This window comes from Gluconacetobacter sacchari (genome assembly GCF_014174255.1).
GTDB lineage: Bacteria > Pseudomonadota > Alphaproteobacteria > Acetobacterales > Acetobacteraceae > Gluconacetobacter > Gluconacetobacter sacchari.
This window is the reverse complement of the sequence record NZ_JABEQJ010000024.1, coordinates 1-57,671: the sequence shown is the minus strand read 5'-3', so window position 1 is coordinate 57,671 and position 57,671 is coordinate 1. Positions and strand designations below refer to the sequence as shown.

At 63.7% G+C, this 57,671-nt stretch carries 51 protein-coding genes (1 of these 51 running past the window's edge); 33 read left to right on the top strand and 18 right to left on the bottom strand.

Annotated features, from left to right (window positions below):
* The 8 genes from miaB to HLH48_RS16415 all read left to right on the top strand — a co-directional run.
* Positions 1–350, top strand: the end of a protein-coding gene (gene miaB / locus HLH48_RS16450) for a tRNA (N6-isopentenyl adenosine(37)-C2)-methylthiotransferase MiaB (protein WP_246387419.1). It extends 1,024 nt beyond the left edge of the window; the window shows 350 of its 1,374 coding nt (coding positions 1,025–1,374); its start codon lies off the left edge, out of view; its stop codon occupies positions 348–350.
* 83 nt (positions 351–433) lie between these two features.
* The gene (locus HLH48_RS16445) at positions 434–1,504 is read left to right on the top strand and encodes a PhoH family protein (protein WP_182998589.1); all 1,071 of its coding nucleotides are present in this window, start codon (positions 434–436) and stop codon (positions 1,502–1,504) included.
* Between the two features lie 76 nt (positions 1,505–1,580).
* The gene (gene ybeY, locus HLH48_RS16440; protein WP_246387415.1) at positions 1,581–2,072 is read left to right on the top strand and encodes an rRNA maturation RNase YbeY; all 492 of its coding nucleotides are present in this window, start codon (positions 1,581–1,583) and stop codon (positions 2,070–2,072) included.
* The gene (locus HLH48_RS16435) at positions 2,069–3,007 is read left to right on the top strand and encodes a hemolysin family protein (protein WP_373320281.1); all 939 of its coding nucleotides are present in this window, start codon (positions 2,069–2,071) and stop codon (positions 3,005–3,007) included. The genes ybeY and HLH48_RS16435 overlap by 4 nt, the downstream gene beginning before the upstream one ends.
* Positions 3,008–3,012: 5 nt before the next feature.
* Positions 3,013–3,951, top strand: a complete 939-nt coding sequence (gene panS / locus HLH48_RS16430) for a ketopantoate/pantoate/pantothenate transporter PanS (protein ID WP_182998559.1) — start codon at positions 3,013–3,015, stop codon at positions 3,949–3,951.
* Between the two features lie 72 nt (positions 3,952–4,023).
* Positions 4,024–4,644, top strand: a complete 621-nt coding sequence (locus tag HLH48_RS16425; RefSeq protein WP_182998558.1) for a thioredoxin domain-containing protein — start codon at positions 4,024–4,026, stop codon at positions 4,642–4,644.
* A 13-nt stretch (positions 4,645–4,657) separates the two neighbouring features.
* Positions 4,658–9,187: an AAA family ATPase gene (locus HLH48_RS16420; RefSeq protein ID WP_182998557.1), complete on the top strand. Its 4,530-nt coding sequence runs from the start codon at positions 4,658–4,660 to the stop codon at positions 9,185–9,187.
* Positions 9,188–9,405: 218 nt separating this feature from the next.
* Positions 9,406–11,814: a TonB-dependent receptor gene (locus HLH48_RS16415; protein WP_182998556.1), complete on the top strand. Its 2,409-nt coding sequence runs from the start codon at positions 9,406–9,408 to the stop codon at positions 11,812–11,814.
* Positions 11,815–11,937: 123 nt separating this feature from the next.
* Here HLH48_RS16415 and HLH48_RS16410 read toward each other — a convergent pair whose 3' ends face one another.
* Positions 11,938–13,458: an acetyl-CoA hydrolase/transferase family protein gene (locus HLH48_RS16410; RefSeq protein ID WP_182998555.1), complete on the bottom strand. Its 1,521-nt coding sequence runs from the start codon at positions 13,456–13,458 to the stop codon at positions 11,938–11,940.
* Between the two features lie 198 nt (positions 13,459–13,656).
* Here HLH48_RS16410 and HLH48_RS16405 point away from each other — a divergent pair, with 198 nt between their 5' ends.
* The 5 genes from HLH48_RS16405 to gltA all read left to right on the top strand — a co-directional run bounded on the left by HLH48_RS16405 (position 13,657) and on the right by gltA (position 17,324).
* Positions 13,657–13,968 carry a hypothetical protein gene (locus HLH48_RS16405; RefSeq protein WP_246387414.1) on the top strand — a complete coding sequence of 104 codons (312 nt, stop codon included), beginning with the start codon at positions 13,657–13,659 and terminating at the stop codon, positions 13,966–13,968.
* 222 nt (positions 13,969–14,190) lie between these two features.
* The gene (locus HLH48_RS16400) at positions 14,191–14,904 is read left to right on the top strand and encodes a metallophosphoesterase (RefSeq protein ID WP_246387418.1); all 714 of its coding nucleotides are present in this window, start codon (positions 14,191–14,193) and stop codon (positions 14,902–14,904) included.
* A gap of 52 nt (positions 14,905–14,956) precedes the next feature.
* Positions 14,957–15,292 (top strand): chorismate mutase, encoded by a 336-nt coding sequence (locus HLH48_RS16395; protein ID WP_264813124.1) that lies wholly within the window; start codon positions 14,957–14,959, stop codon positions 15,290–15,292.
* On the top strand, positions 15,292–15,837 hold the full coding sequence (locus HLH48_RS16390) for a SixA phosphatase family protein (RefSeq protein WP_182998553.1): 546 nt from the start codon (positions 15,292–15,294) through the stop codon (positions 15,835–15,837). The genes HLH48_RS16395 and HLH48_RS16390 overlap by 1 nt, the downstream gene beginning before the upstream one ends.
* Positions 15,838–16,025: 188 nt before the next feature.
* Positions 16,026–17,324: a citrate synthase gene (gene gltA / locus HLH48_RS16385; RefSeq protein WP_182998552.1), complete on the top strand. Its 1,299-nt coding sequence runs from the start codon at positions 16,026–16,028 to the stop codon at positions 17,322–17,324.
* Positions 17,325–17,455: 131 nt separating this feature from the next.
* On the opposite strand, the gene HLH48_RS16380 is transcribed toward gltA, so the two are convergent.
* The gene (locus HLH48_RS16380; protein WP_182998551.1) at positions 17,456–17,695 is read right to left on the bottom strand and encodes a hypothetical protein; all 240 of its coding nucleotides are present in this window, start codon (positions 17,693–17,695) and stop codon (positions 17,456–17,458) included.
* A gap of 230 nt (positions 17,696–17,925) precedes the next feature.
* On the opposite strand from HLH48_RS16380, the gene HLH48_RS16375 reads away from it, so the two are divergent.
* Both HLH48_RS16375 and HLH48_RS16370 read left to right on the top strand, forming a co-directional pair.
* A complete protein-coding gene (locus HLH48_RS16375; RefSeq protein ID WP_182998550.1) occupies positions 17,926–18,684 on the top strand; it encodes an orotate phosphoribosyltransferase in 759 nt (252 codons plus the stop codon).
* A gap of 10 nt (positions 18,685–18,694) precedes the next feature.
* The gene (locus HLH48_RS16370) at positions 18,695–19,492 is read left to right on the top strand and encodes a glutamate racemase (RefSeq protein WP_182998549.1); all 798 of its coding nucleotides are present in this window, start codon (positions 18,695–18,697) and stop codon (positions 19,490–19,492) included.
* 68 nt (positions 19,493–19,560) lie between these two features.
* On the opposite strand, the gene HLH48_RS16365 is transcribed toward HLH48_RS16370, so the two are convergent.
* The gene (locus HLH48_RS16365; protein WP_246387413.1) at positions 19,561–20,637 is read right to left on the bottom strand and encodes a polyprenyl synthetase family protein; all 1,077 of its coding nucleotides are present in this window, start codon (positions 20,635–20,637) and stop codon (positions 19,561–19,563) included.
* 57 nt (positions 20,638–20,694) lie between these two features.
* On the opposite strand from HLH48_RS16365, the gene HLH48_RS16360 reads away from it, so the two are divergent.
* Entirely contained in the window at positions 20,695–21,519 is an 825-nt protein-coding gene (locus HLH48_RS16360; protein WP_246387412.1) for a tRNA1(Val) (adenine(37)-N6)-methyltransferase, read from the top strand.
* A gap of 35 nt (positions 21,520–21,554) precedes the next feature.
* Here HLH48_RS16360 and HLH48_RS16355 read toward each other — a convergent pair whose 3' ends face one another.
* The 7 genes from HLH48_RS16355 to uvrC all read right to left on the bottom strand — a co-directional run bounded on the left by HLH48_RS16355 (position 21,555) and on the right by uvrC (position 28,816).
* Positions 21,555–22,583, bottom strand: a complete 1,029-nt coding sequence (locus HLH48_RS16355; protein WP_182998547.1) for a ribonucleotide-diphosphate reductase subunit beta — start codon at positions 22,581–22,583, stop codon at positions 21,555–21,557.
* Positions 22,584–22,655: 72 nt separating this feature from the next.
* Entirely contained in the window at positions 22,656–24,596 is a 1,941-nt protein-coding gene (locus tag HLH48_RS16350) for a ribonucleoside-diphosphate reductase subunit alpha (RefSeq protein ID WP_182998546.1), read from the bottom strand.
* Between the two features lie 207 nt (positions 24,597–24,803).
* Positions 24,804–25,274 carry a molybdenum cofactor biosynthesis protein MoaE gene (locus HLH48_RS16345; protein WP_182998545.1) on the bottom strand — a complete coding sequence of 157 codons (471 nt, stop codon included), beginning with the start codon at positions 25,272–25,274 and terminating at the stop codon, positions 24,804–24,806.
* Between the two features lie 4 nt (positions 25,275–25,278).
* Positions 25,279–25,542 carry a MoaD/ThiS family protein gene (locus tag HLH48_RS16340; protein ID WP_182998544.1) on the bottom strand — a complete coding sequence of 88 codons (264 nt, stop codon included), beginning with the start codon at positions 25,540–25,542 and terminating at the stop codon, positions 25,279–25,281.
* Positions 25,543–25,595: 53 nt separating this feature from the next.
* On the bottom strand, positions 25,596–26,144 hold the full coding sequence (locus HLH48_RS16335; protein WP_246387411.1) for a hypothetical protein: 549 nt from the start codon (positions 26,142–26,144) through the stop codon (positions 25,596–25,598).
* An 89-nt stretch (positions 26,145–26,233) separates the two neighbouring features.
* A complete protein-coding gene (gene pgsA, locus HLH48_RS16330) occupies positions 26,234–26,830 on the bottom strand; it encodes a CDP-diacylglycerol--glycerol-3-phosphate 3-phosphatidyltransferase (protein WP_182998543.1) in 597 nt (198 codons plus the stop codon).
* Positions 26,831–26,929: 99 nt separating this feature from the next.
* Positions 26,930–28,816, bottom strand: coding sequence for an excinuclease ABC subunit UvrC (gene uvrC, locus HLH48_RS16325; protein WP_182998542.1), 1,887 nt, complete (start codon positions 28,814–28,816; stop codon positions 26,930–26,932).
* A 332-nt stretch (positions 28,817–29,148) separates the two neighbouring features.
* Here uvrC and HLH48_RS16320 point away from each other — a divergent pair, with 332 nt between their 5' ends.
* The 5 genes from HLH48_RS16320 to HLH48_RS16300 all read left to right on the top strand — a co-directional run bounded on the left by HLH48_RS16320 (position 29,149) and on the right by HLH48_RS16300 (position 34,114).
* Complete coding sequence (locus tag HLH48_RS16320; RefSeq protein ID WP_182998541.1) at positions 29,149–29,943, top strand: exodeoxyribonuclease III; 795 nt, start codon at positions 29,149–29,151, stop codon at positions 29,941–29,943.
* 232 nt (positions 29,944–30,175) lie between these two features.
* Positions 30,176–31,399: a polysaccharide biosynthesis/export family protein gene (locus HLH48_RS16315; RefSeq protein WP_343065434.1), complete on the top strand. Its 1,224-nt coding sequence runs from the start codon at positions 30,176–30,178 to the stop codon at positions 31,397–31,399.
* A gap of 77 nt (positions 31,400–31,476) precedes the next feature.
* Positions 31,477–32,667 (top strand): capsule biosynthesis protein, encoded by a 1,191-nt coding sequence (locus HLH48_RS16310; protein ID WP_246387409.1) that lies wholly within the window; start codon positions 31,477–31,479, stop codon positions 32,665–32,667.
* Positions 32,664–33,470 carry an ABC transporter permease gene (locus HLH48_RS16305; protein WP_246387408.1) on the top strand — a complete coding sequence of 269 codons (807 nt, stop codon included), beginning with the start codon at positions 32,664–32,666 and terminating at the stop codon, positions 33,468–33,470. The genes HLH48_RS16310 and HLH48_RS16305 overlap by 4 nt, the downstream gene beginning before the upstream one ends.
* Positions 33,467–34,114, top strand: a complete 648-nt coding sequence (locus HLH48_RS16300) for an ABC transporter ATP-binding protein (RefSeq protein ID WP_182998540.1) — start codon at positions 33,467–33,469, stop codon at positions 34,112–34,114. Before HLH48_RS16305 ends, HLH48_RS16300 begins: the two co-directional genes overlap by 4 nt.
* A 166-nt stretch (positions 34,115–34,280) precedes the next feature.
* On the opposite strand, the gene HLH48_RS16295 is transcribed toward HLH48_RS16300, so the two are convergent.
* Positions 34,281–35,213, bottom strand: a complete 933-nt coding sequence (locus HLH48_RS16295) for a putative nucleotide-diphospho-sugar transferase (RefSeq protein ID WP_182998539.1) — start codon at positions 35,211–35,213, stop codon at positions 34,281–34,283.
* 37 nt (positions 35,214–35,250) lie between these two features.
* On the opposite strand from HLH48_RS16295, the gene HLH48_RS16290 reads away from it, so the two are divergent.
* The 5 genes from HLH48_RS16290 to glf all read left to right on the top strand — a co-directional run bounded on the left by HLH48_RS16290 (position 35,251) and on the right by glf (position 43,334).
* Complete coding sequence (locus tag HLH48_RS16290) at positions 35,251–36,792, top strand: hypothetical protein (protein WP_182998538.1); 1,542 nt, start codon at positions 35,251–35,253, stop codon at positions 36,790–36,792.
* A 14-nt stretch (positions 36,793–36,806) separates the two neighbouring features.
* Complete coding sequence (locus HLH48_RS16285) at positions 36,807–39,083, top strand: glycosyltransferase family 2 protein (RefSeq protein ID WP_182998537.1); 2,277 nt, start codon at positions 36,807–36,809, stop codon at positions 39,081–39,083.
* Between the two features lie 403 nt (positions 39,084–39,486).
* On the top strand, positions 39,487–41,031 hold the full coding sequence (locus HLH48_RS16280) for a glycosyltransferase family 2 protein (RefSeq protein ID WP_182998536.1): 1,545 nt from the start codon (positions 39,487–39,489) through the stop codon (positions 41,029–41,031).
* Positions 41,028–41,951, top strand: a complete 924-nt coding sequence (locus HLH48_RS16275; RefSeq protein ID WP_182998535.1) for a DUF4422 domain-containing protein — start codon at positions 41,028–41,030, stop codon at positions 41,949–41,951. Before HLH48_RS16280 ends, HLH48_RS16275 begins: the two co-directional genes overlap by 4 nt.
* 231 nt (positions 41,952–42,182) lie before the next feature.
* Positions 42,183–43,334 (top strand): UDP-galactopyranose mutase, encoded by a 1,152-nt coding sequence (gene glf, locus HLH48_RS16270; RefSeq protein ID WP_182998534.1) that lies wholly within the window; start codon positions 42,183–42,185, stop codon positions 43,332–43,334.
* A 101-nt stretch (positions 43,335–43,435) separates the two neighbouring features.
* On the opposite strand, the gene HLH48_RS16265 is transcribed toward glf, so the two are convergent.
* Together HLH48_RS16265 and HLH48_RS16260 are read right to left on the bottom strand one after the other, a co-directional pair.
* Positions 43,436–43,627, bottom strand: a complete 192-nt coding sequence (locus tag HLH48_RS16265; RefSeq protein ID WP_182998533.1) for a transposase — start codon at positions 43,625–43,627, stop codon at positions 43,436–43,438.
* 27 nt (positions 43,628–43,654) lie between these two features.
* Positions 43,655–44,284, bottom strand: a complete 630-nt coding sequence (locus tag HLH48_RS16260; protein WP_264813103.1) for a JAB domain-containing protein — start codon at positions 44,282–44,284, stop codon at positions 43,655–43,657.
* Between the two features lie 104 nt (positions 44,285–44,388).
* Here HLH48_RS16260 and HLH48_RS16255 point away from each other — a divergent pair, with 104 nt between their 5' ends.
* Complete coding sequence (locus HLH48_RS16255; protein ID WP_182998532.1) at positions 44,389–45,096, top strand: HAD hydrolase-like protein; 708 nt, start codon at positions 44,389–44,391, stop codon at positions 45,094–45,096.
* 10 nt (positions 45,097–45,106) lie between these two features.
* Here HLH48_RS16255 and HLH48_RS16250 read toward each other — a convergent pair whose 3' ends face one another.
* On the bottom strand, positions 45,107–45,841 hold the full coding sequence (locus HLH48_RS16250) for a JAB domain-containing protein (RefSeq protein ID WP_182998531.1): 735 nt from the start codon (positions 45,839–45,841) through the stop codon (positions 45,107–45,109).
* Between the two features lie 59 nt (positions 45,842–45,900).
* Here HLH48_RS16250 and HLH48_RS16245 point away from each other — a divergent pair, with 59 nt between their 5' ends.
* Positions 45,901–48,165, top strand: coding sequence for an ATP-dependent helicase (locus HLH48_RS16245; RefSeq protein WP_182998530.1), 2,265 nt, complete (start codon positions 45,901–45,903; stop codon positions 48,163–48,165).
* The gene (locus HLH48_RS16240) at positions 48,162–49,085 is read left to right on the top strand and encodes a 50S ribosomal protein L11 methyltransferase (protein ID WP_182998529.1); all 924 of its coding nucleotides are present in this window, start codon (positions 48,162–48,164) and stop codon (positions 49,083–49,085) included. Before HLH48_RS16245 ends, HLH48_RS16240 begins: the two co-directional genes overlap by 4 nt.
* Here the strand turns inward: HLH48_RS16240 and HLH48_RS16235 are convergent.
* A complete protein-coding gene (locus HLH48_RS16235) occupies positions 49,076–50,242 on the bottom strand; it encodes an L-dopachrome tautomerase-related protein (protein WP_182998528.1) in 1,167 nt (388 codons plus the stop codon). The genes HLH48_RS16240 and HLH48_RS16235 overlap by 10 nt on opposite strands.
* Positions 50,243–50,362: 120 nt before the next feature.
* Between HLH48_RS16235 and HLH48_RS16230 the strand changes: the two genes are divergently transcribed.
* The 4 genes from HLH48_RS16230 to HLH48_RS16215 all read left to right on the top strand — a co-directional run bounded on the left by HLH48_RS16230 (position 50,363) and on the right by HLH48_RS16215 (position 55,725).
* Positions 50,363–51,292 carry a LysR family transcriptional regulator gene (locus HLH48_RS16230; RefSeq protein WP_246387407.1) on the top strand — a complete coding sequence of 310 codons (930 nt, stop codon included), beginning with the start codon at positions 50,363–50,365 and terminating at the stop codon, positions 51,290–51,292.
* Positions 51,293–51,375: 83 nt separating this feature from the next.
* The gene (locus HLH48_RS16225) at positions 51,376–52,587 is read left to right on the top strand and encodes an MFS transporter (RefSeq protein WP_264813101.1); all 1,212 of its coding nucleotides are present in this window, start codon (positions 51,376–51,378) and stop codon (positions 52,585–52,587) included.
* A gap of 149 nt (positions 52,588–52,736) precedes the next feature.
* Entirely contained in the window at positions 52,737–54,512 is a 1,776-nt protein-coding gene (locus HLH48_RS16220; RefSeq protein ID WP_182998527.1) for an aminopeptidase P family protein, read from the top strand.
* 184 nt (positions 54,513–54,696) lie between these two features.
* On the top strand, positions 54,697–55,725 hold the full coding sequence (locus tag HLH48_RS16215) for an isocitrate/isopropylmalate dehydrogenase family protein (protein ID WP_182998526.1): 1,029 nt from the start codon (positions 54,697–54,699) through the stop codon (positions 55,723–55,725).
* A 62-nt stretch (positions 55,726–55,787) separates the two neighbouring features.
* Here the strand turns inward: HLH48_RS16215 and uraH are convergent, their stop codons facing one another.
* Genes uraH through puuE form a run of 3 tightly spaced genes read right to left on the bottom strand, consistent with a single transcriptional unit; the run spans position 55,788 to position 57,567 of the window.
* Positions 55,788–56,141 (bottom strand): hydroxyisourate hydrolase, encoded by a 354-nt coding sequence (uraH, locus tag HLH48_RS16210; RefSeq protein WP_182998525.1) that lies wholly within the window; start codon positions 56,139–56,141, stop codon positions 55,788–55,790.
* Positions 56,138–56,665: a 2-oxo-4-hydroxy-4-carboxy-5-ureidoimidazoline decarboxylase gene (uraD, locus tag HLH48_RS16205; protein WP_246387406.1), complete on the bottom strand. Its 528-nt coding sequence runs from the start codon at positions 56,663–56,665 to the stop codon at positions 56,138–56,140. Before uraD ends, uraH begins: the two co-directional genes overlap by 4 nt.
* Complete coding sequence (gene puuE / locus HLH48_RS16200) at positions 56,662–57,567, bottom strand: allantoinase PuuE (protein ID WP_182998524.1); 906 nt, start codon at positions 57,565–57,567, stop codon at positions 56,662–56,664. Before puuE ends, uraD begins: the two co-directional genes overlap by 4 nt.
* Between the last annotated feature and the right edge of the window lie 104 nt (positions 57,568–57,671).

The window sequence follows — 57,671 nt, the reverse complement described above, 5'->3', positions numbered from 1 at the left end:
TCGCGCAGGCGTTCTCGTTCAAATATTCCCCCCGTCCGGGCACCCCGGCCGCCGGTGCGCCGGCGCAGGTCCCGGAGGACGTGAAGGACGCACGCCTGCAAGCCTTGCAGGCCCTGCTGCGCACGCAGCAGGACGCGTTCAACGACCAGACGGTGGGGCGCGTGGTTCCCGTGCTGTTGACCGGCCACGGGCGCAAGCCGGGACAATTGTCCGGCCGATCACCTTATCTGCAACCCGTGCATGTCGAAGGGCCCGACATCCTGATCGGGCAGGTCGCACAGGTGAAGATCCGGGAGCGATACACCAACTCACTGAGTGGAACCCTCATACAGGAGAGAGCCTTCGCTTGAGAGAACAGACGGTATCCGCGATTCTGCCCGGCCGGCGCCCCGCCCGGACGCGCGATCATCAAGCTCCGTCCGACATCGCCGCGATGCGGACGGTCACGCTGCAATTCGACGACAATGCCCTGCTGGCACAGCTCGTCGGCGATCATGACCGTCACCTGCTTCATCTCGAACGTGGATTCGGCATCCGCCTGTCCTGCCGCGGCAACCGCGTCGCCCTCAATGGCAGCCCGGACCGGGTGGAAATCGCCCAGGCGGCGCTGGCCAGCCTCTATCAGCGCCTGCAGGGCGGCGGCGGCGAACTGGACAGCGCCGATCTCGACGCGGCGATCCGCATGGCCGCCGCCCACCACACCATGCCACGCCCGGCAGCCGAAGGACGGCCCAGGATGATCCACGCCCCCGCGCCGATCCCCGATACCCCGCGCGTGCCGCTGGCGGAACTGCCCGCCATCCGCACCAAGCGCGGCGCCATCGCCCCCCGCTCGGCCGGCCAGGCCGCCTATATGGAAATGCTGGCGCAGACCGAAATGGTCTTCGGCATCGGGCCGGCCGGCACGGGCAAGACCTATCTGGCCGTCGCCCAGGCCGTGGCGATGCTCCAGGCCGGCCAGGTGGATCGGATCGTCCTGTCGCGCCCGGCCGTCGAAGCGGGCGAGCGGCTGGGCTTCCTGCCCGGCGACCTGAAGGAGAAGATCGACCCCTATCTGCGCCCGCTCTACGACGCGCTGCACGACATGATGCCCGGCGACCAGGTGGTACGGCGCATGGGCACGGGCGAGATCGAGGTGGCGCCGCTGGCCTTCATGCGCGGCCGTACGCTGGCCCACAGCTTCGTCATCCTCGACGAGGCGCAGAACACGACGGCGGCGCAGATGAAGATGTTCCTGACCCGCATGGGCAGCGGCACCCGCATGGTGGTGACGGGCGACCTGAGCCAGGTCGACCTGCCCTCCGGCGTCACGTCAGGGCTGCGCGACGCGGTCGACACGCTGGAAGGATTGCCGGGAATCGGTATCATGCGCTTCGAGTCTCACGACGTGGTGCGGCACCCGCTGGTCGCGCGCATCGTGGACGCCTATGATCAGCGAGCGGCGGCCGAACGGGACATGTCCCGCAGCAGGGCGCGCCGGGAGAACAATGGAACCGCGAAGTAGCAAACGCCCCGCCGAAACGGACGGGGACGTTATAAGACCGCCGGCGGCCGGATTGGCCGCCGGCCCTCACTCCACCATGACGCAGGACGACCCGGAATGCGACGTGATCGTCGCCGACGCGCGCTGGCATGGCGCGATTCCGGGACTGGCCGCCCTGGTGCGGCGCACCGCGCGCGCCGCCTGGGCCGGCGGCGAGCCGGCACCGGTCACGATCGCGCTGGACAATGACCGCGCGATCCGCCGGCTGAACGCGCGCCATCGCGACCGCAACAAGCCGACGAACGTCCTGACCTTCGATTATCCCGACGGCGTGCCCGGCGGCGATATCATGATCGCGCTGGAAACCGTGCGGCGCGAAGCCCAGGCGGCGGGGCGGCCGATCCGGCATCACCTGATGCACCTGATCGTCCATGGCATCCTGCACCTGCGCGGCCACGACCATCACCAGGCCGGCGAGGCACGGCGGATGGAAATGGAGGAGGCCCGCATCCTGGGCCGCCTGTCCGTTCCCAATCCATGGAAATTCCGCCCCGGCTCGCCTTCGGGCCGCATGGAGGACGCGCAGTGAACCGCCCATTGCCCGACTCCGCGCCGCCCGAGGGCGCGTCGGGTCGGGCCGACGATGCCCATGCGCCGCGCCCGCGTGGCCGGGGCCTGCTGTCCCTGTTCGGCCGAAGGCGCGGCGAACAGGGGCTGCGCCATTCCATCGCCGCCCTGGTGCAGGAGGCGAACGAGGCCGAAGGCGACGGGACCGACGCCAATTCGGAATTGGACCGTCAGGAACGCGCGCTGATCGCGAACGTGCTGCGGCTGCGCGGCATCACCGCCGACGACGTGATGATCCCGCGCGCCGATATCGTCGCCATGTCGGTGTCGGTCAGCCAGGACGAGGCCCTGGCCCTGATGCGGCGCGAGAACCATTCGCGCATGCCGGTCTATCGCGACCAGCTCGACGACATCGTGGGCATGATCCACGTGAAGGACCTGATCGCCTATGCCGGCACCAGCGAGGCCTTCAATGTCGAAACGCTGCTGCGCCAGCCTCTGATGGTCGCGCCGCAGATGCCGGTGCTGGATCTGCTGTTGCAGATGCGCCAGCGGCATCTTCATCTGGCGCTGGTCATCGATGAATATGGCGGCGTCGACGGGCTGGTGACGATCGAGGATCTGGTGGAGACCATCGTCGGCGACATTTCCGACGAGCATGACGAACCGACGGCGGTCCTGATCCAGGACCGGCCGGACGGCACGTTCGACGTCGATGCCCGCCTGCCGGTCGAGGAGTTCGAAAACCGGCTGGGCGCGCTGCTGACCGAGGCCGAGCGTGAGGCCGAGATCGAGACGGTCGGCGGCCTGGTCTTCCGTCTGGCGGGTCATGTGCCGGCGCGGGGCGAGGTCCTGACCCACGAAAGCGGCCTGGTCTTCCGCGTGCTGGATGCCGATGCCCTGCATATCCGCAAGGTGCGCGTGCGTCCGCCACCGCCGGTCCCCTCGCCCGCCTGACCGGATTGTCCATCCTGACCCGCCTTTTCCCGCTATGGGCCATCCTGGTCTCGGCCGCCGCCATCGGCCGGCCGGATGCCTTCATGGTGCTGACGCCGGCGATCACGCCGCTGCTCGCCCTGGTGATGTTCACCATGGGCGTGACGCTGACGGTGGGCGATTTCCGCCGCATCGCCCGCCGGCCGGCGCCGGTCGTGGCGGGCATCGTGCTGCATTACGCGATCATGCCGCTGGCGGCGTGGCTGATCGGGCGGCTGCTGGGCATGCCGCCGGCGCTGCGGGTCGGCATGATCCTGGTCGGCAGCGTGTCCAGCGGCACGGCGTCGAATGTCATGATCTATCTGGCACGGGGCGACGTGGCGCTGTCGGTCAGCATCAGCACGCTTTCCACCCTGGTGGGCATCGTCGCCACGCCGCTGCTGACCCGGCTGTATGTGGCGGCCGACGTGCAGGTCGACGTGCTGGCCCTGCTGCGCAGCATCGTCACGCTCGTCGCCCTGCCGGTTGCGGCCGGGCTGGCCGTCAACATGCTCACCCCGCGTCTGGTGCGCCGGGTGGAGCCGCTGCTGCCCCTGGTGGCCATGATCGCCATCATGACGATCATCGGCGCCATCGTGGCCTCGGCCCGCCCCTCGCTGGCGGCGGCGGGGCCGCTGGTCCTGCTGGGCGTCGTGCTGCATAACGGGGTCGGCCTGCTGGGCGGCTATTGGGGCGGCAGGCTGCTGGGCCTGGAAGAAAGCGCCTGCCGCACCCTGGCGATCGAGGTCGGCATGCAGAATTCCGGGCTGGCCGCGACGCTGGGCCGGCTCTATTTCGGTCCGCTGGCGGCCCTGCCGGGGGCGCTGTTCTCCATCTGGCACAATATCTCGGGCTCCGCGCTGTCGGCCTGGTGGGCGACACGTCCGGCGCCCGCGCCGGCATCCGACCCCTCGCAGGCATCTTGACGCCTGTCCGCTTTGCGGGCTCTTTCCCCTTTTACCGCCCGCCCGTTCCAGCCTGTCGGAGACCGTTCAGTCATGCCCGTTACCCGCCGCACCCTGATCGCGACCGCGACTCCCGCCCTCCTGTTCGGGCAGGCGGTGTCCATCCGCGCGGCCCGCGCCGCCGCCGACCCGCGCATGGCCGTGCGCGCGGCCGGCAACCCGGCCGCCAAGGTGCATGTCGAGGAATGGTTCTCGCTGACCTGCACCCATTGCGCCCGCTTCGCGGCCGAGGTCTTTCCCGAGATCCGCGGCAAGCTGATCGACACCGGCAAGGTCTATTACATCTTCCGCGATTTTCCGCTGGACCAGATCGCCCTGGCGGCGGCGATGATCGCCCGCACCCTGCCGCCGGAACGCTACGAGCCCTTCGTGTTGTCGCTGCTGGCCAGCCAGGATCGCTGGGCCTTCAACCGCGCGGTCAACCCGCAGGACGAATTGCAGAAGATGGCGGCGCTGGCCGGCATGCCGGCCGACCTGTTCCAGAAGACGCTGGCCGACGACACCCTGCGCCAGGCCATCATGGACGAGGAAAACCGCGCCCAGGCCGAATACAAGATCGAGGGCACCCCGACCTTTCGCTTCAATGACAAGGAGCAGGTGGGCCAGGAGATGACGTACGACGATTTCGCGAAAAAGGTCGCCTCGCTGAGCTGATCCGGTCCCTCCCATGACTGCCCGTTTCGTCCGCCTGCGCATCGGCGGATTCAAGAGCTTCGCCGACCCGGTCTCGGTCGAGATCCTGCCGGGCCTGACCGGGATCGTCGGGCCGAACGGGTGCGGCAAGTCGAATGTGGTCGAAGCGCTGCGCTGGGCGATGGGCGAAAGTTCCGCCCGCTCCCTGCGCGGCGGCGAGATGGACGACCTGATCTTCGCCGGCACCGCCGCCCGCCCCGCCCGCAACCTGGCCGAGGTGACGCTGACCCTGGAAGGCACCGAGGGCATCGCGGCGCCGCCGCTGCACGACCAGGAGGAATTGCAGATCACACGGCGCGCGGAACGCGGCGCCGGCAGTGATTATCGCGTCAACAGCAGGCAGATCCGTGCCCGCGACGTGCAGACCCTGTTCGCCGACCTGGCCTCGGGCGCGCGATCGTCGGCCATGGTCAGCCAGGGGCGCGTCTCGGCGCTGGTCAATGCCCGGCCCGAGGAACGGCGCAGCATCCTGGAGGAAGCCGCCGGCATCACCGGCCTGCATGCCAGGCGCCACGAGGCCGAGTTGAAGCTGCGCGCCACCGAGGCCAACCTGGCGCGCGCCGACGATCTGCGCATCCAGTTGGAAGGCCATCTGGGCAGCCTGCGCGACCAGTCGCAGCAGGCGAAGCGCTATCGCGAGATATCCACCGCCCTGCGCGAGTCCGAGACCAGCCTGCTGGCCCTGCTCCATGCCAGGGCACGGCTGGCGGTGGAGCGGGCCGGCCAGATGGCGCGCCAGGCTCGCCAGGCCCTGACCCAGGCCGAAGAAGCCGCTGAAACAAGCGTGGTCGCGGAATTCGAAGCCACGCGCGACCTGCCCGCGTTGCGCGCGCGGGCGGACGAAAGCCGCACCGTGCTGGAACGCCAGAAAATCCTGGCGGAAGGCATGGCGCGCGAGGAACAGCGCGCGGCCGAGGCCGTGCGGGCGGCCACCGAACGGCTGCAACAGGCCGAAGGCGACCATCAGGCCGCGCTGGCGCGCGAGACCGATGCCGGCGAGACGGTCGCCCGGCTCCAGGCCGAGCAGGCCAGCCTGTCCACCCGCCTGTCCGCCCTGCCCGACGACGTGGCGCAGGCCGCCCAAGCCCTGGCCGACGCCGCCGGCAGGGTGCGAGAGAGCGAGCAGATGCTCGAACAGGCCAGCGCCGAGGCCAATGCCGCACAGCTCAACGCAAGCCAGGTCGCCGCATCGCTCCAGGACGCGCAGGCCCGTCACGCCCGCCTGGACGCCCAGCATGCCGTGCTGGTCGCCGAACTGGATGGCCTGCGGGCCGCCCTGCCCGACCCATCGGCGCTGGAAGCCAGGGCCACCGACCTTGCGGCCGCGACCACCCGGCTGGCGGAAGCCCGTGCCGCGCTGGACCAGGCGACGCAGGAACAATCGGACGCGACCCTGGCGGCCAGCCTGGCGCGCGGCCAGGCGGAGGAGGCCCGGCGACGTCATGACGCGGCCTGCCGCGCCCTGGCACACGCCACCGAGCGCGCCCAGGCATTGCACGCCGAACAGCAAACCCTCCAACGCCGGCATGACGAGGCACAGGCCCAGCGCGTCGCCGCCGATCACCGCGACTCGCTGCGCGCCGGCCTGACCCAGGCGCAATCCGCCCTCGATGCGGCCCGCGCCGCGTTGGAACAGGCGGAACTGGACCGTCAGGCCGCCTCCGCCGCCCGCCTCGACGCCTATGCCCGGCTTCAGGAGGGCACCAACCGCCGCACCACGACCCATGCCGCCCTGCAATCGGCGGACACGGCCCATCAGCGCGCCGTCGCGCGGTTGCGCGCGCTGGCCGAGGATCTGGCGAGCGCCCAGGCCGCCGCCATCGCGCCGGACCGTCTGGCCGCCGCCCGGACGGCGCGCGAGGAGGCCGAACGCGGGCTTGCCGACGCCAGCCAGGCCCTGGAGCACGCCGAAGCCGCCCTGGCAGCCGCCGCCGGCGACCGCGACGCCGCCGCCCAGCATCTCAGCACGCTCAAGGCCGACCTCTCCCGCCTGTCGGCGCAGGCCGAAGGCCTGGCCCAGGCCCTGAAGACCGGACAGGACGAGACGGATTTCCGCCCGGTCGTCGAGGACATCACGGTGCCTGACGGGCTGGAAACCGCGCTGGCCGCCGCCCTGACCGACGGGCTGGAGGCATCGGTCGAGCCGGACGCGCCACGCCGATGGCATGCGCTCTCCCCCCTGCCGTCCACGCCGCTGCCCGGCCCCGATACCGTGCCCCTCGCGGCATTGGTCAGCGCTCCGCCCGCCCTCGCCCGGGCCCTGACGGCGATCGGCCTGGTGGATGACGGCACATCCATGCAGGCTCAGCTTCTGCCCGGCCAGAGCCTGGTGGCAAGAGACGGCGCCCTGTGGCGCTGGGATGGATACCGCGTCGCGGCCGGCCAGCCCAGCCGGGCGGCCCTGCTCCTGCGGCAACGCAACCACCTGCGCGAGACCGAGGCGGCGCGTCAGACACGCCTGACCGACCTGCCGATCGCCGAAGCCGCCCTGGCCTCGGCCGAACAGGCCCGGTCGGTGGCGGCGGAGTCCGTCGTCACCGCCCGCGCCGCGCGCGGGGCCATCGAGGCCACGCTGCGTCAGGCCCGCACCGATGAGGCCGAAATCAGCCGGCTGGATGCCACGGCCCGCGCGCGGCTGGAGACCCTGCAACCCCAGCATGACCAGGCGGCGCTGGCGCTGGCGGAAGCCGAAACCGCGCTGGGCGCGGCAAGGCAGGCGGCGTCGGACCTGCCGGACGCCGCCCAACTGGCCCAGCGGCACGAGGCGGCCCGCCAGCAGGAACAGGCGGCGCAGACCACCGAGACCGCCGCGCGCGACGCCCGCAAACGCGCCGAAACCGCCCTGGAGGCGGCAAAACGCGCGGACGACACCACCGCCGCCCGCCATAACGAGGCCGAGGCCCGCCTGGCGACCATCGTCCCCGAACTGCACCGCATCGGCCGCGAGGCCGAACAGGCCGAAGCGGCCCGGCAGGAGGCCGAATCCACCCTCGCCGCCCTGCCCCCCGGCGCCGACACCGAGTCGGCCCTGGCCGCCGCCGAAACCCGCGCCCGGAACGCGGCATCCACCCACGAGGCGGCGCGGCACCATGTGCAGGATGCGGAACGGGCGCTGGAACAGGCCCAGACCGCCCACGCGGCCCAGCAGACCACATTGATCGAAATCCGCAGCGTGCTGGATGCCCAGGCGCCGCGCCTGGAGGCCCTGCGGCAGGAACGCGACGACGCGGCCGACCTTCTGGCCCGCATCACGGCGCAACAGCAGGCCCTGCCGGATCAGGACGCGATCGCACACCGCGTCGGCGCGGCGCGCGCAGCCGTGGCGGCGGCCCGCCAGACCGAGGACGAGGCCCGGCAACGCCGCGCGACCCTCGCGGGCGAAGAGCAGACCATCCAGGCCCGCCTGGCCGGAATCGTGGCCACCCTGGCCGACTGGACCGCCCGCCAGGCGGCCGCGACCGTCGAATTGCAGGGCGCCTCGACCCGTCTGGACACCGCGAAGACGGAGCATGCGCGTCTCGCCGCCATGCCCGACGAGATGATCCTTACCCGGCAGAACGCCCGGGCGGCGACAGACGAGGCCGAATCCAGCCATGCCGAGGCCGCCCGCAAGCTGGCCGAGGCCGAAGAGGCGCTGGCACGGTGCCAGACCGCGCGCCGCGACGCCGAGGCCGCCCTCGCGGCCGGGCGCGAGGCCGTGTTGCGCGCCGAAGGCCGGCACGAGCAGGCCGAAGCCATCCTGGCGCAGTTGCTGGCCGAAACGCCCGAACCGCCGGGCATCGTCCCGCCCGACCTGACGGAGGCGGCCGAGACCGGCCTGCGCCGCAAGATCGCCCGCCTGACCCGTGAGCGCGAGGAGATGGGACCGGTCAATCTGCGCGCCGAACTGGAAGCCGACGAGGCCGAGACGCGAATCACCACCATCCAGCGTGAGAAGGACGAACTGGACACGGCCATCGCCCGGCTCCGTGGCTCGATCGGGGCGCTGAACCGCGAAGGGCGCGAGCGTCTGCTGGCGGTATTCACCGAGGTCGACCGGCATTTCCAGTCGCTGTTTGCCCGCATGTTCAATGGCGGCCGGGCGCATCTGGGCATGGTGGGCAATGACGATCCGTTGCAGGCGGGGCTGGAGATCTATGCCCAGCCGCCGGGCAAGAAGCTGGCCACGCTATCGCTGCTGTCGGGCGGCGAGCAGGCGCTGACGGCGCTGTCGCTGATCTTCGCGGTGTTCCGTTGCAACCCGGCACCGATCTGCGTGCTGGACGAGGTCGACGCGCCGCTGGACGACGCCAATGTCGGGCGCTTCTGCGCCCTGCTGGCCGACATGGTGGCGGAAGCCGGCACGCGCTTCCTGGTCGTGACCCATCATCAACTGACGATGGCGCACATGGACCGGCTCTATGGCGTGACGATGCAGGAACGCGGGGTCAGCCGAGTACTGTCGGTCGATCTCGACCACGCGGCGACCATGGCCGGCCATGCGCGAAATAACGAGGCGTCCTGACGCTCGTCAACCGGACACCCGCCAGCAGGAGGCCGAATCGGCAGAAAATGATCCTTTTCATATCGTCGGGACATCCGCAACTTTTTAACTAGAGAATTCAATCAAATTTTCGCGTGATGTGATATTCCCGCATCGTCTTCAAACCTTCACGGGCAATCCAGGAACTCTCTCCGGTATGAGCGCGGCGTCACTTCGCCCCCCTCATTGGAAAGATTTCGATGCCGCCGTCGTTCTTCCGGAACTCCGTTACCCGCCCCGCCAACCGAGTGGCGACGCGCCGCGGCGCCCTGCTGACGTCCACGTTGCTGGCACTGGGCGTCGCATCCGCTCATGCCGCCGATCTGCCGCCGGCTGCGTCGGCGCCCAAGACGGGCGCATCGAAAGCCGCGATGCCGTCGGCCGCGGCCGTTCCGGCAACCGAGCAGATCATCTCGACCGCGCATCGCACCCGCTCCGAGCAGAGCGTCAGCCATGTGGAAATGCAGCGCATCCTCCCGGGCATCAACCCGGTCAAGGCATTGGAAATCCTGCCCGGCGTGGTATTCGAAAACGCGGACCCATGGGGCAATAACGAACAGAATTCCTCCTTGTTCATCCATGGGTTCAACCAGAATCAGTTGGGTTTCACGCTCGACGGCGTGCCGCTGGGGGACCAGGCCTACGGCAATTACAACGGCCTTACGCCACAGCGCGCGGCCATCAGCGAAATCATGGGCGGCGCTTCGGTTTCGACAGGCGCCGGCGCGCTGGGAACGGCCTCGACCAGCAACCTCGGCGGCACGCTGGAATTCCTGACGCAGGACCCGCTGCATCGTGCCGGCGGCCAGTTGAGCCAGACGTTCGGAAGCTGGTCGACATTCCGCACCTTTGCCCGCATCGACACCGGCACGTTCGGCAACGGCAATTCAGCCTATGTCGCCTGGGCCCGCCAGGATGCCCGCGCGTGGGATTTCGCCGGCCATCAGGGCGGCAATCAGGTCAATGCCAAGTTCGTCCACGAGGATGACAATAACAGGATCACCAGTTTCTTCGACTGGTCGGACAAGGTCGAGCCGAACGAAGACAGCATCTACGATCCCCAGTATACGACGCTTTACAAAAAGCCGTTCATCTATCCGAACCTCGGTGAGGCGCTGAAATATTACAATTCGACCGAATATAAAGATGCCGGATTGAATTACAGAAACTATTATTCAGCCGCCCAGCGCGAAGATTTCCTGGCATACACCAAGTGGACGCATGATTTTTCTCGAAATCTCCACTGGGACAACCAGATTTATTATCATCATGACGGCGGAGAGGGCGTAGTGGCAGGGCCGATTTCGGCCGCCGGCCTCCCCGTGCTGTTCAGCGCCTATTATCCCAGCTACTCGCCCTCGCAGTTATCCCAGGTTTTCGGCGGCAGCGGCATGGCCACGCGCACGACGGAATATTGGGACAATCGCGGCGGCCTCATCTCGACCCTGCGCTACCATCTGGGCAACCACCATATCGAATTGGGCGGCTGGTACGAGCGCAACAACAACACGCAGGCCCGGCGCTGGTATCCGTTCTCGGCATCCGACCCGACCACGCCGTACCAGCGGCAGCAGAACCCGCTGATCCACCAGTATACCAATTACTTCTATACCAATACCTGGACGACCCACCTCCAGGATACGTGGCAGGTTTCCCGGACCTTCTCCCTGAATGCCGGCTTCAAGTCGGAACTGGTCTATACGAACGGCACCCTGCCCGTCGCCAGCAAGTCGGGCTCGACGGTTCCCGGCGGCACGATCGCGGCGGTCCGCCCCTTCCTGCCGGCGTTCGGTGCGCTGTGGAACATCACGCCGCATGAGCAGTGGTTCGCCAACATCCAGGAAAACATGCGTTCCTTCCAGGCCGAAGGGACCGGAAACGCCACGCCCTGGGGCGTCACCACCCAGCAGGCGTTCGACCATTTCCGCGATCATGGCCATCCGGAAACCTCATGGACCTACGAAACCGGCTTCCGTACCAACCGTGACATCTCCTTTGGCCCGCTGACGCATCTCAGCGGCCAGTTGGAATATTATCACGTGCATTTCTCGAACCGGCTTCTGTCCGTCGCGTCCGCGCCCAACCTGTCCTGGATTGTCGGCAGCGCCAATATCCTGACCAATGTCGGGTCGGTATCGACCGACGGCATGGATTTCTCCTTCACCTCGCAGTTCGGCCGTCATTTCTCGTTCTACAACGCGCTGTCCTACAACAAATCGGTCTATAACGACAATTACTCGGCCGGAACGACAATCGTTCAGACCGCGGGCAAGAACGTAGCGGGCGTTCCGAACTGGACCGAGAAATTCGTCGCTTCCACCAACTGGGGCGACTTCAACGCCCAGTTCATCGGCGATGTCATCGGCAAGCGATACACGACCTACACCAACGACCAGCATGTCAGCAGCTACGCCTTGTTCAGCCTGAACGCGGGCTACACCATTCGCGGCATTCCGCATGTGCGCGGGTTGAAGGTCCAGGGCAACATCACCAATCTGACGAATACCAAAGGCTGGTCGACCCTCAGCATCGGCAACGCGTCGACCACCTACTCCGCCTATCCGATCGCGCCGCGCATGTATTTCCTGACACTGAGCGCCGAGTTCTGATCACCGCCGCTCAAGGCCGCGCCGACACGTCTTCCGGTCGGAGCGGCCTTTACTTTTGCGCCTGATGTAACAGGCGCGGCAACGTTTGTGCCGCGCCTGTCGTGTCACCGGGATAGGCCGCCGTCAGCCCGGCAGCATCGTGCCAGTCTCGATGAAGCGCTGATGCCAGGACAGTGATTCCGTGAGCAGATGCGGGAATTGCTGACCAAAGGAGCCTTCCCGGGCACGCTTGTAGTAATCCAGCAGCAGCGGGCGATAGTCCGGATGCGCGCAATTGCGGATGATGGTTTCGGCCCTCTGCCTGGGCGACAGGCCGCGCAGGTCGGCCAGGCCCTGCTCGGTCACCAGCACCTGCGAATCCTGGGTGATGTGGTCGACATGCGCCGCCATCGGCACGATGGCCGAAATCTTGCCGCCCTTGGCCGTCGAAGGCGTCATGAAGACCGAGATATAGGCATTGCGCGCGAAGTCGCCCGAACCGCCGATGCCGTTCTGCACGCGCGACCCCATGACCTGGGTCGAGTTGACGTTGCCATAGATGTCGGATTCGATCAGCCCGTTCATCGCGATGCAGCCAAGCCGGCGGATCAGTTCGGGATGGTTGCTGATATCCTGCGGACGCAGGATGATCTTGGAGCGGAACTCGGCCATGCGGTTGTTCAGCGATTCCGCGGCTTCGGGGCTCAGCGAGAAGGCGGTGGCCGAGGCGACGCGCATCTTGCCGGATTCCAGCATGCCCAGCATGCCGTCCTGGATCACTTCGGTGAAGGCCGTCAGGTCCTCGAACGGCCCTTCTTCCAGCCCGCTCATCACCGCGTTGGCGACGTTGCCGACGCCCGACTGTAGCGGCAGCAGCGACGGCGGCAGGCGGCCCTTCGCCACTTCATGGCGGAAGAATTCCATCAGATGGCCGGCAATGGCCTTGGCCGATGCGTCGGGCGGCGAGAAGGGCGCGTTGCGGTCCGGTGCATTGGTCTCGACCACCGCGATGACCTTCGACGGGTCGATCTTCAGCGTAGCCTGGCCGATCCGGTCATCGGGGCGGAGCAGCGGGATGGCCACGCGATGCGGCGGCAGGGCGGTGCCGTACCAGATGTCGTGCATGCCCTCCAGCGCCGCATGCTGCCAGCTATTGACCTCGATGATCACCTGACGGGCGGATTCGACCCAGGCCTTGTTGTTGCCCAGCGACGATGACGGGACGATGCTGCCGTCCTCGCGGATCGCGACGGCCTCGATGACGGCCGTGTCCATCTCGCCGAAGAAGCCCTGCAATGTCATCGGAGCCACATGGCTCAGATGCATGTCGAGATAGTCCGTCTCGCCGCTATTGATGCGGCCGCGCAGGATCGGGTCGGAGTTATAGGGCATCCGGAACGAGATGCCGTTCACCTTGGCCAGTGCGCCGTCCAGTTCCGGTCCGGTGGACGCGCCGGTGAACAGCCGGATGCGGAAGTCGTTCCCCAGCCCCTTTTCCTTCTCGATAATCGCGGCAAGGGCCTGCGGAACGGCCTTCGGATAGCCCGAGCCGGTAAAGCCGCTCATCCCGACCATGCTGCCCGGGCGGATATGTGTGGCGGCCTCCTCGGCGGTGGTCACTTTTGCCCGGAAGGCGGCGTTCCGGATACGGCTATGATCGATCATGGAACCTTTCCTCGTGTCTTCTCGTTATCTTGTTCTTGTACTGCATCTTGTACTGCATCTTGGTCTTACTGCGCGGGTCAGGCCGCCCTGATCCTGCCGCGGGGACAGAATACCGTATCGGACGCCAGGCCGGCCCGACAGGCCATCTGTTCTCTTTCCTGGCAGACGCGTCACAACAAAAGAGTGTTATCCGCAGCCATGTCCGACCCGAGCGATCCGAAAGGCGAGCATGAGCGCCTGATGAACATGGCGCTGGGGCGCGTGCCGCAGCGTCTGCGCGGGGCGATCGACTGGCTGCGCGTCCCGTCCCGCCGTCCGGCCCGCATCCTGGCGGGATTCCTGCTGATCGTGGGAGGATTGCTGTCTTTTCTGCCGATCCTGGGCCTGTGGATGCTGCCGCTGGGGCTGATCCTGCTGGCCGAAGACGTGGCACCGATACGCCGCGTCCTGGACCGCGTCATCATCCACATCTCCCGCCGACACCCCGAATGGCTGGCGCCGCCCAGATAAAAACGACTGGCAGCCATGCGCTGGCCATGCATTCAGGGGGCGCCGATGGCGGAGATATGGCGAAATCGGCTCCCCCGCCCCATATCCGACGAAAGGCCCGCCGCACCCTCCACCGTGACCGAAGCCACCATGACGCTGAATCACACCCAGTCCGCCGACGACACAGTCTGGAAAGCGCCTCACCTGCCCGCGCCGGCCGCCATGCCGGCCGACGGCACGGAGATGTGGCGCGACCTGGCCGCGCTGGAAGCCCTGATCGCCGGGCGCCCGATTCGGGTGGTCGGCGACGTGCATGGCGATCTGCGGGCCTTCGAACACGCGGTGGCGACGGAGCGATTCGTCATCCAGCTTGGCGATCTGGTCGATCATGGACCCGACAGCGTCGGCACTTTCCGGCTGATGCAGCGCCTGCTGGACGACGGGCGCGGGCTGTTCATTCTGGGTAATCACGACCGCAAACTGGCGCGCGCGCTGGCGGGCCACAAATTACGTTTCGATGCCGCGCTGAACGAGACGATCCGCCAGTTCCGGGCGCCGGAGAATGACGACGTCCATCACCGGGCGGTGCAGGACATCGCCGGCGCTCCGCCCTGGATCGTGCTGGGACGACGGATCTTCGTGCATGGCGGCTTCCATTCGCGCATGCTCGACGAGCCCCCGCCCCCGGGCCTGGGGGTCGTCACCCCCCTGCTGTCGCGTGCGCTGTTCGGCGAGACCACGGGCCGCACGCGCAAGGATGGCTATCCGGAACGGCGACTGAACTGGGTCGACCACGTTCCGCCCGGCTATACCGTCTATTGCGGGCATGACCGCCGATCGACCGACGGCCGCCCGTGGGTCCGCGCCGGCCGCGCCGGCGGCCGATCGGTCTTTACCGACACCGGCGCCGGAAAAGGCGGCCATCTTGCATGGATCGATCTGCCCGCCGAGGACTGAAACACGGTATAACGTCGCGATCGACAGACAGGAGCATGTTGACGTGAGGGATATCGTGGCCATCGACCAGACGATTCAGGCGCAGGACGCCCAGGAGACGCTTCTCGGGCTCCGCCGGAGCATCGACAATATCGATGCCGCGCTGATCTACATGCTGGCCGAGCGTTTTCGCCACACCCAGGCGGTGGGTGAGTTGAAGGCGCGCCACGACATGCCACCCGCCGACCCGGCCCGCGAGGCGCAGCAGGTCGCGCGGCTGCGCGAACTGGCGGTGACGGCGCGGCTGGACCCCGACTTCGCCGAGAAGTTCCTGGCTTTCATCATCAAGGAGGTCATCCGCCATCACGAGGCCATCGCGCGCAAATCCGGCGCCTCCGGACCCGTCTGATGGCCGCCGCGCCGGATGCCGCCGCCACGCGGACACTGGTGCTGATGCGCCACGCCGAGGCCTTTCCCGGCCCCTATGGCGACCCCAGCCCGCACAGCGACCTCGGACGCCCCCTGACCCCCGGCGGACGCCGTCAGGCCCATGAGCGTGGAACACAACTGCGCGAGATCGGCTTCGTTCCGGAGCTGGTCCTGATCAGTCCGGCCATGCGTTCGGGCGAGACCTATGCCGCGTTCGGGCCGTTTTCCACCACCGCCGCGCCGCAGGTGCGCCAGGACGGGCGACTGTATGAATGCGGCAGCGCGAGCATACTCGACGTTCTGCGCGAGGTACCGGAAAAAATAAACAATATCATTGTCATAGGACACAATCCCGACCTGTATCATCTGGTCATGGACCTGGCGGGACATGCCATCGACGACCCGGACAAGATCATCCTGATCCGGGGCTTTCCGGTCGCCTCGCTGGCCTGCTTCACGGTGCATGGACCCTGGCACGCACTGGCCCGCAAACAGGTCTCCCTGACCCGTGCGCTATGCAATTGAAGCGGTAAGCGCCCCCCGGCACGCAGAGTTGCCACCGTAGCCGTTTCGTCCTTATCTCGGCGCATGCCTGCATCGGGACACGGCGCCGGACCACTCCATCGCAAACTGTCACGCAGAGGACAGGTGTCCGCAGGTTGGGGATGAGAATGGCCGCTCGCACGGCGGCGAACGACCAAGAGGAGAGTTTGATGACCGAGTCAGGAAAAGTGGCCACCGTCTCGCTGGATGGCAAAACAGCCAGTCTGCCGGTCCATTCCGGAACGCTGGGCCCCGATGTACTGGACATCCGCAAGATCACCGCCGACATGGGTGTCTTCACCTTCGACCCAGGCTATGGCGAAACGGCGTCTTGCACCAGCAAGATCACCTTCATCGATGGCGACAAGGGCATCCTGCTGCATCGCGGCTATCCGATCGCACAACTGGCCGAGCAGGCCACGTTCACCGAGGTCGCGTATCTGCTGCTGAATGGCGAGCTGCCGAACAGCACCGAGCATGAATCTTTCGTCGGGACCTTGAAGTCGCACACGCTGCTGCACGAGCAGATCCGTAATTTCTTCAACGGCTTCCGTCGCAACGCGCATCCGATGGCGATTCTGTGCGGCACGGTCGGCGCGCTGTCGGCCTTCTATGACGACGCCACCGACATTTCGAACGCGGCCAGCCGCCACCTGTCGGCTGTGCGCCTGATCGCCAAGCTGCCGACGATCGCCGCGTGGGCATATAAATACACCCAGGGCGAGGCCTTCATTTATCCGCGCAACGAGCTGACCTACGCGGAAAACTTCCTGTCGATGATGTTCGCGCGCCCCTCGGAGCCGTACAAGATCAACCCGATCCTCGCGCGGGCGATGGATCGCATCCTGATCCTGCACGCGGACCACGAGCAGAATGCCTCGACCTCGACGGTCCGCATGGCGGGCTCGACGGGCGCCAATCCGTTCGCCTGCGTTGCCGCCGGGATCGCCGCGCTGTGGGGGCCCGCCCATGGCGGCGCGAACGAAGCCGTCCTGAAGATGCTGGCCAAGATCGGCAACAAGGACAACATCCCCGACTTCATCGCCAAGGTGAAAGACAAGAACAGCGGCGTGCGGCTGATGGGCTTCGGCCATCGCGTCTACAAGAATTTCGACCCGCGGGCGAAGATCATGCAGGCAACCTGCCACGAGGTTCTGAGCGAACTGGGGATCAAGGACGATCCGCTGCTGGACCTGGCGGTGGAGCTGGAAAAGATCGCGATCAACGACGAATATTTCGTCAAGCGCAGCCTCTACCCGAACGTCGATTTCTATTCTGGCATCATCCTCAAGGCGATGGGCATCCCCACCAGCATGTTCACCGTGCTGTTCGCCCTCGCCCGCACCACCGGCTGGATCAGCCAGTGGAAGGAAATGATCGAGGAACCCGGCCAGCGCATCAGCCGGCCGCGCCAGCTCTATACCGGCGCGCCGCAGCGCGACTTCGTGCCGCTGTCCCAACGCGGCTGACATACGCCGGGCGGTCCGTTCAGGTCATTCAACCGAACGGACTGAACGATCCGCGTCCGAGGCCATGAAAAAGCCCGGCGGCCAATCGGCCGCCGGGCTTTTTCGCGCGCCATATGTCGGCGCCACGCCTGTCAGGTACAGTCGCAGCCCGGCGTCGGCCCCTTGTCCTCGCGCACCACATGATGGTCGATCCATTCGGAAACCAGACGCCGGGCCTCGTTCAGCGACGCCTCGGGATGGTGGATTCGATACAGGGTGGTGCAGGCATGAAACGCCGAAATATCGCCCGTCCCGATCTCCCGCAATTCACGGTAGGCGGTAACCACCGCCCGCTCGCAGTTTCGTGTGATCCGGCCGTTTTCTGGCGCCACAGTTTTCTATCCTTATTGCGAACGATTTGCAATTACAATTATTTTAGCGAGTATAGTCCCCTCCGGCAAGAGAAACCCGCCCCCGTCGAGCGCGATGCAGCCCCTCGCAGACCACGGCGCAAGCGGGACCGGGGCGGAATGACGCCTCCCGCACGATGGATTTTCCCGGTCGATCCCGCTAAGGCTCTTTCACCTCGTTTCCACGATACCGGACCGGAAAGACACGACAGATGAACGATACGACTGGGTACGGCACGGGCGCTTCGGCGGGCTCCTCCGCCTGGGACCGTGACGCCGCGCTGACCACCGCCAAGCTGCTGCTGGAAATCAAGGCGGTCAATTTCCGTCCCGAGGAACCCTATACGCTGACATCGGGCTGGAAGTCGCCGGTCTATATCGACTGCCGGCGCATCATCTTCTTCCCGCGCGCCCGGGCCAAGATCGTCGAACTGGGTGTCGAGAAGATCGGCCGGCATATCGGCTATGAAAGCATCGACGCCGTGGTGGGCGGCGAGACCGCGGGCATTCCCTTCGCCGCCTGGATCGCCGACCGGCTGATGGCCCCGATGGCCTATGTCCGCAAGAAGCCCAAGGGCTTCGGCCGCAACGCGCAGATCGAAGGCGACGTCCCCGAGCATATGCGGACCCTGCTGGTCGAGGACCTGACGACCGACGGCTCGTCCAAGATCCGTTTCGCCCGCGCCCTGCGCGACGCCGGGGCGATCGTCGACCATACCTTCGTCGTTTTCTTCTACGGCGTCTTCCCCGGATCGCTGCGGACGCTGGCGGATATGAACATCTCGCTGCATGCGCTGTGTACCTGGTGGGATGTGCTGGAAGCCTGCGCCGGAAAGCCCTATTTCTCGGAAAAGGACGCCTCCGAGGTCCGGCGCTTCCTCGAAGACCCGTGCGGCTGGTCGGGCCGGCATGGCGGCGTCTCCAACCTGGAGGAAGCCTTGGCATTCAAGGGCACGCAGGCCGAGGGCTGACCCCGCCGCCATGACACGGCGGATTCTCGCCTTCGATTCCGGAATCGGCGGCTTCGGCGTGGTCCGGGCGCTTCGCGCTCGCCTCCCCGCGCTTTCCGTCGATTATCTGGCCGATACGGCAATCTACCCCTATGGCGAGCAGGCCGATGCGGCGCTGGTCGATCGCGTGGTCTCGCTGCTGGGCGCGGCCATCGCCAGGCTCGCCCCCGACCTGGTCGTCATCGCTTGCAATACCGCCAGCACGCTGGCGCTGCACGCGTTGCGGGAATGCTATGCCACGCCCTTCGTCGGCTGCGTCCCGCCGATCAAATGGGCGGCGGATCTCAGCCGGAGCCGTACCATCGGGCTGCTCGCGACACGCGCAACCGTCAGGCGCCCCTATCTGCGCGATCTGCAACAGCGCTACGCCCCCGATTGCACCCTGCTGGCGCACGGCGCGCGGGGACTTGCCGACCTGGCCGAACACGCCTTTCGCGGCCACGCGGTCTCGACCGACCTCGTCAGGCAGGAACTGGCGACCCTGTTCGACCAGCCCGGTGGCGAGCGGATCGACGTGGTCGGCATCGGTTGCACCCATTACACGTTCCTGATGGATGCATTTCGCGCGGCCTCGCCACCGGGAATGATCTGGCTGGACCCGGCCGACGCCGTCGCCCGTCAGGCCGCGGCGGTGCTGGCGGCGCTCCCGCCTGGGACCGAAACCGCCTCTCGTCCCGACCGGGCACTTTTCACCGCCATGCCGACGGAACCCGCGCGCATGGCAACCGCCATGTCGCCACTGGGCTACGGTCCGCCGATACTGTTCTGACCGGACGTAGAGCACTTGCGAAACCGCGCAAGCATTCTGCCATAAAATACTATTTTTAAACGATTCTTCTAACGAGCGCGGCTGACCGTATAGGATGCCGTATCCTGCAACAGGCGCCGCAGCCGCGTGTCGGGGAAAATATCCAGCGCCTCGCATGCCGCGCGGGCATAGATCGCGGCACGGTCCAGGGTCGCACCGATGGCGTCGGTCCGGGCGATCAGAACCAGTGCGTGGTCGAGATCCTCGGGCTGCTGCTCGCTATCCTCGATGACCCGCCGCCAGAACCGGCGGTCCTCCTCGCTCCCGGCGGCATAGGCCGCCAGGACCGGAAGCGTGATCTTCCCTTCTCGGAAATCGTCGCCCACGGTCTTGCCCAGCACGGCCTGGTCGGCGGCATAATCCAGTGCGTCGTCGACCAGTTGAAACGCCATGCCCAGATTGGTGCCGAAGGCCTCCAGCGCCACTTCCTCGACTTCCGGCCGTTTCGCGACCACCGCCCCCACGCGACAGGCCGCGGCGAACAGCGCGGCCGTCTTGCCGTGAATGACCGTCAGATACTGGTCGACCGACGTCGACAGGTCGTTCTGCGTCGACATCTGCAAGACCTCGCCCTCGGCGATCGTGGCCGAGGCCGAGGACAGGATCGCCATCACCTTCAGCGAACCGTCATCCGTCATCAACTGGAACGACCGGGCGAACAGGAAATCACCCACCAGCACCGACGCCTTGTTGCCGAACACGGCATTGGCGCTGGCCAGCCCGCGCCGCAACTGGCTCTCGTCCACCACGTCGTCATGCAGCAGCGTCGCGGTGTGGATGAATTCGACACACGCGGCCAGCGCGACATGGCGCTGATGGTCGGGGCCGGCCGGGTAGCCGCACAGCCGCGCCGATGCGAGCGTCAGCAAGGGCCGCAGCCGCTTGCCGCCGGCCGCCACCAGATGCGCCGCCAGTTGGGGAATCAGGGCGACCGGGCTGTCCATCCGCGCGACGATGGCGCGGTTGCACGCGGCCATGTCCTCGGCCAGGTAGGTCGACAACTCATGCAGAGCGGCCTCCGCCCCCTCCTGCGCCGAGGCGCCGGAGGCGGAATGCTTCGCGTTTGCCGTTTGCTCGGATTCCGGCAGAGTGACTGCAACACCCAAAAGGTTAAACTCCCGGCTCCGTTGGATTGGTCTGTAGAACATATGAGCGGCGTGCGAATGACGGTCAAGCCGAAGGAGACGATACATGAGCCGACGCGGGATCCGGCATGTCCTGCCGGCGACTCATCCATCGACCCGCTGAGCCAAGGCACGCTGCTGGGCGGCCGCGTCCGCTACCGGCAGTTTCGCCACGGCTACCGCACCGGCCTTGAACCCGTCCTGATGGCGGCCGCCATCCCGGCCCGTCCCGGCCAGCGCATCCTGGAGGGCGGATGCGGCGCGGGCGCGGGGCTGATGTGCCTGTCCTGGCGCGTCGCCGGCATCGCCGGCGTGGGCGTGGAGCGCGATGCCCGCACCGCCGCGCTGGCCCAGGCCAATTTCGACGAAAACAGCTTCGGCCGGCTGCGCGCCCTGTGCGCGGCCCTGCCCGACCTGCCCGCCATACCCGACTATCCGGCGCAGGGCGGCGGCTTCGACCATGCCTTCGCCAACCCCCCCTGGCATCGCGCCGATGCCAGCGCATCGCCCGACGCGCGCCGCGACCTCGCGCGGCGCGCCGGGGCAAACGACATGCTGTCTGTCTGGGTCCGCGGCCTGGGGCGTCAGGTGCGTCATCACGGTACCCTGACCCTCGCCCTGCCCGCCGCGTCCATCGACGCGGCGATCGCGGCGATGCGCGCGCACGGCATCGGGTCGATCCGGCTGATTCCGTTCTGGCCCAAGGCCGGACGACCCGCCAGAATCGTGCTGGTCCAGGGCCGCGTCGGCGGCCGGGGCGACGCGGCCCTGCTGCCCGGCATGACGCTGCACCGGGCAGACGGACATTTCACGCCGGAAGCGGATGCCGTCCTGCGCGAGGGAGCGCCGTTGGAGGGGCTGTAGCGCTCCTTTTTCTGAAGAAAAAAGAAGCGCCCTGATTAGCCGTCGGATTGGAAGATACTCTCCTCGAATGCCTCTTCCCAGGTACCGGAGGTCGAGGCCCGACTATATTCCGTCGCGCGATTTTCGAAGAAATTTGTATGCTCGACGGCATTCAGCATGTCGTCCAGCCACGGCAGCGGGTTCGCCGGGACATGGTACATCCCGTCCAGCCCCAGCAGGCTCAGCCGGCGATCGGCAACGAAGCGGATATAGGTCTTGACCAGATCGGCATCCAACCCCTCGACCGGCCCCATCTCGAAGCACAGATCGATGAACGCATCCTCATGCTCGACGATGTCGCGGCAGACCTGGCGGATGTCCTCGCGCAGCTTCTCGGTCCAGATTTCCGGATTTTCATGAATGAAGGTGCGGAACAGCCGGGCCATGGACAGACAATGCAGCGTCTCGTCCCGCACCGACCAGGACACGATCTGCCCCATGCCCTTCAGCTTGTTGAAACGCGGGAAATTCAACAGGATGGCAAAAGACGCGAAAAGCTGGAGCCCTTCGGTAAAGGCGCCGAAGGCTGCGAGCGTACGGGCGATGTCGTATTTGCTGTCGACCGAAAAGCCCTGCATATAGTCGTATTTATCCTTCATTTCCTTATACTTAAGGAAAGCGGAATACTCCGACTCGGGCATGCCGATCGTATCGAGCAGATGACTGTACGCAGCGATATGAATCGTCTCGATATTCGAGAAGGCCGACAGCATCATCAGCACTTCAGTCGGTTTGAACACCCGGCTGTAATGCTTCATGTAGCAATTGTTCACCTCCACGTCCGACTGCGTGAAGAAGCGGAAGATCTGGGTGACCAGATGCCGCTCGCTCTCGGTCAGGGTGCGGTGCCAGTCCTTCACGTCATCGGCCAGCGGCACTTCTTCCGGCAGCCAATGCACGCGCTGCTGGGTCAGCCACGCATCATACGCCCACGGGTAGCGGAACGGCTTGTAGACCGGATTCGCCGTCAGCAGGTCGAAATGGGTTTCGCCCTCGGGCTGGGGCACATTGAGAGGGTCGGTCATGTCGTCTTCTCCGCGACGGCAATGCTGTGGCAAACAGCCGTGGGGACAGGGCGGCAGGGCCGCCTTGCCGCGTTACTGGCAGGCCAGGCACTCGTCGTAATTGGTGGATGACGTGGGCGGGGCCGCCGGTGCGGCCGCCGTCGGCTCGGGCGCCAGAACGTCACTCTTGTCCAGGATGTTGCTGACCGTGTCCGCCCGCTGGATCGACAGCGAACGGCAATAGTACAGCGATTTCACGCCCCGCTTCCACGCCAGGTAATGGATCTGGTGCAGGTCGCGCTTATGCACGTTGGCCGGCAGGAACAGATTGATGGATTGCGCCTGGCAGATATAGCCCGCGCGATCGGCGGCATGCTCGACCACCCAGCGCTGATCCAGTTCGAAAGCGGTCTTGAAGACGTCCTTTTCCTGCTGGGTCAGGAAATCCAGATGCTGGACGCTGCCCTGGGTCAGCGTGATCGACGACCAGACCTCGTCATTGTTCTGCCCCTTGTCGATCAGCAACTTGGTCAGGTGCCGGTTGCGCACGGTAAACGAGCCGGACAGCGTCTTCTGGAGAAAGACATTGGCCGCGATCGGCTCGATCCCGGGGCTGGAATTGCCGGCGATGATGGAAATCGACGCCGTCGGCGCGATCGCCAGCTTGTTCGAAAAGCGCTCCATCACGCCATATTCAGCCGCGTCCGGGCACGCGCCGCGCAGTTCCGCCAGCTTGCGCGACGCCTCGTCCGCCTTCTCGCGAATATGCTTGAAAATCCGCTTGTTCCAGACCTTCGCGATCACGCTTTCGAACGGCACGTTGTTCGCTTGCAGGAAGGAATGGAAGCCCATCACCCCCAACCCGACCGACCGCTCGCGCGAGGCCGCGTATTTCGCCCGCGCCATGTCGTCGGGCGCCCGGTCGATGAAATCCTGCAACACATTGTCGAGGAACAGCATCACGTCCTCGATGAATTGCGGATTGTCCTTCCACTCTTCCCAGGTTTCCAGGTTCAGGGACGACAGGCAGCAGACGGCCGTCCGTTCCTGGCCGTGATGGTCGATGCCGGTCGGCAGGGTGATCTCGGCGCACAGGTTCGAGGTCTTGACCTCCAGCCCCGCCAGCTTGTGATGCTCCGGCCGCGCATTGTTCACGTGGTCGGAATAGATGATGTAGGGCTCGCCCTGTTCCATCCGCGCCGTCAGGATCCGAATCCACAGCGACCGCGCGGAGACATGGCGAATATGCGCGCCATCCTTGGGCGACAGCAGCGCCCATTCGGCATCGTCCGCCACGGCGCGCATGAAGGCGTCCGAAACCAGCACGCCGTGATGCAGGTTCAGCGCCTTGCGGTTCGGGTCGCCGCCGGTCGGCCGGCGGATCTCGATGAATTCCTCGATCTCGGGATGCCAGACCGGCAGATAGACGGCGGCCGAGCCGCGGCGCAGCGACCCCTGGCTGATCGCCAGCGTCAGGCTGTCCATCACGCGAATGAAGGGGATCACCCCCGACGTCTTGCCGTTGCGGCCGACATTCTCGCCGATCGACCGCAGGTTGCCCCAGTAGGACCCGATTCCGCCGCCCTTGCTGGCCAGCCAGACATTCTCGTTCCACAGATCGACGATGCCGCGCAGGCTGTCGTTCGCCTCGTTCAGGAAGCAGGAAATCGGCAGGCCGCGCGTCGTGCCGCCATTGGACAGCACGGGCGTCGCCGGCATGAACCAGTGGCGCGAGATATAGTCGTACAGCCGCTGCGCATGTCCCGGATCGGCGCCATAATAGGATGCCACGCGCGCGAACAGGTCCTGATAGCTCTCGCCGTCCAGCAGATAGCGGTTATCCAGCGTCGCCTTGCCGAACGGCGTCAGCAACGCATCGCGCGAGCGGTTGACGCGTACCGGATGATGGCCGGGCAATTGGACGACATCATCGAACATGTCGGGGGTCGTCTGTCCGGACTCATGGTCCTGGAACAGGCCATGCTCCTCGGCCGGACGATCAGACACGGTTCCGGATATGTCGTCCAGGCTCATCCATTATCTCCGTGAAAATCGCCGGGACACGGTTTCTACGCCTTGTGTCCGAGGCAGCATTATGACGCTACATATCGCGTCAGGGCAACCAATAACGCACTAGATATATGAAGATGCCGCGACGGCAAGGGCACGATTTTCCGCAAGGCAGGACTTTCCGCGTCAAGCGAAAAGTTTTTTTTCTTTACGCCCAGCCAGCCGCGACCGTCACGATTCTGCGGGGCCGGCGGTCCCCCATCGCGCGGCCGCCTCCTCGTCGCTGGGTCGCGCCGCGACCCACCTCGCCTGGCCGTCGGGGTATTCCTCGCGTTTCCAGAATGGTGCCTGCGTTTTCAGCCAGTCGATCACGAATCCGGTCGCATCCAGCGCGGCGCCACGATGCGCCGCGGCACACAGCACCAGCACGATCGGCGCCCCGACCGGCAGTCGCCCCACGCGGTGGACGACGGTGCAGGCCAGCAGGCCGAATCGGCTACCGGCCTGGTCGACGATTCGCGCGATCATGGATTCGGTCATACCGGGATAATGTTCCAGGACCAGCGCCGCCAGCCCCGCGTCGCCCCGCACCACGCCGACGAAGGCGCCGATTCCCCCCATTTCGAGTCCCGCGTCGGCCAGGCGCGCGAGTTCGGCGTCCAGCGAGAACGTCTCCTCCTGCACCCGGATATCGACCCGCACGGTCCTAGCCCCCCGTCACCGGCGGGAAGAAGGCCAGTTCGTCCCCCGCGCGCACCGGGGAATCGAGGGCGGCGAATTCCTGGTTCACGGCGCACCGGATCGGACCGGCTTCCTCGCCGAACACCGCCTCATAGGCCGCGCCGCGCCGACGCAGGCCGTCCATGATCGCACGGACCGAGGACGATCCGCCGTCACCAGGCAGCGCGACCGTCTCCCGCGACCGGCCGAGCCGATCCCGAAGCCAGGCGAAATACAGGATTTCCACCATCCGCGCCGTCCCTTCCGTCCTCGCCGGCCCAGCCCCGGCCCCTGCGCGTGTTCCTATCTGGAAACGCCCGGCGTGTCCCGCACCGTCTTCACGGCCCCGTCCGGCGTGATGACGGTGTTGGTACCATCGCCATTCGGAATCACGATGGTCGAGGCCGTCTGCCCGGACCGGGCGACCGGGCTCGCCCCCTGCCCGCCCGATGAAGCCGGCCCCTGGAGATTCTGACCCTGGCCCGCGAAATCCTGCACGCCGCCACGGATCTCGGCCTGCTCGCCCGCGCTCAAGCTCCCGCCTTCGGGCAGTTCGGGGCCCGAGGCGGCGTCGCCGGGCAACCCGTCATTGGTCCCATGGCGCTCCCGCGCCGCATCGCCCAGGGTCGGCAGCGGCGCGGGCGGCCCGGGCCACATATCGCCGCCCTGCGGCAGAATCGGCCGTTCGGACACCCGCTCCCCCCGCGCGCGGCGCAGATTTTCCGCATCCCCCGCCGGCAGGTTCGGATTGGCCCCAGGAAACGTCGCGTCATCGGCCATCAGCTTGCCGAAACCGGCACAGCCCGCCTGCAATAACAGGAGTGAAAGCACCGCCGCCCTGCGCATCATCATCCTCTCCGCCCACGCGCCAGTGCGCCGACGGCTTTCAGTCTGCCCATTCGCCATTACAACCACAAGTGGCACAAGGCACCACGATACAATCAAGGGGCGATTTTTGAGGCACCATCATGGCGGCCGATATGCCGCAGGGCGGTCAGCAGGTAATCCCAGCCCGTCACGACCGTCAGCACCGCTGCGATCCACAGCAGGATGGAGCCGATCAGGCCGACCGGCAGCCAGGCCATGTGCAGCAGCCGTCCCGTCCCGTCCCCGGCCAGCAGGAAGCCGATCGCCGTCATCTGGATCCCGGTCTTCCATTTCGCCAGCCGCGTCACCGGCAGGCTGATGCGGGTCGTGGCCAGGAATTCGCGCATACCGCTGATCAGGATTTCCCGCGCCAGGATGATGATGGCGGGATACAGCGCGCCGAACGGCAGGTGGCCGGTGCCGGCCAGCATCATCAGCGACGCGCCGACCAGCAGCTTGTCGGCGATCGGGTCGAGCATCCGCCCGAGTTCCGAATATTGATGCCGGGCGCGCGCCAGCCGCCCGTCCAGATAGTCGGTGATCGCGGCCGCGATGAACAGCAGGCAGGCCAGGCAATCCGTCATGGCGGTGCCCATCGCCACAAGGGCGACCAGGACGGGAATCGCCCCAATCCGCGACAGGGTCAGGACATTGGGCAGGTCGGTCAGCATCGGGACATACCGTACAGCAAGACAGAACGAACAGGAACGGTACTTCACGCCGGTCTGACGAAGAAATCGCTCACATCTGCCGCCCGTTCATTCCCGCTTCTATCCCCCGCTCCAGCCCGGATGAAAGTGGCCGTAGACCACGCGCGCGGTCTCCCGGTTGATCCCCGGCGTCGCCTCCAGTTCGGCCAGGCCCGCCTGCCGCACCCCCCGGGCCGAGCCGAACTGGTTGAGCAGCGCGCGCTTGCGCGCCGCCCCGACACCGGGGATCTCGTCCAGCTCCGATTTCACCAGCGTCTTGGACCGTCCGGCACGATGGGTGGAAATGGCGAAGCGATGGGATTCGTCGCGCAGCCGTTGCAGATAGTACAGCACCGGATCGCGCGGCGGCAGTTGGAAGGCCGGCCGGTCGGCCACATGGAACCACTCCCGCCCGGCATCGCGATCCGGCCCCTTGGCGATCGCCACCAGCGTCACGTCCGACACGCCCAGTTCGTCCAGGATCGCCCGTACCGCCGAATACTGGCCCGCCCCGCCGTCGATCAGGACGATATCCGGCCAGTCGGCCCCGTTCTCGTCCGCCTCGCGCTCGCGCAGGGCACGGCTGAAGCGCCGCTCCAGGACCTCGCGCATCATCGCGAAATCGTCACCGGGCGTTATCGGCCCGCGAATCCCGAATTTGCGATAGCTGCGCCGCTCGAACCCCTCCGGCCCCGCCACCACCATCACGCCATAGGCGTTGGCGCCCATGATATGGCTGTTGTCGTAGATCTCGATCCGCCGTGGCGCGGCGTCCAGCCCGAACAAGGCGGCCACCCCGTCCAGCAGCTTCGCCTGGGCCGTGCTTTCGGCCATCTTGCGTTCCATCGCCTCGCGGGCGTTCGTCTCGGCATGCTCGACGACCGCGCGCTTCTCCCCCCGCTGCGGCACCAGGATCTCCACCTTCCGCCCGCGCTTGATGCCCAGCGCGTCGGCCATCAGCTCATGTTCCGCGATCGCGCAGTTCAGCAGGATCTGCGCCGGCGGCGGCTTGTCGTCATAGAATTGCGCCAGGAACGCCTCCAGCACCTCGCCCGGTGCCTCGTCGCGCGCATGGACGGGGAAGAAGGCACGATTGCCGTTATTGCGGCCACCACGGATGAAGAAGACCTGGATGCAGGACTGCCCCGCCACCTGGGCGATCGCCACGATATCGGCATCCTCCAGCGACGCGGGATTGATCACCGACGAATCCTGCATCGCCGCGAAACCCCGGATACGATCGCGGATGGTCGCCGCGCGCTCGAACGCCAGGCTGGCCGCCGCCGCCTCCATCTCCCGCACCAGCTCGTCGCGCAGGCCATTGCGCTGGCCGGACAGGAACGCCCGCGCCTGTTCGACCAGATGGGCATACTCCGCCGGCGCGATGCGCCCGACGCAGGGCGCCGAGCAGCGCTTGATCTGAAACAGCAGGCACGGCCGCGTGCGCGCATTGAACACCGCGTCCGAACAGGACCGCAGCAGGAACACCCGCTGAAGCAGGTTCAGCGTCTGGTTGACCGCCCAGGCCGAGGCGAATGGCCCCCAGTAGGACGCCCCCTTGACCAGCTTGCCCCGATGTTTCGCAATCTGCGGAAACGCATCGCCATCGCTCATCACGATCCACGGATAGCTCTTGTCGTCGCGCAGCAGGATATTGAAGCGCGGCTTCATCCGCTTGATGTAGTTGGCTTCCAGCAGCAACGCCTCGGCCTCGGTATGGGTGGTGACGATCTCCATCGTCACCGTCTCCGACACCATCCGCCGCAGCCGTTCGGGCAGCTTGCCCAGTTGGGTATAGGACGTCACCCGCCGCTTCAGCAGCCGCGCCTTGCCGACGTACAGCACCTCCCCCTTCTCGCCGATCATGCGATAGACGCCGGGCGAAAGCGGCATGGTCTGCAAGGCATGCAGGATTGCCTCGACCCCACGAACGCCCGGGGCCGAGGCTGCGGCCACATCACCGTCCATCAGGCCGCCCCGCGTTCATCCACCGATCATGTGGATAAGTCTGTGGAGCAGGCACGGGCAGAATCGTGAGGCGGGCGGTTTTCCTGCCCCCGACTTGGATTGCATAAAAAAGCAGCACAGAAAAATAACCCACTGATTATTATAAATTTATTCCAACGCAACCTTAATGCTCGATGAACGCCGCGTAATCCGCCAAAAAAGCGAGGACGGATCGCTTTTCACCGGCCCAGACGCTCCCGCCTTTGCTCGCCCAGCCACCATTCGATCCCGTTTTGTTCATCGTGCAGGGAATCGCTCTTGCCAGTCCCTGCACGATGGGCGATGTCAACGATATGCGCATCGTCACTTGGAATATCAATTCGCTTCGCCTTCGGCTTCCCCTGCTCGCCCGCCTGGGCCGCGACCTCGGCCCGGACATCATCTGCCTACAGGAAACCAAGGTCCCGGATGCGTTGTTTCCCACCGAGGCGATCCGCGATCTCGGATACATCCATACGCTCTATCGTGGCATGAAAGCCTATAACGGCGTCGCGATCCTGTCGCGTGTGCCGTTGACACCTATGGACGATACACCCGACTGGTGCATGCGCGGTGACTGCCGTCACATCGCGGCGTCGTTCTCACTCGGCGGCGAGACGGTCGATCTGCATAATTTCTACATCCCTGCCGGCGGCGACATTCCCGACCCCGAGGCCAACCCCAAATTCGCGCACAAGCTGGCCTTCGTGGACGAAGCCGCCGCCTGGTTCGCCGGCCGCACCAACCGCCGGACCATCCTGGTCGGCGACCTGAACATCGCGCCGCTGGAACAGGATGTCTGGAGCCACAAGCAACTGCTGACCGTCGTCAGCCACACGCCCCCCGAGACCACGCGGCTGCTGGCCTGGCAGGAGAACGGCTTCGTCGACGCCATGCGGCATTTCGTACCGGCCGACGAAAAGCTGTACACATGGTGGTCCTACCGCAACCGCGATTGGAAAGCCTCCAACCGTGGCCGCCGCCTGGACCATATCTGGATCACGCCAGACCTGACGGAACAGTTGGCGGGCATGACGGTGCTACAGGATGCACGCGACTGGCCCACGACGTCGGACCACGTTCCGGTCGCGGTGGATTTCCAGGATTGAGGCCGGGGCCCGACGAGGCGACCTGTTCTTTCCCGATCGGTCATTGGCAGCCTCGGCGATGATTGCCGGGCCGTTTTCTTGTCAATCTGTCCAACCTTTGACATAGAGCTTTGGCAGTCTGACCAGAGACGAATTTTTCTTGGTGGTATGTCGCGTGGCTCATATGATTCCTCAACACTCTCGCTTATGCACCACCACATGTCGTATGGCGGCGCGGGCGTGCGGCGTATTGGTGAGCGGCCTCCTCTTCCTGTCAGGCTGTAGTTCCCTGCCAAGTAGCGGCCCCACGGAATCACAGTTCATCAACGCACAAAAAGATCCCAAGAAGAACAAGTTGGGGTTTGGCATTGTACAAATCAGTTCCGACCTCCTGACAATTCTTGCCAGCGATTCCCCAACACCGCTCTCTACACTCGACAAAGTGACCGATCGACCTACGAGCAACGACATGATTGGTCCCGGCGATATTATCCAGATTTCGATCTATGAAATCGGTAATGGCTTGTTCGGCGGTGGAGGCAGCAATGCCAGCGGCACATCGATCGCCGCCACCATGGCGAGCGGTTCCGCAACCCCCCAAAGCACCGGCAGCATTCTGTCATCCGGAGGCGCCGCGCAGGACCAGCAGGCCAGCGTCAAGGCCATACTCAGTAATCTGCCGCCACTGAACGTCAGTGCCGACGGAACAGTCACCGTCCCCTATGCAGGCACGCTTCACGTGGCCGGACGAACCGTGGATCAGACAGCGGCAATGGTACGCCAGGCCCTCGCAAAGAAATCGCAGGCGCCACAGGTCGTCGTACGTGTCGTCCAGAGCGTTACCAACTCCGCGATCGTCTATGGCAACGTCACGCGTCCTGGACGCGTGCTCCTCACCCCCACGCGCGAACGCCTCATGGATGTCATCGCCTTGGCGCAGGGCAGCTCCCACCCCCCGGAAGATTCCGTCATCCAACTGACGCGCGGCAACCACGTGGCACGCGTGGCCATGAGCGTTCCGGAAAACGACCCGTCGCAGAACATTGCCATTCATCCCGGCGACCGGATCGAAGTCATCTACAAACCCAGAACCTTTACCGTCTTCGGTGCCACCGGCAAGGTGTCGGAAGTACCGTTTACGGTACCCGAACTCTCGCTGTCTGAAGCGATCGCCAGGACGGGAGGGCCACTGGACCAGCAATCCGATCCCAACGGCATTTTCCTTCTGCGCTATGAGGATAACGACGTCGTTCGGCGGCTGGGCCTGCCTGTGGCCGAGGGCAAGCCGGTCACGCCGATCGTGTACCAAATCGACATGATGAATCCCGGCAACTATTTTCTGGGGCAGCATTTTGTCATGAGAGACAAGGACATGCTGTACTACTCCAACGCCAAGGCTAATAATTTCTACAAACTGTTCGCCCTTATCAGCACGATCGTCCAACCGGGCATTACGGCAGGCTACATGGCGCGCTAACGCGTGAGCCGCCATTCCCGCAACCGGACGGGATATGTGCAGTTTTTCGATCAAGGTTGGAGCAGGAAAGTCTTTCGATGTCAGATGCGTTTCAGGAACATCCCTCACCGGCCATAACGCCGGCATCCCGGCCGGTTCGTTCAGCGAAGGCGTACGAAGCCTGCGCGACCTTTGTGAAGAACAAGATCGGGGTTGGGCTTTTTTTTGCGGTTATCGTGCCCAATATCCTGCTGTTTCTGTATCTGACGTGCATTGCCACGCCGCAGTATATTTCCGAAGCCCACTTCATGGTGCGTGGCGAACACTCCATGAGCGGCCTGCCACTGACCATGATGCTGCAAAGCGGCGCGGGTGAATCCGTCACCAGTGACGATACCTTCGCTGTACAGGATTATCTGGTCTCGCGCGATGCCATGGGCCTCCTGCTCCGCAACAACGATCTCGCCCAGGTCTTCTCGCGCAAGGAGGCTGACTTTCTTGCCCGTTTTCCCAACTGGTATTCCCGGCGGGATCTCGAAAGCTTCTATAAATATTACAAGAGGCACATCAAGGCGCAAATCGACGCCGACACCTCGCTATCCGTCCTGACGGTCCGGACCTTCAGCGCAGACGATTCACAACGCATCGCGAAAGCACTCATCGCTGCTGCGGAAGATCTGGTGAACGAGATAAATCGCCGCCAACGAGCAAACCTGGTCGACGCCGCGCAGAAGGAAGTGACCGAGACGCTGGGCCAGATCCGCGACCTGCAAACCCGCCTCGCATCATTCCGCAATACCAGCGCGATGATCGATCCGGAAAGACAGAGCGTGCCGCTGGTTTCCACGCAATACGCCCTGCAATCGCTGCTGACCGCCACGCAGATGCGCCTGGACCAGACGCGGCAGACCGCCCCCGACAGCCCTGCCATCGCCGTATACCAGCAACAGATCAATATCCTGCGCAAGGAACTGGAAACCGCTTCAGCCCGCCTCACGGGAGACCCGAATTCCCTAGTGCCGCAACTGACCGAATATGACAGCCTGACCATCCAGCGGCAGATTCTACAGCAGGTTCTGGCGTCCGAAGTGGCATCACTCCAGAGCGCCAAATCCCGTGCTGATCATCAGATGGTATTCCTCGAAGAGGTAACCCAGCCCGACAAACCCGATTATCCTACTTATCCGCCGACGATCAAAGTGATGGCGATTTCGATCCTGTGCTTCTACGGCGTCTACGTCATGGCAAGATTGCTAACCGCTGGAGCCAGGGAGCATAGGATCACATGAAATGGCAATCGCAAATGAGCGAATCCCTGTTCTATCATTTCAAGATTCAGTACAAGGTTATCCATGCTCTTATCCTGCGGGAAATCCACACTCGCTATGGGCGAGATAATCTGGGTTTTCTGTGGCTAGTTGGTGAGCCCATCTTGTTCTGCTCTGGGGTAGCCATCGTCTGGACAGCTATACGGCCGGCTCGCGAACATGGGTTGGCAATGACCGCTATCGTAGTAACAGGATATGTTCCCCTTACAATGTGGCGTCATTGCTTGGCTCGAGCAATAAAGGCGTATGAAGCAAATGGCAGCCTGCTCTTCCATCGACAAGTTACACCTTTCGATATTATAACCGCGCGTACGTTTCTGGAAATCATTGGGACAATTATGGCCGGATTGTTTGTAGCTTTAGCTGCAATTATGCTCGGCTTCATGAAAACTCCACAGAATTATGGCCTAATTCTTCTTGGCTTGACGTATCAGTGCTTTTTTTGCTTTGCAACAGCATTGATTGGAGCCGCTTTAAGTGAAATGTCCGATTTTATCGAAAAAATTGTGTCCATTTTTTCTTATCTTTCTCTTCCATTTTCTGGAGCCTTTATCATGGTTGCTTGGCTTCCGCTCCGATATCAATGGATACTACTGCTATCTCCTATGGCAAATAATATAGAAATGGTCAGAGGTGGGCAGTTTGGTATTTCTGCGAGTGTCAGATACGATCTCTTTTATAATACGTGGATGACTGTATTATTGTTAATAATTGGCATTCTTTTGACAACCAATATCAGGAAACATTTGGAAATCACAGGATGATAAAATGCGATGGCATTATTAAAGAATTCCATACCTCATCGGGCGTTCGTCGTGTTCTGAACGGAATCAACTGTACCGTTCAACGAGGCGAAAAATGGGGAATCCTTGGCCATAACGGCGCGGGAAAATCAACACTGCTGCGGATCATCGGCGGCGTTGACCTCCCAACGGCCGGACGGGTTGAAAGGGACATGTCCGTCTCATGGCCACTGGCCTTCTCTGGGGCATTCCAAGGCAGCCTCAGCGGCTTGGATAATCTGCGTTTCATTGCCCGCATCTATAACCGAGACTATGCTGAAATGCGCGGTTTCGTAGATGACTTCGCGGAGTTGGGCAACCACCTTCGCGAACCGGTCAAGACTTATTCGTCGGGTATGCGCGCTCGCCTTGCATTTGCCCTTTCCATCGCAATTGAATTCGATTGTTATCTTATCGACGAAGTTATCATGGTCGGCGATGCTCGTTTTACCGAACGATGCCGCCAAGAACTTTTCGACAAACGGAGCGATCGCTCCCTTATCATTGTGTCCCACAGCATGGATTTTATCAGAGAAACTTGCGACCACAGTATGGTTCTGCGGGATGGCAAAATGACCATCTGCGCTAGTGTCCAAGAAGGAGTAGATATGTACAATAACTTCTGATATCAAACTGAATAAAATCAGATAGAGGTGTACTCTTAAGTATCTGATCTCTTTCCTCCGAAATTTTTATATGAATTTCGTGAAGAAGGAGATCAATTGATCCAGTGCCCCGGATCATAAAACAGCATATCACTTAACGATAGGCTTCAACTATGTCTTCTTCAAATCATAATGGGGCATGCATGAAGAAAAAACCGTTACGCTGTCGGGCTGAGAGAAAATCTTCCGGACACAACCGTCCGGCACATAGCATGCGCCCACGATGAGCATCAACATAGAACTCATCCAGAATTGATTTCAGTTTTTCGCCTTTACGATGTAGAACTAACCCACCATCAGTAACGGTGACATGCTGAAAGTCGATCTTGCCATTATGAGGCTGAACGGCCCCATCATCGCCGATAGCAAACTGCCCGATCAAATTACGCCGGTCCAGCTTGCCACAACTCCATACCCGATTCGTCAGTTTCCGGACAACGGTAGCAAATGCGCCTTGTTGGTGGCAGGAAGATGACGCGAACAGAGGCTGGTATAATGTCATCTGCAACCATTTTTTTGCCATACTGGTCGCGCAATTTGCATGATGAATTACACAGGGAGAATCTGGCAGGGCGCCCATCGAAAAACACCAGAACTCTTCCGGCAGAAAGCCTGCTTTTATCTTATTCTTTTCAAGAAAATCTTTGTCTTCCAGAAGCATATTGACCGCTTCCTGGTCCCAGACATTATTCACCTCTACGCGACGAAGGATTTCTTCCCAGAATGCACGAACAGCCGGCGTACAACGAAAGACAATGAACCCGATATTGGCGCGGCTCTTTTCCCAAAGCCACTCGCGCTGGAACAAGATATCATAGCCTTCCATCAAGGCAGGCAACCGTTCCCTAAATGGGCGGTAGATGGTGATATCTATATCGGAGAAAATCTCGAACTTCTCCTCATCTTGCTGGCCTTCGATCGGACAGGCTTCAATAAGAAGGCGCGTCTTGCTTTTCCATAGGTTCGGGCCGCCGCCTAGGCCGGGCTTGTCAGGAAGATCGAGGGCGTGACACGTAACTGTGATCTCTTTCTCTAGACCGGAGAGGAAGCGGATCAGCATGGGTTCGGCGTCAGACGTGCTGATACAGGAGAGTCGGATGGGAGACGAAGAATGGGAAGGCACATGTGTCATGAAGCAAGTTCCGTCGCATGATGTGAACAGGAGTAAACAGATAATGTCATCGGTCAGATCGAACGCCGCTCGCCGCTCGCTTACCTCGTTGCCTGCTTCTTTTCATCTCCCCTATTGTTTCAATCCGTTCCAATACAGAACGCCCTCCTATTCATCCCTCCTGCTGTCCGTTGCCTGTTTCTTCGGTTTTATGGCGCACACGACTATCCTTCATGCTGACCCAGCCCCTTCTGTTATCCGTTATAACAGCCAGGAAGGTACACATATCGATCTGCTTCCTGACGACCCGAAATTCCCGCGTTCAGACGTTAAATTCGGCAATTGGGTGCTGGGACAATATTCAGGCATCGGGCCAACGGATTTCTTCCTTTACAATAGCCTGACTCATAATCATCCGCTAGTCATCTCGCCAAAGGATGAAGTCACCTTCAGCCACGCTTATGACAATGCGCATAACTGGGATGCCTATGACAAGTTGCCCTCTCCGGTGAATGTACTTGTCAGCTATGGGCGCACTCGGCCCTCCAGCGGCACGGCCATTGGCCTGCAAAACTCCATGGATATCTATAATGAGGCCGTACCAACTCACGGCCACAATGAATTTTCTTCCTATTACGCTTACGTCCGAGCCAATAATCATGGCATTCATCCACCTGGCCAGCATTATTGGGTCACTGATTTTCATCTCCAAACCCCCTATGCCCCGGAGCCCCAGAAATCTCCCGAGCTAGAAATCGTCTATTCGGGACGAATCATGAATATGAGCAACGGCGTGCAGGCGCTCTCGTCCAGCCATATGGGCGCTTATGGACAATCCCTCGTCGCAACGCCCATGCTGGAAAACGAAATGACTGCGGCCGGCATCCCGCTGGATGCCCGCTCTTATCCTGTTACCGCCATGCTCGATCTGGCCGGTTTCTCCGGCGATCGCCACACCTATGATGGCACCCTGCCCTCAGCCGGGCCAGCTGCAGACTATGCCTTGCGTATCGGCGGGAATGGCGGCAGTCCTTATATTCCGTTCAGCGCGCGTTCTAATTTTGTCATCGGCATTGGCCTGTATGACTGGAGCAAAGCCGGCCTGGAGATCGACCACCGCCTACCCGGAGCGACGGGGCCGGGATTGCGCAATCGTTATACGACCGAACTGGGCGGAAGCTTGCCTGCCGACACTTGGCCCTACAGCTTGATCCTGCACGATGAGCATGCCCAGCCGACCAGCCCTGAACAGGCCGGGCTGCAACTCGGCGACGGCTCCCACGCATGGCTACTAGGCAGCACGAGCCACGGTGACGACGACGGCCAGTTCTCCATCGCCTATCAACATCCTGAGCGGCCACAATTGACCCTGTCTCGCACCGGAATCGGCTTCATGGGTCACGCCGCAATCACGCCGCCGAAAATCCATCCAAAATTTGATCTCTCAAAAAAAATGGATCTCAAAGAGCTTGCAAAAGCTTACAATTCTATTCATGACGCGCTTATTTCTCTTGGACTCGCCCAGTAAGGACGGCACTTCACATGAAAGAAAAGCCGAGCTTTCCCCCTGATCTGGATGAATATCCCTCTGGAGCTCTGGCCTACAGAGATCTTGAGCATTCTTTTCTAACGTTCTACCAACGCAATGCCCGACTAAAAAACTCGCTTTCCTGGCGAATGACACTGCCCATCCGGCAGGTCACGCATCATAACCGCCGCTGGCGCGCCCGTTTTGCCCGCCTGCGCCTGGCCGCTCAGCATCTCCAAGCCCTGTTTCAACACACGAAGCAACATGGGTTGGCTGCCCTCTGGCGCACCTTTCGCGAAAAAGGGCGCGCACCGACACACATTGACTTGGCTTATCATCACTGGCGGAAAGCCCACCCTCTGCCTCGCTTGAACGATGATGAGGTCACCCCGCGCCGGCTCCTGGTGCTCATCAGTCCAGAGGCCCTCCGGTCACCCGATTACCCCGTTTGCCTGGCCAGTTTACAGGAGCAGCGAGGATGTACAGTAGTGGTCAATCCGCTCTCTGACCCGCTCCCCACCCAACTCGATGTCTATGACGCCATCATATGGATGCGAACGGCCGCCATGCTGGTCCCGGATTATGGGCAGATCGCATGCCGCGCCCTATCCGACGGCAGCATTTTATTCTACGCCGATCACGACACGCACCTCAGTACGATTCTACATGAGCGTCCATTCTTCAAACCCGCCTTTTCTCCGGAATTGCTCGGCCAAGTGGATTATCTCGCCGCAGGCTGCGCACTTTCTCCCGATTGGCTGGCTGAACAGGGCAGGCCGGACGATTCGTACCTGTATGAGATGCTCAGACATCTTTCCTCGTCTCAGGTCCGGCATCTGCCACTCTGCTTGAGTCATCTGCCCGCGTCCGTTTCCGCTCGACTCGTCCCCCCGATTTCACCTGCGGCGGCCCCATCGCCACCAATCATGGAAGGGCTGAAGGTCTCTCTTGTCATCCCAACCGCCTTCCATGGCACCTATCTACAGACGCTACTGGAAAGCCTGTATCGCACCACGGAAGGGTATCGGGAACAGTTGGAAACCATCATCATCACCAACAAGGAGCCTGAACAGGCGGAAGCCGCGCTGAAAGACTGTCTGATGCCCTGCCGGCTGATTTATTACGATCGGGATTTCAATTATTCCGCTGTCAATAATGAAGCCGTACGCCAAACCGAAGGCGCGATATTGTTTTTTCTCAACGATGATATCGAGTTTAAAGACGCGTACTGGCTTCCCGACATGTTGGCTCTCCTCCAGCGCCCTCAAACCGGAGCTGTGGGAAGTCTGCTACTCTACCCGGACAACACCATACAGCATGCGGGTTGTCTGATCGGCATGAATGGTGGGGTTGGTCATATCGGCGTCGGGCTCCCCGCCGATACAGACATCTATCACGGCATCCTGACCGCGCAGCGGGAGGTGTCCGCCGTGACAGGCGCCTGCCTGGCTATCCGGCGAGACATCTTTCTGAAGGCCGGCATGTTTGATGAACATCTTCCGCTTTCTTTCAATGACGTCGCGCTCTGCCTGCGCCTACGAGATCTGGGCTACACTCAGTACGTCACTACCCGCAGCCGGATTATTCATCATGAATCCCGCTCCCGCGGATATGATGTCACGGCACGCAAACATCAGGCCAACCGCGAGCATTTCCTGTACGCCCGTACCCGCTATCCCGGCATCCGCGAGGCAGACCCGTATTACAGCCCGAACCTCGACCTCTCCTCTGTCTACCTAGGCTATGCGTCTCGCTCTTCCGCACAGCAGGCGCGGTTCCTCCGCCCACCTTCGCCCGGCTGCCTCATCCTTCTCGCACAGAGAATGGATTATGACCCGTCCACCCAGTCTCTTGTCGATATGCTGGCGCAACATAAGACAGAAGGGCTCATTCGCCTCATTATTGCAGGAACAAACGAAACGCGCTTCTCTCGCCAATGCTGTGCTGCACTTGCCCCAGCGCCGGTCCGAATAGAACCCGTCCAGAATCTTCGCAATGCTCTTCTCAACGCGCCGGAGGGTGCGCTGTTTCTCGATCTGCGTTTGCTTGAGGTGATGGATGGTCTGCCGCCCGATCTGCCCTTGATCGGCATCTGGGTCCATGACGGGCGACTCTGCTTTACCGACCTCTTTGGACGCCGCACGCTGCAACAGCAGAGCCTGGAACAATCCCCGATAGACCTGAGTAGCCTGATATTGGCCCGAGACCCTCTCAAAGACAACATGACTAAAGAATTGGACAAGAGCCTTGCCCGGCCATGTGCATTGAAGGCGCACCCGCATATACCCTGATACGCACATCCTCAGAGCGCGCTGCCCTGGAGTTCCTCAAGATAATTCTCGGCGCGATCGCACCGAACTACTCTCGCGCATAGGCCTACAATACGCTCTAATGAAGCAATCCAAAACTGGACACTTCCAGAATATGAGGGAACTTTAATCGCCTATGCTATATTTTTATTAACCACGCGCCCTCACATTGAACAATGATCAAAAGAACTCTTGTGAGCGCGACTTTAAGTTCGCCGAACCTAGCCATTGCATAGAGTTGGCAATCGTGTCAAAAGCCGCATAGCCAGTCAATATGTCCGATCTCCTGAGAAACAAGGCGGTTCCTATCGATCCTGTCACCTTCATTATCGATAAAAGGCAATTAAAAAGTCATTAATATTAAAATAACGGAGCAAGAGGCATAATGAGCAGTGAAGAAATACAAGTTTCGTTTATTGTCCCAGCCTATAATGTCAGAAATTACATTGGGAAATGCTTAACTTCTCTACAAAAACAATCACTCGACAGTTTTGAAATTATTGTCGTTGAAGATTGCTCGACAGACACCACGCTGGCCGAAGTCCGTCGGTTCGCCGCAAAGGACTCACGAATTCGCCTGGTTCTTCACAAGAAGAACCAGGGATTGGGCCCCGCCCGCAATACAGGTCTGGAGCACGCGCGCGGAAAATATATCTGTTTTGTCGATTCTGATGATTGGGTTGATCCCGGCTACGGCCTAGCCTTCTACATGGAAGCCGAACGGACCTCTGCCGATATGGTCGTGGGTTCGTTCTATGCCGTTTTCTCGCAAGGCGCCCGTATTATTTCGCATTTTGTCGACCCCGTCGTCCGCTATGCGACGCTGCCGTTCAATGCCCGGTCCTGCCCTGCCGTCCTGTCCATGCCAACCCCGGTCTGGGACAAATGCTACCGCCGAGAGTTCCTGGAACACCACCAGATGCGCTTCCCTGCCCTGATCGGGGAGGATATCCCGTTTCAATGGGAAGCCATGACCCAAGCAAAACGGATTTCCGTTGTGGGCGAGCCCTTCTATTATTATCGCATTCGTGATTCGAAGAAAAACCGTTCCCTGACCGCCGGTCGCAATATCTTTGCCGATGTCTTCCTCGCTCAGGAAAAAGCTCTCGATTTCCTCCATCGCAGTGGCCAGTACGAAAGCGTCAAGGCCATCTGGTGGGAGCGGATGATCAAAGAGCTTCTGCATCTGACTGATAAATCCGGCGACACACTGATCGCGGATAATTTTGTCGCCAAAATCTTCCACCTGATGCTGCGTCGATCGCTGGAACCGGTGAATTTCTCGCAGATCAATCGGGCTTATATGCCAGACCATGTGCTTTTCATGGCCATGTTCGCGCGGCAGTGTGCATCCTGGAAGGAATTCCAGGAGTTGGTCTCCCGCTCCCATCCCGGCCAGCATCAGCCGCCTCCCCGTTTTCTGGGCGTAAATAAGCTCCAGATGGTGGTGACCCAGTATGATCTCGATGCCGAAGAGAGTGCTCGATCCCATCAACTGACGATCGCGCGACATGAGACCAATCTCACGCATTATTCGGATCTTCCAGATTATGCTGCGGCCATCTGCCAGCACGATCGCATTATCCTCCTGCCCCCCGTTCACAGTGCGGAGATGGAGCCGGCACGGATCATGGTTCGCCTTGCTGGACAAGGGACCACACGGCTTTGGTATTTTCTATCCTGTGCGCAGGAAAGCCGCGCTTCTAAGCTCGCCATTCACCAGCGGATTCTCGGGCCAGACCGTCAGGTCCTGTCAGAGAAGGAAACAGTTCTTCATGTAGGAGAGAAGATACTCCTCTCCTATCTGGATATTCCTGAAGGACTATCTATCAATCAGCTTGACGTTGAATTTTTTGTTAAGTGTCTTTCCGGGTTCCCGAGTTGGGCCTCTGATGTGACGATTTCGAATTTCTACGGGGAAGGCGCATGAAAAACCGCGTTCAGATCTATCTTTGCACTAGTGGCTTTTTCGATCTTCCCAAAGAGGCGCCCTTTATCCCTATCCAAGGAGGAGCCGCCATCAATCCACGCCTTCCGGGCGTACAGGGAGATGATACAGGCGACAACATCTCCAAGATGAACCCCATGTTCTGCGAAATGACGGCCATGTACTGGGCATGGAAGAACGCACCGAGGACAGATTATGTCGGCTTCTTCCATTACAGGCGCCTGCTGAATTTCGGCCTGCCCTTCGCCCCCGAGCGACACTGGTCCGAGCGAAACTTCTTTGATTTCAAACCAGAAACCATGAAACGGTTCGGCTGGGATTATGACACCATCCTGAATGCCATTGAGGGGGCAGATATCGTCCTGCCCCATATCGAGGATGTCCAGCGTCCGCCGGATTGGAATGAACCGGGAACACTCTACGAACATTATCGTAACTGCCATATCTCACGCGATATCAACCTCACCATGAAGGTGATCAAGGATTTCTATCCGGAAGATGCCCAACTGACTGAAAAAGTCATGCATTCGACGCGCGGGTATTTCTGTCACATGTTCATCATGAAATGGGACGTCTTTCAGGAATATATGAAATGGGTCTTTGACATTACGATGACTGTAACAAATCAGATTGATTTGAGTGCCCCGATCTACAAGTTCAACCCGCACGAACGCCGCGTATCCGGATTTATTGGCGAACGCATCATTAATATTTTTGTCGAGAAAAAACGCCGTGAGGGTGCCAAGATCATGGAACTGGAGCGGTTGCTAGGCAACCTTCCAAAAGAAGGCTTCCTTCAGGTTCCTCCTGCCGGCCGCAAGAAATTCTTTATCAAGAAGCTCGATCGAGCAGTGACAGTCCGTATGGGCAATCGCCAGTTCACCATAGGAGCGGGAGGCTGACGCCTCCCTCTCGCAGCACAAACATCAAGGCCAGCAGGAACCAGATTAAAAGCACCATGATGGTCTATTCAGGCATGTGGCGGGTTCCTTTATACTTCGTGCAAAAACGCGTTGGATGTCACATCCTGAAGCTTTGGATCATACTGTCAAGCCTTGCCACTGGCATGAGGGTCTCGCCTCAAGTCCACGGTCCCTGAAAATTCAGCATTTTTTCATTTCCTGGAGCAGACTATGAGATTTTGTGTCGTCGGAGCAGGATTCAGCGGGGCAATCCTTGCTCGTCATCTCTCAGAAAAAGGGCATAAGGTCCTTCTGCTCGACGAGCGGGCCCATATCGCGGGCAATTGCCATACAGAGCGCGATACGTCGACCGGGGTCATGGTGCATCGTTATGGACCGCATATTTTCCATACGGCAGACAAGCGGGCCTGGGACTATGTGCAGCGCTTTGGTACGTTCCGGCCGTATATCAACCGGGTAAAAGCGATCTCGGGCGGTCATGTCTATACGCTTCCCGTCAATCTCCTGACGATCAACCAGTTTTTCAACACGACGCTCTCGCCCAAAGAAGCCCGCGCCTTCATTGAGCAGAAATCCGACAAATCGATCACGGAAGCCAAAAACTTCGAAGAACAGGCCCTGTCGATGATCGGTCCTGAACTATACAAGGCCTTTTTCTATGGTTACACCCGCAAGCAATGGGGATTCGAACCCACGAATCTTCCTGCTTCAATCCTCAAGCGCCTGCCATTGCGCTTCAATTATGACGATAACTATTTCAATCACCCTTATCAGGGAATGCCGGAAGAGGGATATACGGCGATCATCGCCAATATTCTGAAATCGGACAATATCGAAATTCGGCTCGAAACAAAGTTCGAAGACGTTTCGGAAGAGTTCCGCCACGTCTTCTATACCGGCCCCATCGACCGTTATTTCGATTTCAAGCTCGGCCGCCTGGGATACCGCACGCTTGATTTTGAACGCATCGAAGAAGAAGGCGATTATCAGGGCACCGCGGTGATCAATTACTGCGACCAGAACATCCCGTTCACCCGCATTTCCGAGCACAAGCATTTCGCGCCATGGGAAGCGGATCAATTTACCCGGACAGTCGCCTTCAAGGAATATAGTCGCCTAGCCGAGCCGAACGACATCCCCTATTATCCCATCCGTCTCGTCAACGAGAAGGCGATGCTGGACAATTACATTGCGCTGGCACGCCAGACGCCGTCCGTTTCCTTCCTTGGCCGCCTCGGAACCTATCGCTACCTCGACATGGACGTCACGATTTCCGAAGCCCTCGCTGTGTGCGACCGTCTCGATCAACTTCTGGAAACGGACAAAGCGGCGTTGCCGTCATTTTTTATAGACCCGTCATAACCGCCCGCTCAATGCAGTGGCTTTTGTCTTAAAGACCACGGGTGGCCGAATTTAAGTTGGAAAGCCTGGTCCGGTAGGTTTTTTTCAGGCGACCATCAGATCTACCTGATGATGTCCATCATGTGGAGTTGTGGGCGACGCGTCAGCATCGCCCACAGCCGTGTCAGGTCGTGACGGCGGGCCACATCCGATACCGTCGCCCCGTCCACCCCAACCTCGGACAGAACCCGCAGCTTCTGCTCATCGGGCCAGCGCCGCCGACGCTCCACGCCAATCAAGAGACCTGGACCCATTGCCGAGGACCACTTTACCAGGCCCGATCAAAGCAAGCCGGATTGCCGGAAACTGGTGGCTCCACCATTTCCGACGATCACATGATCGCGCACCGTCAACCCCAACACGGTGGCGATCTGTTCCAGTCGCCGGGTCATCGTGACATCCTCGCGCGACGGCCTCGGGTTCCACCCCGGATGATTATGGACCAGGATCAGTTCGCTTGCCTTCAGGCGAATGGCGCGACGCATGACCTCGCGCGGATAGACCGGCGTCTGGTCGATCGTGCCCTGGGCCAGCACTTCGTCGGCGATCAGGCGCGCATCCCGGTCCAGGAACAGCACGCGAAACTGCTCCAGCGAATCGCGCGCCAGAACCGCGTGAAGATAGGCCATCAGTGCGTCGTGTGACGCCAGCAGGCTGCCCTGGCGAATGCGCGTGCGCATCAGCCGGATGGCGGCCTCGCGCAGCAGCGGCAAGGTGACGACCACCTGAACGCGCCCGCCGGCAACGGCCGACAAGTCATCGGCATCGGCGGCCAGCGCGGCGCCGGCGGTGCCGAAGCGCGTCAGCATGGTGCGCGCCAGCCCCGCGGGGTCAACGCCCGGCGGCAGGATCAGGCCCAGGATCGCGGACAGCAGCGCGACGTCAGCAGTGTCGGCGGCGGACGACGTCACGCTACCCTGCCCCCCCGACCATCCGCAAGGAAGGCCGGCAATGGTCGCGAAGCGGCGGGAGGGGTATAAGGAGCGTTCATGGAGCCAAAAGGACCATCGCCGGTATGAATGTTCTGTCGTCTCTCAATCATCATGACGCGGTTCTTCTCGATCTCGACGGTACGATCGTCGATTCCCGTGCCGGAATTATCAGTTCGCTGCATGACGCGATACGCGATCTTGGCCATGAACCCGACCCGGCGGTAGACCTGACCTGGGTTGTCGGGCCGCCATTGCACGATCTGGTGGCCCGCGTCCTGCGCCATTATAACGACGAACGGGCCGAAGAGGCAGTGCGCCGCTATCGCTACCACTACGAACGGCGCGGCATGCATCGCAGCCCGGTCTTTCCCGGCATGCGCGAGGTGATCGAGGCAGTGACGTCCTCTGGCGCCCGGCTGTTCCTGGCAACCTCCAAGCCGGTTCACCTGGCCCGCGCCATCCTGGAATTGCGGGAACTGACTCCCTATTTCACGGCCCTGTACGGTGCGCGCCCCGACGATACCGGCGCCGAAAAACCGGAACTGATCGCGCAATTGCTGGAGGAACATCAGATCCCCACCAACCGCGCGGTCATGATCGGCGACCGCCGGTTCGATATCAGCGGCGCCCATGCCAACCATATCCGCGCGCTGGGCGTCCTGTGGGGATATGGCGGCGAGGAGGAACTGACCGAGGCCGGCGCGGATGCCCTGGTGACCGACCCCGGCGAACTGATGGCGGCAATCCGACACCAGCTCGCGGCGGCGCACATCCACCCGGCGGCGGAATAGCCGAGGCAGTTCAGAGCCTGCGCTGCTGACGCAGGCTGAGCCACCGCCCGCGCCGCAGGAACACATGGTCCTGGATAGTCAGGGACAGGTTCTGCGCGTGATAGGAAATGGCCTGCATCAGCACCGCATCGCCCTCGATCATCGCGACCGGCGGCGGCCAGGAGGGCGCGATGCGGATGCCGACCAGCGCCGAGGCGTGCAGGTCCAACGCCCGCATCAGGATATGGCGCTGGGTCAGCTCGGGCGTGTCGCCCGTCACGCCATCATCCACCGCCTCATCGGCAATGATGTGGTTGATGCTGTCGAGGAAGAGAACCCTCAACTGGCCGGAGGGCGCATCCGCCAGCCGCGTATCGCAATAGAGCAATACGGCATCCCAATCTCCCATCGGCGTGCGGGTCAGCGGATCGGGCCGCGACAGGCACTCGGCCACGGCGGCGGGCAATGCCAGCGCTTCCGCCGCCCGCTCGGACAGACCGGCATCGCGCAGCGCCTCCGGCGCGGCCGACAGCAGCGCGCCCAGGCTGCCGAACCGGTTCAGCAGGGCCTTGGCCAGCGGCTTGGTATCCCGCCGGGGCACGCCGATGAACAGCAGCATCTCCACGATCTCGTAATCCGCCAGCGACGCGGCGCCGGACGTCAGAACCCGGGCGCGCATCCGTGCCCGATGCCCGGCCGGCCCGGTTTCCCTGAAAGGCGGCGCCTGCCCCCCGCCTTTGCCACCGCCCCTGCCCGTCCGCGTCATGACGCCGCCTGTCTCCCCTTGCCCACGGACCCGTTTCCCGACGCGGAAATCAGTCCGCAATGCTTGGTCATAGTCCCGCGACGCCCTATACGGGAACCGTGAACCAGACCCCAGCCCCCCTCCCTGACGCTCCGGATTATCTCCAGCGCCTCAATCCCGAACAGCGGATGGCGATCGAGACGACCGACGGCCCGCTGCTGGTCCTTGCCGGTGCCGGAACGGGCAAGACGCGCGTCCTGACCACGCGCTTCGCCCATATCCTGCTGTCGGGCCGCGCGCGGCCCTACCAGATCCTGGCCGTGACCTTCACCAACAAGGCGGCGCGCGAAATGCGCGAGCGCATCGGCACCCTGCTGGGCGAGCCGGTCGAAGGGCTGTGGCTGGGCACCTTCCATGCGCTGTGCGCCCGCATGCTGCGCCGCCACGCGGAATATGTAGGGCTGAGTTCCGGCTTCACCATCCTGGATACCGACGACCAGCTCCGCCTGCTCAAGCAGGTGATCGAGCCGCTGCGCATCGACAGCAAGCGCTGGCCGCCGCAGGGCATCCTGGGCGTGATCCAGCGCTGGAAGGATCGCGGCCTGACACCCGAACGCGTAACCCCGGCCGAGGATTGCGACTTCGCGGACGGCCGGTGCCGGGCGATCTACGCCAGCTACCAGGCCCGGCTGGTACAGCTCAACGCCTGCGATTTCGGCGACCTGATGCTGCACGTCACCGAAATCCTGCGCACCCGCCCCGACGTGCTGGCCCAGTATCACCGCCTGTTCCGCTACATCCTGGTCGACGAATATCAGGACACCAACACCATCCAGTATCTGTGGCTGCGCCTGCTGGCCCAGCGCGAAGGCCAGCAATCGAACATCTGCTGCGTCGGCGACGACGACCAGTCGATCTATTCCTGGCGCGGCGCGGAGGTCGAGAACATCCTGCGCTTCGAGCGCGACTTCCCCGGCGCCGCCATCGTCCGGCTGGAACGCAATTATCGCTCCACCGCGCAGATCCTGGGCGCCGCCTCCGGCCTGATCGCCCATAATGACGGCAGGCTGGGCAAGACCCTGCGCCCCGGCCGCGACGACGCCTCGGGCGAGAAGGTGCGCGTGGCCTCGGTCTGGGATTCCGACGACGAGGCCCGGCTGGTCGGCGAGGAAGTCGAACGCCTGCGCGCCGGCGGCCACCGCATGTCCGAAATCGCCATCCTGGTCCGCGCCGGCTTCCAGACCCGCGCGTTCGAGGAACGGCTGATCGCGCTGGGCCTGCCCTACCGGGTGGTCGGCGGCCTGCGCTTCTACGAACGGGCGGAAATCCGCGACGCGCTGGCCTATATGCGGGTGCTCAACCAACCGGCGGACGACCTGGCGTTCGAACGCATCGTCAACGTCCCCCGACGCGGCATCGGCGCGGTCGCGATGCAGAAATTCCACCAGGCCGCCCGCGATGCCGGCATACCGTTGACAGCGGCGATCGGCACCATGCTGGAACGCGGCGAGATCAAGGGAAAGGCCCGCGACAGCCTGGCCGCCCTGCTGAACAACCTCGCCCAGGGCCGCGAAGCCCTGCCGCGCGAAGGCCATGTCGTGGTGGTCGACAGGCTGCTGGAGGAGAGCGGCTATATCGACATGTGGAAGGCAGATACCTCGATCGAGGCGCCGGGCCGGCTGGACAACCTGAAGGAACTGGTGCGCGCCCTGGCCGATTTCGACAGCCTTGGCCATTTCCTCGAACATGTCGCCCTGGTGATGGAAAATGAGGAAAGCGCGGGCGCCGAGCGCCTGAGCATCATGACCCTGCACGGCGCGAAGGGGCTGGAATTCGACACCGTTTTCCTGCCGGGATGGGAGGAAGGCGTGTTTCCGTCCCAGCGCACGCTCGACGAAGGCGGCCTGAAGGGGCTGGAGGAAGAACGGCGCCTGGCCTATGTCGGCATCACGCGGGCACGGCACCGGGCCATCATCAGCCACGCCGCCAGCCGCCGCATTTACGGCAACTGGCAGTCGGCCATGCCCAGCCGCTTCATCGAGGAACTGCCCGACGAATATGTCACCACCACCGGCGCCGCCAGCCAGACGCGCAGCCGCGGCCTCGGCCAGGCCCCCGTCTTCTCCAGCGCTTTCCCCGTCACCGCGCGCCGGCCACGCGCGACCGATTCCGCCGATAAAGGCGAATCCCGGTCCGGAACGGCGCTAACCGTCGGAACGCGCGTCTTCCATCAGAAATTCGGATACGGAACGGTGTCGTCCGTCGAAGGCAACCGGCTGGACGTCGCCTTCGACAAGGCCGGATCGAAACGTCTCCTGGACAGTTTTGTCGAGAAAGCACCATGACAAGTCTGACCCGTCGCCACGCGACGGAACTGGAAACCATTGCCGTCACCGTCCCCGCCGACGCCGTCATGGCGTACGAGGACGCCCTGTCGGTCGTCTGCTCCACCATCGGAATCTTCGAGGTCGACGACACGCAGGTCCTGTGGCGGGTCGAGGGCGTGCGCGATGTCGGATACGGCGAGGCGGAACTGACGGCCGCCCTGGCCCTCGCCGCCGCCGTCAGCGGCCATGCCGCCGATCTGGAGCGCACGCGTACCGAGGCCGAGGGCTGGCTGGCCCGAACCTACGAAGCCTTCCCCGAACAGGATGTCGGCCAGCGTTTCGTGGTGCGCGGCACCCATCTGGAGGACGCGTCGCCATCGCATCGCATCGCGATCACGCTGGACGCCGGCATGGCCTTCGGCTCGGGCGAGCATGGATCGACCCGCGGCTGCCTGCGCGCCCTGGAACAGGTGGCCTATCGCCGCCCACGCCGAATCCTGGACATGGGCTGCGGCTCGGGCATCCTGGCCATGGCCGCCGCCGCCCTGCTGCGCCGCCCGGTACTGGCGGTGGATATCGATCCGTGGTCGGTCCGCACCACGCAGCAGAATGCCGCGCTGAACGGATTATCGACCCTGGTGACCGCCCGGCTGGGCAATGGCTGGGGCACGCCGGGTCTGAAGCGCCATGCCCCGTTCGACCTGATCTTCGCCAACATCCTGGCCCGGCCGCTCTGCCTGATGGCCAAGGACCTCGCCGCGCACCTGGCCCCGGGAGGGACCGCCATCCTGGCCGGCCTGCTGAACAGCCAGGCCAGGATGGTCATCGCCGCCCACAGGCGACAGGGCCTGATCCTGGAACGGCACCTGACCGAAGGCGACTGGTCCACACTCGTCCTGCGCCGCGCGGCCTGCCCCCACAAAACCGGTCAGGAATGACGAAGCCCGGCGGGAAGCGCGATGCGAATCAGCAGATAGGGGCGTTCCTGTAGGTCGCGGCCGTCGTGAAACACCGGAAGGCGCGGCCATTGCCCGATGGTCGCCAGCAGGCTGTTCCCGTCCAGCGCCATGCTGTCGGGCGCGATCATGCGCGGATCATGGGCAATCATCTGCAACCGGCCCTGTGAATCGCGATACAGGATCCCATGCCGCTCCTCGTCGGTGATGTAGAGTCCGCCGTCCGGCGCGGCCAGCAGCCCGTCCGACGACGCAGTCTCCCCCTCGTCGCGCACGGCGGCCCGAACGGCCTGCGCCGTCGCCGCCGGATCGGCCAGCACGGCGGTCGGCGCACTATACAACCGGCGCGACGATTGCGGGCTCCAATAGAGTCGCGAGGAATCCGCGCTCAGCGCGATCCCGTTCACACCGCCCTGCCCCATGACGGGGCGCGTGGCGCTGTATTGCGCCATCTGCCCGTCCAGTTCGATGGCAAACCCCTTGTCCGGGCTGACGGACGGATGATCGGCCAGTAGCCGCCGCGCGCGTCCGCTGGCCAGATCGACGGCGATCAGCGCGGGATGACCGGCCAGCGACGTATCGGAGAGAAAAGCCGTCCCCGCCGAACCATGCGTCAGATCGACCCGGACGTCGTTCACATGGGAATCCGGGCGCGTGACCGGCGCGGTCAGCGCGAAGCGCGCGAACACCCGGCCCTCGCCCTCCTTTCCCATACCGGGCGATATGCCGACCAGCATCGGCGCATGCGGCGCGTCGGAACCCGCGACCCAGCCTTCGTCCACGACCCAGACCCGCCCCCGTCCGTCCAGCGTCACGCCCAGCGGCGAGCGGAGGGCGCGTTGCGTCGCCGCGTCGGGAAAGGGCGTCAGCACGCCATCGCGCCATACCGCGAGAACCGGGCCGGAATGCGCCTGGGCACTGGCGGGAAAGGACAGAAGCAGCCGCCCGTCGGGCAGCACGACGATCCCCGACGGTTCGGCATCGCGAAACCGGCCGATCACCGTCACGTTCGGTGACGGCGCGTATCCATGGTCGACACTGTCGGCCGGCACCCCAGGCGCGGCGCATGCCACACCCGACACCAGACCGGCCGCAAGCACCAGACAACATGACGCGAAACGGGCACGGCTTGAACGCATGGAAGCACCGGAACCAAGGGTCGAAGGCAGTGTCCCGCTTGTACCCCCAACGACATTTGTGCAGAAAGCGCCATCATGTCACGTGACACTTTTCCACCGGCGGGATGAAAGCGGCAACGATTGCTGCTATCGCTGCATCCGATGCATCCCAAAGACCTCGCCCTTCTCGCCTCGCTCGACATATTGCTGACCGAGGGCAGTGTGGCGAAGGCGGCCGAGCGCATGAACCTCAGCACACCGGCCATGAGTCGCGTATTAGGGCGCATCCGCGCGCTGACCGGCGATCCGATCCTCGTGCGCGCCGGGCGCGGGCTCGTGCCCACACCACGCGCCGAGACCATGCGCGCGCAGTTGCGCGATCTGATCGAAGCCGCGCGCACCGTGCTGGAAGCCGCGCCTTCCTTCGATCCGTCGAGGCTCGACCGCCGCTTCACCCTGCGCGCGACCGACGGATTCGTCGCCACTTTCGGCACCGCGCTTATTGCCCGATTGCGGCGGGAAGCCCCGAATGTCGTAATCCGCTTCGTGCAGCAGGGCGACGAAAACGTTGCCGACCTGCGCGACGGCCGTATCGATCTCGATATCGCGACGCCCGGCGGAAGCGGCCCCGAAATCATGGTCCAGTCGCTCTTCGTCGATCGTTTCATCGGCGTCGTGCGTCCCGAGCACCCGCTGGCGACCCGGGAAATCACCCTGGCGCGCTTCTGCCGCACGCCGCAAATCTCCGCCTCCCGGCGCGGCCGCCCGCACGGGCCGCTGGACGCGGCGCTCGAAGCGCAGGGCCATACGCGTCCCGTCGTCGCCGTGGTGGCGGGTTTCATCGACGCCGTGCTGCTGGCGCGGCAGACCGATCTGCTCGCCGTGGTGCCCGAGCGGCTGACGCGCACGGTCCGCGAGGGCATGACGAGCTTCCCGCTGCCGGTCGCGACCCCGCCCGTCACCGTCGCGCAGACATGGCATCCCCGGGTCCAGGCCGATCCGGCACATCGCTGGCTCCGCGCGCGCCTGCGGCAGGTCTGCGCCGACTCGACGCCGATTGCGGAATACTGAACCATATATTGTCGTCCCTGCACTGAACGGCCGGAGGATGCGGGGCGATGATGCACCCCCGCCCACCGCATCCGGAGATCCCCGTGAGCCACCAGAACATGACATCCATGGCGCCCGTCTCGGGCGGCGAGGCGACGCGACGCCTGCTGCCCTTCGCGCTGATGGTCTTCCTCGGCTACCTGACGGTAGGCCTGCCGCTGGCCGTCCTGCCGGTCGAGGTCCATGACGTGCTCGGCTTCGGTCCGGTAACGGTGGGCTGGGTCATGGCCGTGCAATCCATCACGACCCTGCTGACGCGCCAGTTCGGCGGCATGGTGACCGATACGCGCGGTCCGCGGCCCGCGGTGCTGGCGGGCACGCTGCTCTGCGCCGCCGCGTCCCTGGTCTACGGCGCGTCCGTCTGGGCCCGCTGCCCGCCCGCGCCCGCATTGGCGCTCCTGATCGCCGGTCGCGCGGTCCTTGGCCTGGGGGAGAGCCTGCTGATTACCGGCGTGCTGGCCTGGGCGATCGGCACGGTTGGCCCCCGTTATGCCGGGCGGGCGATGGTCTGGGTCGGCATCGCCATGTTCGGCGCGATCGGTATCGGCGGCCCGCTCGGCACGGCGCTGATGCGTATGGGCGGATTCGGTCAAGTGGCGCTCGCGGCGTCCATCCTGCCGCTGCTTGCCTGCGCGCAGGCCGCCGGCATGCCTCCGGTCGCACCGCATCACGGGCGCCGGCTGGCGTTCTTCCGGGTTGTCGGGCTGATCTGGCCTTACGGTGTCAGCCTAGCCTTGAGCACGGTGGGGTTCGGCACGATGTTCGCCTTCCTGGGGCTCGATTACGCGGCGCGCGGCTGGCCGGGCGCGCCCTTCGGCCTCACCGCCTTCGGCATCGCCTATATCGCCGCGCGGCTCGTGTTCGGCGGCCTGCCCGACCGGCTGGGCGGCAGGCGGGTGGCCGTGGCGACGATCCCGCTCCAGACGGCGGGGCTGGTCGTGCTGTGGCTGGCACCATCGCCATGGATCGCCCTGGCCGGATGCGCCATCGTCGGCGCCGGCTATTCGCTGACCTTCCCGGCGTTGGGGGTGGAAGCCGCCCGGCATGTGCCGCCGCAGAACCGGGGGGCGGCAATGGGCGCCTATGTCGCCTTCGTGGATATCGGGCTGGGGTTGACGGGCCCGCTCGCCGGCGCGGTCGCCGGGCGATTCGGGTATCCAGCCGCTTTCCTGTTCGCCGCCGGCGCATCCGCATGGGCTCTCATATCCGTCCTCCGTCTCCCGGCGGCGCAGATGGTAGGGCACCCGGAGACCTGATCGGCCGGCGGCCGCTTCCATCCCCACGGGTCCCGGACCGTCGCCAACGGGCCCGATCTGGGGTATTCAAGGCCCAGTCCGGTCTCGATCCGCCATCGCAGGCCCATACCGACGGAACATCCTGTTTTTAAGGCATAAGGATCAGAGCAATGTCCGAGATTTCAGCCCGTCTTCCTGCGTTGCGGCGCGTGCTGGAAGACATGGATGTCGACGGCTTCCTCCTGCTGCGCGGCGATGAGCATCTGGGCGAATATGTCGCTCCTTATGCCGAACGCCTGGCCTGGCTCACCGGCTTCACCGGCAGCGCCGGCCTGGCGGCGGTGCTGCGCGACGGGCCGGCGGCAGTGTTCTCCGACGGGCGCTACATCACGCAGATGGATCATCAGGTGGATGGCACCGCCTGGGGCCGCCTGCATCTGCGCGACACGCCGCCCGCGGAATGGCTGGCCGCACAGGGCGGGCGCGGGTCCAGGATCGGCTACGATCCCCGGCTGGTGGGCGAGGCCGGGTTGCAGCCCTATCTCGCGCGCGGGCTGGAGATGGTACCGCTGGCGGCCAATCCGGTGGACCGCGTCTGGACCGACCGGCCGGCCGCTCCGGGTACCCCATGCCTGCCCCACCCGCTCTCCTTCGCGGGCGAGGACAGCGCCGCCAAGCGCACGCGCATGGCCGACATCCTGCGTGCCGACGGCCAGGACGCGGCGATCCTGGGCGATCCGACGTCGATCGCCTGGCTGCTGAACATTCGCGGCAACGATATTCCCTACACGCCGGTCTGCCTGGCCTTCGCCATCCTGCACGCCGATGCGCGGGTGGATCTGTTCATCGACCCGGCGCGCGTCCCCCCCGACACCGCCCATTGGCTGGGGCCGCAGGTCCGCATCGTGCCGCCCGACGGGCTCGACGCGGCGCTGGCGGCCCTGGGCGGGCAAAATGTACGGGTCGATCCGGTCGGCACATCCATCTGGTTCATCCAGACGCTGGAAGCCGCCGGCGCCACGATCGCCCGCGCCGCCGACCCCTGCGCTCTGCCCCGCGCCTGCAAGAACACGGTCGAGCAGGACGGCGCGCGCCAGGCGCACCTGATCGACGGCGTGGCCCTGTGCCGCTTCCTGCATTGGGTCGACACACAGGGCGTGGGGCAGGACGAACTTCAGGCGGCGACGAGGCTGGACGGGTTCCGTGCCCTCAACCGCGATTATCGCGAGGAAAGTTTTCCCGCCATCTCCGGCGCCGGCCCGAACGGCGCGGTGATCCATTACCGCGTCACCCCGGACTCCGCGCGGACGATCGGCGCGGACGAGGTCTATCTGATCGACAGCGGCGGCCAATATCCGTTCGGCACCACGGACGTGACCCGCACCGTCTGGACCGGCGCCGGGCCGGGCCCCGACAGCGTGCGCGGCCCGTTCACCCGCGTATTGCAAGGACATATCGCCCTGGCGCGGGCGCGTTTTCCGGTCGGCACCACGGGGCATGCGCTGGATGCCCTGGCGCGTTACGCGCTGTGGCAGGACGGCCTGGATTACGACCACGGAACCGGCCACGGAATCGGCAGCTACCTGTCGGTGCATGAGGGGCCGTGTTCGATCTCGCCGGTCCATCGGCCGGTAGCGGTCGCGGCGGGGATGATCCTGTCGGACGAGCCAGGCTATTATCGGCCCGGCGCCTTCGGCATCCGACTGGAAAATCTGCTGCTGGCCCATCCGGCCCCGGCCGAGGCCGGGCGGCATTTCCTGGCGTTCGAGACTCTGACCCTGGCGCCGTTCGACCGACGCCTGATCGACCCGGCGCTGCTGACGGGCGAGGAAGTCGCGTGGCTCGACAGCTACCATGCACGCGTTTTTGATCTCATCGCACCGCAACTGGATGCCGACGCCCGTGCATGGCTCGCCACGTCATGCGCCCCGATCCTGGCGGAATAGCGCGGAATCCGGCCGCACAGCGCCAGATAATGTGACCGGGAAAGCCCGCATGGCGGCCGGGGGTGCAATTGTCACCCGTCTGCCACGGGCCTAGGACCATACGGGTTCCGGCCCGGCTGCCCCGCCTCGCGAACGCACGGCCGGCGGATCGGGCCCGACAAAGCACAGAGGGAGACGTTCGACAATGTCCGCTGAAAAGACCATTCCGGCCACCCTGATCCCCGGCGATGGGATCGGCCCGGAAATCATGGATTCCGTGACCGAAATCCTGGACGCGGTCGGCGCGCCGTTTGCCTGGGACAAGCAGCTCGCGGGTATGGCGGCGGTTGACGCGACCGGCAATCCGCTGCCGCCCCAGACGATCGACAGCATCCGCCGCACCGGCCTGGCCCTCAAGAGCCCGCTGACCACCCCGGTCGGCGGCGGCTTCAAGTCGATCAACGTGACGCTGCGCCAGGAATTCGGGCTGTATGCCAACCTGCGCCCGACGCGCACGTTCGTCCCCGGCGGCCGTTTCGACAAGATCGACCTGGTCCTGGTGCGCGAGAACCTGGAAGGGTACTACGCGGCGATGGAAAGCTACATTCCGGTGGGCGACGACCCGCACGGGATCGCGACCGGCGCCGGCTACAATTCGCGCGCCGAATGCAACCGCATCGTCCGCTTCGCGTTCGAATACGCCGTCAAGCACGGCCGCAAGAAGGTGACGCTGGTCCACAAGGCCAACATCCTGAAGCTGCTGACAGGCCTGTTCCTGGAGGAAGGCCGCAAGGTCGCCAAGGAATACGAAGGCCGCGTGGAATGCAACGAGCGCATCGTCGATGCCTGCGCCATGCAACTGGTCATCGACCCGTGGCAGTATGACGTCATCGTCACCACCAACCTGTTCGGCGACATCCTGTCCGACCTCACGGCCGGCCTGGTCGGCGGCCTGGGCATGGCCCCGGGTGCGAATATCGGCGAGAAAGCCGCGGTGTTCGAAGCCGTCCACGGTTCGGCGCCCGACATAGCCGGCAAGAACCTGGCCAACCCGCTGGCCCTGCTGCTGGCGGCGAACATGATGCTGGAGCATATCGGACGCGACGATCTGTCCAAGCGCATCGAAAGCGGTATCCGCGCCGTGATCACCAAGCCCGAACTGCTGACCCGTGACCTGGGCGGCAAGTCCGGCACGCGCGAATTCACCGCCGCGCTGAAGCAGCACCTGGTCTGATACGAACCGCCGGTTCCCTCAGGAGCCGGCGACCCCGCGCCCCGCTCCGGCGGGGCGTGCTTTCAACTTCCCCGATATGTCGAGAACCCATAGGGCGAAACCAGCAGCGGCACGTGGTAATGGCCCCCCCCGCCATCCGGCGCCGGCGCCGCGATCCCGAAGGCGATCGGCACGACATCCAGAAACGGCGGGTCGCTCAACGCCACGCCCCGCGCCCTGAAAAACGCGGCAACCGCGAATTCCAGCCGATAGGGTCCCGGCGGCAACTCCCCAACCCCCGCCAGATCCGGGCACCGTCCGTCTTCATTCGTCCGGCCGCGAAACAGGCAGGTATCGCCTGCCCACAACGCGATCTCCATCGCCGCCGCCGGCCGGCCGGAAACCAGATCAAGCACATGGCTGGACAGGGTGCTCATGAATCCCGCTCCTCGCGCGCCAGCGCATCGGTCAGCCTCAGGCCGGCGATTTTGCCGATCTCGGCGATCGCGGTGTCCAATTCCTGCTCCGGCGTCTGCGCCAGCCGGCGCGCCATCTCCGACAGGATCAGCGCCTTGTCCGACAGACGGACGCAGATCACGAACGGCATGCCGAACCGCGCGGCATAGCCGTCGTTCAGGCTGTTGAACCGCGCATATTCCTCCGGCGTCAGCCGATCCAGCCCCGCCGAGGCCTGCTCGGCCTGCGAGGCATCGGTCAGCTCGGGGTCCAGCCCCGCCCGACGCGCCAGTTCGGGGTGTGCGCGCACCAGGGCGAGCTTCTCCGCCACCGTCGCCCTCTCCAGCACCCCGTTCATGGCCGCCAGCATCGCGCCCGGGTCCGCGAACGGGCGCAGGGCGGCCGCACGCTTCGCCACCCAGGGCGAATGTTCGTAAAGCGCGCCGAACCGTTCGACGAACCGCGCGGCATCCATCCCGTTCACGCATTGCATGACGCCGCTCATGCCGGATGGACCTCCTGCCAGTGACGGGCGATATCCAGGCGCGTCGCCACCCACACCCGGTCGTGGGCCAGAACGTGGTCCAGGAAGCGCGCAACCGCACGGGCCCGGCCAGGACGGCCAGCCACGCGGCAATGCAGCCCGACCGACATCATCTTGGGCGCCACCTCGCCCTCTTCGTATAACGCGTCGAACGTATCGCGCAGATAGCGAAAGAACTGCTCGCCCTCGGTAAACCCGTTCAGCGCCACATAGCGCATGTCGTTCGCATCCAGCGTATAGGGCACGACCAGTTGCGGCGGCCCATGGCGCCGGTCGTAGTAAGGCAGGTCGTCGGCATAGGAATCGGCATCATAGACAAACCCGCCTTCCTCGACGATCAGCCGGGCGGTGTTCGGGCTGGTGCGGCCCTGGTACCACCCCAGCGGCCGCGATCCGGTCAGTTGCGTATGCAGCGCGATGCAATCGCGGATATGCGCGCGCTCCAGCGCCTCGGGAATATCCTGATAGTCGATCCAGCGCAGGCCATGGCTGGCGATCTCCCACCCCGCCTCCTGCATCGCTTCCACCGCATCGGGGTTGCGCGCCATGGCGGCGGCAACCCCGAAGACCGTCACCGGCAGCCCCCGCTCCACGAACAGGCGGCGCAGCCGCCAGAACCCGGCGCGCGATCCGTATTCGTACAGGCTTTCCATCGCCATCGCCCGCGCGCCCGGCACCGATCGCGCGCCGACCATCTCGGACAGGAAGGCCTCGGACCCCGCATCGCCATGCAGAACGGAGTTTTCCGCCCCTTCCTCGTAATTGATGACGAACTGCACCGCGATCCGTGCCTGGCCCGGCCAGCGCGGATCGGGCGGCGCGCCGGCATAGCCGACCAGATCCCGGGGGTAGGCCTCGCTCACGACGCGGCCTCGTAGACGGCCCGCGCGGCCTCGATGGCCGCCCCCGCCGGCGGCGCATGGCCCTCGGCGCGCAGCACGGCCTCCAGCGCGCCGAGCGTGATCAG

What these genes read in the sequence shown, in the direction of transcription:
- HLH48_RS16355 (WP_182998547.1), bottom strand. Translation starts at nt 22,583, where the DNA reads ATGACCGACCCTCTCAATGTGCCCCAGCCCGAGGGCGAAACCCATTTC.
- HLH48_RS16245 (WP_182998530.1), top strand. Translation starts at nt 45,901, where the DNA reads ATGCTTGGTCATAGTCCCGCGACGCCCTATACGGGAACCGTGAACCAG.
- HLH48_RS16280 (WP_182998536.1), top strand. Translation starts at nt 39,487, where the DNA reads ATGAGCAGTGAAGAAATACAAGTTTCGTTTATTGTCCCAGCCTATAAT.
- gltA (WP_182998552.1), top strand. Translation starts at nt 16,026, where the DNA reads ATGACCGAGTCAGGAAAAGTGGCCACCGTCTCGCTGGATGGCAAAACA.
- HLH48_RS16360 (WP_246387412.1), top strand. Translation starts at nt 20,695, where the DNA reads ATGACGGTCAAGCCGAAGGAGACGATACATGAGCCGACGCGGGATCCG.
- HLH48_RS16300 (WP_182998540.1), top strand. Translation starts at nt 33,467, where the DNA reads ATGATAAAATGCGATGGCATTATTAAAGAATTCCATACCTCATCGGGC.
- uraH (WP_182998525.1), bottom strand. Translation starts at nt 56,141, where the DNA reads ATGAGCACCCTGTCCAGCCATGTGCTTGATCTGGTTTCCGGCCGGCCG.
- HLH48_RS16250 (WP_182998531.1), bottom strand. Translation starts at nt 45,841, where the DNA reads ATGACGCGGACGGGCAGGGGCGGTGGCAAAGGCGGGGGGCAGGCGCCG.
- HLH48_RS16305 (WP_246387408.1), top strand. Translation starts at nt 32,664, where the DNA reads ATGAAATGGCAATCGCAAATGAGCGAATCCCTGTTCTATCATTTCAAG.
- HLH48_RS16235 (WP_182998528.1), bottom strand. Translation starts at nt 50,242, where the DNA reads ATGCGTTCAAGCCGTGCCCGTTTCGCGTCATGTTGTCTGGTGCTTGCG.
- HLH48_RS16285 (WP_182998537.1), top strand. Translation starts at nt 36,807, where the DNA reads ATGAAAGAAAAGCCGAGCTTTCCCCCTGATCTGGATGAATATCCCTCT.
- HLH48_RS16370 (WP_182998549.1), top strand. Translation starts at nt 18,695, where the DNA reads ATGACACGGCGGATTCTCGCCTTCGATTCCGGAATCGGCGGCTTCGGC.
- HLH48_RS16405 (WP_246387414.1), top strand. Translation starts at nt 13,657, where the DNA reads ATGTCCGACCCGAGCGATCCGAAAGGCGAGCATGAGCGCCTGATGAAC.
- uraD (WP_246387406.1), bottom strand. Translation starts at nt 56,665, where the DNA reads ATGAGCGGCGTCATGCAATGCGTGAACGGGATGGATGCCGCGCGGTTC.
- HLH48_RS16425 (WP_182998558.1), top strand. Translation starts at nt 4,024, where the DNA reads ATGCCCGTTACCCGCCGCACCCTGATCGCGACCGCGACTCCCGCCCTC.
- HLH48_RS16445 (WP_182998589.1), top strand. Translation starts at nt 434, where the DNA reads ATGCGGACGGTCACGCTGCAATTCGACGACAATGCCCTGCTGGCACAG.
- HLH48_RS16410 (WP_182998555.1), bottom strand. Translation starts at nt 13,458, where the DNA reads ATGATCGATCATAGCCGTATCCGGAACGCCGCCTTCCGGGCAAAAGTG.
- HLH48_RS16400 (WP_246387418.1), top strand. Translation starts at nt 14,191, where the DNA reads ATGTGGCGCGACCTGGCCGCGCTGGAAGCCCTGATCGCCGGGCGCCCG.
- HLH48_RS16340 (WP_182998544.1), bottom strand. Translation starts at nt 25,542, where the DNA reads ATGGTGGAAATCCTGTATTTCGCCTGGCTTCGGGATCGGCTCGGCCGG.
- uvrC (WP_182998542.1), bottom strand. Translation starts at nt 28,816, where the DNA reads ATGGACGGTGATGTGGCCGCAGCCTCGGCCCCGGGCGTTCGTGGGGTC.
- HLH48_RS16420 (WP_182998557.1), top strand. Translation starts at nt 4,658, where the DNA reads ATGACTGCCCGTTTCGTCCGCCTGCGCATCGGCGGATTCAAGAGCTTC.
- HLH48_RS16220 (WP_182998527.1), top strand. Translation starts at nt 52,737, where the DNA reads ATGTCCGAGATTTCAGCCCGTCTTCCTGCGTTGCGGCGCGTGCTGGAA.
- HLH48_RS16275 (WP_182998535.1), top strand. Translation starts at nt 41,028, where the DNA reads ATGAAAAACCGCGTTCAGATCTATCTTTGCACTAGTGGCTTTTTCGAT.
- HLH48_RS16215 (WP_182998526.1), top strand. Translation starts at nt 54,697, where the DNA reads ATGTCCGCTGAAAAGACCATTCCGGCCACCCTGATCCCCGGCGATGGG.
- HLH48_RS16375 (WP_182998550.1), top strand. Translation starts at nt 17,926, where the DNA reads ATGAACGATACGACTGGGTACGGCACGGGCGCTTCGGCGGGCTCCTCC.
- HLH48_RS16290 (WP_182998538.1), top strand. Translation starts at nt 35,251, where the DNA reads ATGGGAGACGAAGAATGGGAAGGCACATGTGTCATGAAGCAAGTTCCG.
- HLH48_RS16390 (WP_182998553.1), top strand. Translation starts at nt 15,292, where the DNA reads ATGGCCGCCGCGCCGGATGCCGCCGCCACGCGGACACTGGTGCTGATG.
- HLH48_RS16240 (WP_182998529.1), top strand. Translation starts at nt 48,162, where the DNA reads ATGACAAGTCTGACCCGTCGCCACGCGACGGAACTGGAAACCATTGCC.
- HLH48_RS16295 (WP_182998539.1), bottom strand. Translation starts at nt 35,213, where the DNA reads ATGCTGATCCGCTTCCTCTCCGGTCTAGAGAAAGAGATCACAGTTACG.
- HLH48_RS16255 (WP_182998532.1), top strand. Translation starts at nt 44,389, where the DNA reads ATGAATGTTCTGTCGTCTCTCAATCATCATGACGCGGTTCTTCTCGAT.
- HLH48_RS16310 (WP_246387409.1), top strand. Translation starts at nt 31,477, where the DNA reads ATGTCAGATGCGTTTCAGGAACATCCCTCACCGGCCATAACGCCGGCA.
- glf (WP_182998534.1), top strand. Translation starts at nt 42,183, where the DNA reads ATGAGATTTTGTGTCGTCGGAGCAGGATTCAGCGGGGCAATCCTTGCT.
- ybeY (WP_246387415.1), top strand. Translation starts at nt 1,581, where the DNA reads ATGACGCAGGACGACCCGGAATGCGACGTGATCGTCGCCGACGCGCGC.
- HLH48_RS16335 (WP_246387411.1), bottom strand. Translation starts at nt 26,144, where the DNA reads ATGATGATGCGCAGGGCGGCGGTGCTTTCACTCCTGTTATTGCAGGCG.
- HLH48_RS16320 (WP_182998541.1), top strand. Translation starts at nt 29,149, where the DNA reads ATGCGCATCGTCACTTGGAATATCAATTCGCTTCGCCTTCGGCTTCCC.
- pgsA (WP_182998543.1), bottom strand. Translation starts at nt 26,830, where the DNA reads ATGCTGACCGACCTGCCCAATGTCCTGACCCTGTCGCGGATTGGGGCG.
- HLH48_RS16265 (WP_182998533.1), bottom strand. Translation starts at nt 43,627, where the DNA reads ATGGGTCCAGGTCTCTTGATTGGCGTGGAGCGTCGGCGGCGCTGGCCC.
- HLH48_RS16415 (WP_182998556.1), top strand. Translation starts at nt 9,406, where the DNA reads ATGCCGCCGTCGTTCTTCCGGAACTCCGTTACCCGCCCCGCCAACCGA.
- HLH48_RS16350 (WP_182998546.1), bottom strand. Translation starts at nt 24,596, where the DNA reads ATGAGCCTGGACGACATATCCGGAACCGTGTCTGATCGTCCGGCCGAG.